The organism is Bacillus salacetis (genome assembly GCF_003581585.1).
Classification (GTDB): domain Bacteria; phylum Bacillota; class Bacilli; order Bacillales; family Bacillaceae_B; genus Rossellomorea; species Rossellomorea salacetis.
On the sequence record NZ_QXIR01000002.1, the window covers coordinates 1 to 56,883 of the forward strand.

General features: G+C 43.4%; 60 protein-coding genes, 3 riboswitches and 1 other annotated feature (1 of these 64 only partly in view). Of the genes, 41 read left to right on the forward strand and 19 right to left on the reverse strand.

The features are described 5' to 3' along the window. Window positions 1-261 precede the first annotated feature (261 nt). From D3H55_RS01710 to D3H55_RS01730, 5 genes are all read right to left on the reverse strand, one after another. Complete coding sequence (locus tag D3H55_RS01710) at window positions 262-804, reverse strand: cupin domain-containing protein (protein ID WP_119545182.1); 543 nt, start codon at window positions 802-804, stop codon at window positions 262-264. Window positions 805-815: 11 nt separating this feature from the next. Next, entirely contained in the window at window positions 816-1,445 is a 630-nt protein-coding gene (locus tag D3H55_RS01715) for a methylthioribulose 1-phosphate dehydratase (protein ID WP_119545183.1), read from the reverse strand. After that, window positions 1,429-2,112 (reverse strand): 2-hydroxy-3-keto-5-methylthiopentenyl-1-phosphate phosphatase, encoded by a 684-nt coding sequence (locus D3H55_RS01720; protein ID WP_119545184.1) that lies wholly within the window; start codon window positions 2,110-2,112, stop codon window positions 1,429-1,431. Before D3H55_RS01720 ends, D3H55_RS01715 begins: the two co-directional genes overlap by 17 nt. Beyond that, the gene (locus tag D3H55_RS01725; RefSeq protein ID WP_119545185.1) at window positions 2,109-3,317 is read right to left on the reverse strand and encodes a 2,3-diketo-5-methylthiopentyl-1-phosphate enolase; all 1,209 of its coding nucleotides are present in this window, start codon (window positions 3,315-3,317) and stop codon (window positions 2,109-2,111) included. The genes D3H55_RS01720 and D3H55_RS01725 overlap by 4 nt, the downstream gene beginning before the upstream one ends. A gap of 296 nt (window positions 3,318-3,613) precedes the next feature. Further along, window positions 3,614-3,715, reverse strand: a riboswitch (SAM riboswitch). Window positions 3,716-3,930: 215 nt separating this feature from the next. Beyond that, window positions 3,931-5,106 carry a pyridoxal phosphate-dependent aminotransferase gene (locus D3H55_RS01730; RefSeq protein WP_119545186.1) on the reverse strand — a complete coding sequence of 392 codons (1,176 nt, stop codon included), beginning with the start codon at window positions 5,104-5,106 and terminating at the stop codon, window positions 3,931-3,933. 102 nt (window positions 5,107-5,208) lie between these two features. On the opposite strand from D3H55_RS01730, the gene D3H55_RS01735 reads away from it, so the two are divergent. From D3H55_RS01735 to D3H55_RS01760, 6 genes are all read left to right on the forward strand, one after another. After that, window positions 5,209-5,997 carry a carbon-nitrogen family hydrolase gene (locus tag D3H55_RS01735; RefSeq protein WP_119545187.1) on the forward strand — a complete coding sequence of 263 codons (789 nt, stop codon included), beginning with the start codon at window positions 5,209-5,211 and terminating at the stop codon, window positions 5,995-5,997. Window positions 5,998-6,317: 320 nt separating this feature from the next. Further along, a riboswitch (SAM riboswitch) is annotated at window positions 6,318-6,473 on the forward strand. A 94-nt stretch (window positions 6,474-6,567) separates the two neighbouring features. Then, on the forward strand, window positions 6,568-7,740 hold the full coding sequence (gene mtnK, locus D3H55_RS01740; protein ID WP_119545188.1) for an S-methyl-5-thioribose kinase: 1,173 nt from the start codon (window positions 6,568-6,570) through the stop codon (window positions 7,738-7,740). Between the two features lie 11 nt (window positions 7,741-7,751). Continuing rightward, on the forward strand, window positions 7,752-8,798 hold the full coding sequence (mtnA, locus tag D3H55_RS01745) for an S-methyl-5-thioribose-1-phosphate isomerase (RefSeq protein WP_119545189.1): 1,047 nt from the start codon (window positions 7,752-7,754) through the stop codon (window positions 8,796-8,798). Window positions 8,799-8,900: 102 nt separating this feature from the next. Then, entirely contained in the window at window positions 8,901-9,824 is a 924-nt protein-coding gene (locus D3H55_RS01750; RefSeq protein ID WP_119545429.1) for an MBL fold metallo-hydrolase, read from the forward strand. 76 nt (window positions 9,825-9,900) lie between these two features. Further along, entirely contained in the window at window positions 9,901-10,326 is a 426-nt protein-coding gene (locus D3H55_RS01755; protein ID WP_119545190.1) for a cell wall hydrolase, read from the forward strand. A 140-nt stretch (window positions 10,327-10,466) separates the two neighbouring features. After that, on the forward strand, window positions 10,467-11,060 hold the full coding sequence (locus D3H55_RS01760; protein WP_119545191.1) for a hypothetical protein: 594 nt from the start codon (window positions 10,467-10,469) through the stop codon (window positions 11,058-11,060). A gap of 238 nt (window positions 11,061-11,298) precedes the next feature. On the opposite strand, the gene D3H55_RS01765 is transcribed toward D3H55_RS01760, so the two are convergent. After that, window positions 11,299-11,976: an RIO1 family regulatory kinase/ATPase domain-containing protein gene (locus D3H55_RS01765; protein WP_119545192.1), complete on the reverse strand. Its 678-nt coding sequence runs from the start codon at window positions 11,974-11,976 to the stop codon at window positions 11,299-11,301. A gap of 68 nt (window positions 11,977-12,044) precedes the next feature. Between D3H55_RS01765 and D3H55_RS01770 the strand changes: the two genes are divergently transcribed. From D3H55_RS01770 to D3H55_RS01790, 5 genes are all read left to right on the forward strand, one after another. Next, entirely contained in the window at window positions 12,045-12,656 is a 612-nt protein-coding gene (locus tag D3H55_RS01770; RefSeq protein ID WP_119545193.1) for an FMN-binding negative transcriptional regulator, read from the forward strand. A gap of 471 nt (window positions 12,657-13,127) precedes the next feature. After that, window positions 13,128-13,559, forward strand: coding sequence for a GNAT family N-acetyltransferase (locus tag D3H55_RS01775; RefSeq protein WP_119545194.1), 432 nt, complete (start codon window positions 13,128-13,130; stop codon window positions 13,557-13,559). Between the two features lie 268 nt (window positions 13,560-13,827). Further along, window positions 13,828-14,577, forward strand: a complete 750-nt coding sequence (locus D3H55_RS01780; protein WP_119545195.1) for a DeoR/GlpR family DNA-binding transcription regulator — start codon at window positions 13,828-13,830, stop codon at window positions 14,575-14,577. After that, on the forward strand, window positions 14,574-15,497 hold the full coding sequence (gene pfkB / locus D3H55_RS01785) for a 1-phosphofructokinase (protein WP_119545196.1): 924 nt from the start codon (window positions 14,574-14,576) through the stop codon (window positions 15,495-15,497). Before D3H55_RS01780 ends, pfkB begins: the two co-directional genes overlap by 4 nt. A gap of 3 nt (window positions 15,498-15,500) precedes the next feature. Then, the gene (locus D3H55_RS01790; protein WP_119545197.1) at window positions 15,501-17,405 is read left to right on the forward strand and encodes a PTS fructose transporter subunit IIABC; all 1,905 of its coding nucleotides are present in this window, start codon (window positions 15,501-15,503) and stop codon (window positions 17,403-17,405) included. A gap of 42 nt (window positions 17,406-17,447) precedes the next feature. Here the strand turns inward: D3H55_RS01790 and D3H55_RS01795 are convergent, their stop codons facing one another. Continuing rightward, on the reverse strand, window positions 17,448-17,693 hold the full coding sequence (locus D3H55_RS01795; RefSeq protein WP_205685314.1) for a hypothetical protein: 246 nt from the start codon (window positions 17,691-17,693) through the stop codon (window positions 17,448-17,450). 513 nt (window positions 17,694-18,206) lie between these two features. Between D3H55_RS01795 and D3H55_RS01800 the strand changes: the two genes are divergently transcribed. Then, window positions 18,207-19,019: an Fpg/Nei family DNA glycosylase gene (locus tag D3H55_RS01800; RefSeq protein WP_119545198.1), complete on the forward strand. Its 813-nt coding sequence runs from the start codon at window positions 18,207-18,209 to the stop codon at window positions 19,017-19,019. Window positions 19,020-19,050: 31 nt separating this feature from the next. Then, window positions 19,051-21,636 carry a DEAD/DEAH box helicase gene (locus D3H55_RS01805; protein ID WP_119545199.1) on the forward strand — a complete coding sequence of 862 codons (2,586 nt, stop codon included), beginning with the start codon at window positions 19,051-19,053 and terminating at the stop codon, window positions 21,634-21,636. 266 nt (window positions 21,637-21,902) lie between these two features. Here D3H55_RS01805 and D3H55_RS01810 read toward each other — a convergent pair whose 3' ends face one another. Then, on the reverse strand, window positions 21,903-23,045 hold the full coding sequence (locus tag D3H55_RS01810; RefSeq protein ID WP_168412928.1) for a CAP-associated domain-containing protein: 1,143 nt from the start codon (window positions 23,043-23,045) through the stop codon (window positions 21,903-21,905). Window positions 23,046-23,266: 221 nt separating this feature from the next. Here D3H55_RS01810 and speD point away from each other — a divergent pair, with 221 nt between their 5' ends. After that, on the forward strand, window positions 23,267-24,088 hold the full coding sequence (speD, locus tag D3H55_RS01815) for an adenosylmethionine decarboxylase (RefSeq protein WP_119545200.1): 822 nt from the start codon (window positions 23,267-23,269) through the stop codon (window positions 24,086-24,088). 276 nt (window positions 24,089-24,364) lie between these two features. Here the strand turns inward: speD and D3H55_RS01825 are convergent, their stop codons facing one another. Continuing rightward, entirely contained in the window at window positions 24,365-24,559 is a 195-nt protein-coding gene (locus D3H55_RS01825; protein ID WP_119545432.1) for an alpha/beta-type small acid-soluble spore protein, read from the reverse strand. Between the two features lie 196 nt (window positions 24,560-24,755). On the opposite strand from D3H55_RS01825, the gene D3H55_RS01830 reads away from it, so the two are divergent. From D3H55_RS01830 to D3H55_RS01850, 5 genes are all read left to right on the forward strand, one after another. Continuing rightward, window positions 24,756-25,553 carry a TIGR00266 family protein gene (locus D3H55_RS01830; protein WP_119545202.1) on the forward strand — a complete coding sequence of 266 codons (798 nt, stop codon included), beginning with the start codon at window positions 24,756-24,758 and terminating at the stop codon, window positions 25,551-25,553. Between the two features lie 337 nt (window positions 25,554-25,890). Then, complete coding sequence (locus D3H55_RS01835; RefSeq protein WP_240628455.1) at window positions 25,891-26,568, forward strand: GNAT family N-acetyltransferase; 678 nt, start codon at window positions 25,891-25,893, stop codon at window positions 26,566-26,568. A gap of 208 nt (window positions 26,569-26,776) precedes the next feature. Next, window positions 26,777-26,974: a hypothetical protein gene (locus D3H55_RS01840; RefSeq protein WP_119545204.1), complete on the forward strand. Its 198-nt coding sequence runs from the start codon at window positions 26,777-26,779 to the stop codon at window positions 26,972-26,974. Window positions 26,975-27,025: 51 nt separating this feature from the next. Then, window positions 27,026-28,510 (forward strand): DEAD/DEAH box helicase, encoded by a 1,485-nt coding sequence (locus tag D3H55_RS01845; RefSeq protein ID WP_119545205.1) that lies wholly within the window; start codon window positions 27,026-27,028, stop codon window positions 28,508-28,510. Between the two features lie 130 nt (window positions 28,511-28,640). Further along, the gene (locus D3H55_RS01850; protein ID WP_119545206.1) at window positions 28,641-29,402 is read left to right on the forward strand and encodes an exodeoxyribonuclease III; all 762 of its coding nucleotides are present in this window, start codon (window positions 28,641-28,643) and stop codon (window positions 29,400-29,402) included. 18 nt (window positions 29,403-29,420) lie between these two features. Here D3H55_RS01850 and D3H55_RS01855 read toward each other — a convergent pair whose 3' ends face one another. Together D3H55_RS01855 and D3H55_RS01860 are read right to left on the reverse strand one after the other, a co-directional pair. Then, entirely contained in the window at window positions 29,421-29,840 is a 420-nt protein-coding gene (locus D3H55_RS01855; RefSeq protein ID WP_119545207.1) for a VOC family protein, read from the reverse strand. A gap of 86 nt (window positions 29,841-29,926) precedes the next feature. Then, window positions 29,927-30,130 (reverse strand): hypothetical protein, encoded by a 204-nt coding sequence (locus D3H55_RS01860; protein WP_119545208.1) that lies wholly within the window; start codon window positions 30,128-30,130, stop codon window positions 29,927-29,929. 185 nt (window positions 30,131-30,315) lie between these two features. Between D3H55_RS01860 and D3H55_RS01865 the strand changes: the two genes are divergently transcribed. Beyond that, complete coding sequence (locus tag D3H55_RS01865) at window positions 30,316-31,242, forward strand: DMT family transporter (protein WP_119545209.1); 927 nt, start codon at window positions 30,316-30,318, stop codon at window positions 31,240-31,242. Window positions 31,243-31,638: 396 nt separating this feature from the next. Here D3H55_RS01865 and D3H55_RS01870 read toward each other — a convergent pair whose 3' ends face one another. Beyond that, the gene (locus D3H55_RS01870) at window positions 31,639-32,955 is read right to left on the reverse strand and encodes a short-chain fatty acid transporter (RefSeq protein WP_119545210.1); all 1,317 of its coding nucleotides are present in this window, start codon (window positions 32,953-32,955) and stop codon (window positions 31,639-31,641) included. 86 nt (window positions 32,956-33,041) lie between these two features. Here D3H55_RS01870 and D3H55_RS01875 point away from each other — a divergent pair, with 86 nt between their 5' ends. Then, entirely contained in the window at window positions 33,042-33,887 is an 846-nt protein-coding gene (locus D3H55_RS01875; protein WP_119545211.1) for a S1C family serine protease, read from the forward strand. Here D3H55_RS01875 and yxiS read toward each other — a convergent pair whose 3' ends face one another. Then, window positions 33,888-34,184, reverse strand: coding sequence for a protein YxiS (gene yxiS, locus D3H55_RS01880; protein ID WP_119545212.1), 297 nt, complete (start codon window positions 34,182-34,184; stop codon window positions 33,888-33,890). Between the two features lie 227 nt (window positions 34,185-34,411). Here yxiS and D3H55_RS01885 point away from each other — a divergent pair, with 227 nt between their 5' ends. The 3 genes from D3H55_RS01885 (at window position 34,412) to D3H55_RS01895 (ending at window position 35,675) form a co-directional block, all read left to right on the forward strand. Next, window positions 34,412-34,714 (forward strand): DUF6509 family protein, encoded by a 303-nt coding sequence (locus D3H55_RS01885; protein WP_119545213.1) that lies wholly within the window; start codon window positions 34,412-34,414, stop codon window positions 34,712-34,714. A 21-nt stretch (window positions 34,715-34,735) separates the two neighbouring features. Next, on the forward strand, window positions 34,736-35,002 hold the full coding sequence (locus tag D3H55_RS01890) for a DUF1292 domain-containing protein (protein ID WP_119545214.1): 267 nt from the start codon (window positions 34,736-34,738) through the stop codon (window positions 35,000-35,002). Window positions 35,003-35,390: 388 nt separating this feature from the next. Further along, window positions 35,391-35,675 (forward strand): hypothetical protein, encoded by a 285-nt coding sequence (locus D3H55_RS01895; protein ID WP_119545215.1) that lies wholly within the window; start codon window positions 35,391-35,393, stop codon window positions 35,673-35,675. An 18-nt stretch (window positions 35,676-35,693) separates the two neighbouring features. Here the strand turns inward: D3H55_RS01895 and D3H55_RS01900 are convergent, their stop codons facing one another. Then, window positions 35,694-36,860 carry a glycoside hydrolase family 18 protein gene (locus D3H55_RS01900; protein WP_119545216.1) on the reverse strand — a complete coding sequence of 389 codons (1,167 nt, stop codon included), beginning with the start codon at window positions 36,858-36,860 and terminating at the stop codon, window positions 35,694-35,696. 200 nt (window positions 36,861-37,060) lie between these two features. Here D3H55_RS01900 and D3H55_RS01905 point away from each other — a divergent pair, with 200 nt between their 5' ends. Then, window positions 37,061-37,981, forward strand: a complete 921-nt coding sequence (locus D3H55_RS01905; RefSeq protein WP_119545217.1) for a hypothetical protein — start codon at window positions 37,061-37,063, stop codon at window positions 37,979-37,981. 38 nt (window positions 37,982-38,019) lie between these two features. On the opposite strand, the gene D3H55_RS01910 is transcribed toward D3H55_RS01905, so the two are convergent. Beyond that, window positions 38,020-38,583, reverse strand: coding sequence for a glutathione peroxidase (locus D3H55_RS01910; protein WP_119545218.1), 564 nt, complete (start codon window positions 38,581-38,583; stop codon window positions 38,020-38,022). Window positions 38,584-38,771: 188 nt separating this feature from the next. Next, window positions 38,772-38,877: riboswitch (TPP riboswitch) on the forward strand. A gap of 92 nt (window positions 38,878-38,969) precedes the next feature. Between D3H55_RS01910 and D3H55_RS01915 the strand changes: the two genes are divergently transcribed. From D3H55_RS01915 to D3H55_RS01965, 11 genes are all read left to right on the forward strand, one after another. After that, entirely contained in the window at window positions 38,970-39,596 is a 627-nt protein-coding gene (locus D3H55_RS01915; protein WP_119545219.1) for a thiamine phosphate synthase, read from the forward strand. After that, entirely contained in the window at window positions 39,580-40,716 is a 1,137-nt protein-coding gene (gene thiO / locus D3H55_RS01920) for a glycine oxidase ThiO (protein ID WP_119545220.1), read from the forward strand. Before D3H55_RS01915 ends, thiO begins: the two co-directional genes overlap by 17 nt. A gap of 11 nt (window positions 40,717-40,727) precedes the next feature. Continuing rightward, a complete protein-coding gene (gene thiS / locus D3H55_RS01925) occupies window positions 40,728-40,931 on the forward strand; it encodes a sulfur carrier protein ThiS (RefSeq protein ID WP_119545221.1) in 204 nt (67 codons plus the stop codon). A 1-nt stretch (window position 40,932) separates the two neighbouring features. Further along, a complete protein-coding gene (locus tag D3H55_RS01930) occupies window positions 40,933-41,700 on the forward strand; it encodes a thiazole synthase (protein ID WP_119545222.1) in 768 nt (255 codons plus the stop codon). Next, window positions 41,697-42,716, forward strand: a complete 1,020-nt coding sequence (locus tag D3H55_RS01935) for a thiazole biosynthesis adenylyltransferase ThiF (protein WP_119545223.1) — start codon at window positions 41,697-41,699, stop codon at window positions 42,714-42,716. Before D3H55_RS01930 ends, D3H55_RS01935 begins: the two co-directional genes overlap by 4 nt. A gap of 9 nt (window positions 42,717-42,725) precedes the next feature. Further along, window positions 42,726-43,541, forward strand: a complete 816-nt coding sequence (gene thiD, locus D3H55_RS01940; protein ID WP_119545224.1) for a bifunctional hydroxymethylpyrimidine kinase/phosphomethylpyrimidine kinase — start codon at window positions 42,726-42,728, stop codon at window positions 43,539-43,541. 25 nt (window positions 43,542-43,566) lie between these two features. Next, the gene (gene thiE / locus D3H55_RS01945; protein ID WP_119545433.1) at window positions 43,567-44,190 is read left to right on the forward strand and encodes a thiamine phosphate synthase; all 624 of its coding nucleotides are present in this window, start codon (window positions 43,567-43,569) and stop codon (window positions 44,188-44,190) included. Between the two features lie 164 nt (window positions 44,191-44,354). Further along, window positions 44,355-44,576, forward strand: a complete 222-nt coding sequence (locus D3H55_RS01950) for a hypothetical protein (protein WP_119545225.1) — start codon at window positions 44,355-44,357, stop codon at window positions 44,574-44,576. Next, on the forward strand, window positions 44,577-44,912 hold the full coding sequence (locus D3H55_RS01955; protein ID WP_119545226.1) for an HIT domain-containing protein: 336 nt from the start codon (window positions 44,577-44,579) through the stop codon (window positions 44,910-44,912). A 390-nt stretch (window positions 44,913-45,302) separates the two neighbouring features. Continuing rightward, window positions 45,303-45,526 (forward strand) — a binding site (T-box leader). A gap of 54 nt (window positions 45,527-45,580) precedes the next feature. Continuing rightward, window positions 45,581-47,497 carry a threonine--tRNA ligase gene (gene thrS / locus D3H55_RS01960; RefSeq protein ID WP_119545434.1) on the forward strand — a complete coding sequence of 639 codons (1,917 nt, stop codon included), beginning with the start codon at window positions 45,581-45,583 and terminating at the stop codon, window positions 47,495-47,497. Window positions 47,498-47,614: 117 nt separating this feature from the next. Beyond that, window positions 47,615-48,073 carry a GNAT family N-acetyltransferase gene (locus tag D3H55_RS01965; RefSeq protein WP_119545227.1) on the forward strand — a complete coding sequence of 153 codons (459 nt, stop codon included), beginning with the start codon at window positions 47,615-47,617 and terminating at the stop codon, window positions 48,071-48,073. A gap of 72 nt (window positions 48,074-48,145) precedes the next feature. Here D3H55_RS01965 and D3H55_RS01970 read toward each other — a convergent pair whose 3' ends face one another. Continuing rightward, on the reverse strand, window positions 48,146-48,601 hold the full coding sequence (locus D3H55_RS01970) for a GNAT family N-acetyltransferase (RefSeq protein WP_119545228.1): 456 nt from the start codon (window positions 48,599-48,601) through the stop codon (window positions 48,146-48,148). Window positions 48,602-49,245: 644 nt separating this feature from the next. Between D3H55_RS01970 and D3H55_RS01975 the strand changes: the two genes are divergently transcribed. Beyond that, entirely contained in the window at window positions 49,246-50,583 is a 1,338-nt protein-coding gene (locus tag D3H55_RS01975) for an APC family permease (protein ID WP_119545229.1), read from the forward strand. Between the two features lie 118 nt (window positions 50,584-50,701). Here D3H55_RS01975 and D3H55_RS01980 read toward each other — a convergent pair whose 3' ends face one another. Next, the gene (locus D3H55_RS01980) at window positions 50,702-50,992 is read right to left on the reverse strand and encodes a phospholipase (protein ID WP_119545230.1); all 291 of its coding nucleotides are present in this window, start codon (window positions 50,990-50,992) and stop codon (window positions 50,702-50,704) included. Window positions 50,993-51,163: 171 nt separating this feature from the next. On the opposite strand from D3H55_RS01980, the gene D3H55_RS01985 reads away from it, so the two are divergent. From D3H55_RS01985 to D3H55_RS02000, 4 genes are all read left to right on the forward strand, one after another. Next, window positions 51,164-51,409 (forward strand): stage VI sporulation protein F, encoded by a 246-nt coding sequence (locus D3H55_RS01985; RefSeq protein WP_119545231.1) that lies wholly within the window; start codon window positions 51,164-51,166, stop codon window positions 51,407-51,409. Window positions 51,410-51,508: 99 nt separating this feature from the next. After that, window positions 51,509-52,588 carry an NAD(P)/FAD-dependent oxidoreductase gene (locus tag D3H55_RS01990; RefSeq protein ID WP_136035619.1) on the forward strand — a complete coding sequence of 360 codons (1,080 nt, stop codon included), beginning with the start codon at window positions 51,509-51,511 and terminating at the stop codon, window positions 52,586-52,588. 56 nt (window positions 52,589-52,644) lie between these two features. Beyond that, a complete protein-coding gene (locus D3H55_RS01995; RefSeq protein WP_119545233.1) occupies window positions 52,645-53,154 on the forward strand; it encodes a hypothetical protein in 510 nt (169 codons plus the stop codon). An 87-nt stretch (window positions 53,155-53,241) separates the two neighbouring features. Further along, window positions 53,242-54,321: a hypothetical protein gene (locus D3H55_RS02000; protein WP_119545234.1), complete on the forward strand. Its 1,080-nt coding sequence runs from the start codon at window positions 53,242-53,244 to the stop codon at window positions 54,319-54,321. Window positions 54,322-54,956: 635 nt separating this feature from the next. Here the strand turns inward: D3H55_RS02000 and D3H55_RS02005 are convergent. Together D3H55_RS02005 and D3H55_RS02010 are read right to left on the reverse strand one after the other, a co-directional pair. After that, a complete protein-coding gene (locus D3H55_RS02005) occupies window positions 54,957-56,258 on the reverse strand; it encodes an APC family permease (protein WP_119545235.1) in 1,302 nt (433 codons plus the stop codon). Between the two features lie 540 nt (window positions 56,259-56,798). Beyond that, window positions 56,799-56,883 carry the 3' portion of a hypothetical protein gene (locus tag D3H55_RS02010; protein WP_119545236.1) on the reverse strand. It continues 260 nt past the right edge of the window, so 85 of the gene's 345 nt are visible here — the last part of the coding sequence; its start codon lies off the right edge, out of view; the stop codon is at window positions 56,799-56,801.

The window sequence follows — 56,883 nt, forward strand, 5'->3', positions numbered from 1 at the left end:
GCTTTTTGCCTGATTTCTGTCCGAATTCGCCCGGGATTCGGACTCTTTTTTGCTTTTTGCCTGGTTTCTGTCCGAATTCGGCCACGATTCGGACTCTTAAAAAGTTCTTTTCAATTTATGTCTGAATTCCGTCAGGATGCAGACTCTTTTTCCGCTCCAATCATTATCCTACGATATCCTGCCAGTGCAAGAACCGAGATAGAACAGTCACTTAAACCAATTAAAAACCAGCGGGCACTAAGCCCGCTGGCGTCACTCACATTATGATTGCTGAAATTCCGGATCTTTAAATGGATGTGCAACCCAGCCTGTGGAATCTATGAACAGGCGGACAGCTACCACTTGTTTGTCTTCCATCAGGGTGAAGAAGTGAGGGTTTCCTTCTGGGACGGAGATGACATCGCCAGGTTCAAGTTCAACATCGAAGTAACCTGTGTCATCGCTGCCTTTAATGATGAAGATGCCATGTCCTGCTGTGATGGCACGGACTTCATCCTCGGTATGGGTATGGACCTGCTCGAACTTTTTCAAAAGCTCTTCAATATTCGGTGTGGCTTCTGAAAGGGCAACGACATCCCAGCTGCCGTATCCCCGGCGTTCCGCCAAGGATTTTATTTCACTTTCAAATGTGTCGATGACCGTTTGTTTTTCTTCATCATTTATCTGGCAGCGACCGTGTAATTCCGCAGGAAGCTTTGTAATATCCCAGTGTTCATAAAGCACTTTCTGATTCAGCAGGAATTCCTTAACATTTTCTTCACCGGAAATGATTTCATCAGTGTTTCTCACTTTTATAACAGCCATCTTGATTCCTCCTATTGGTTAAGCGCAGCTTGGCGCAATGTCATAAGTTTGACATGATAATTGAATAAGAATTCGTATGCTTCTAAATGCTTCTTCGCTTCAAAGGCATCCTTTCCCCAAACTGTAATGCCATGATTGCGGATCAGGACCGCCCCGGCATCACCCTGGATGCAGGGGATAAGCTCGCTCGCTAAAAGGGGGATATCCGCATGATTCGGAATGATTGGGAGTTTCAGTTCTGCATCTTCTTCCCAGAGACCAAACGCCTTGATGATTTCAATACCTTTGAATACTACTTCGCCTCTATTTCCATAGAGCTCAGAAATAACATTATTATCTACGGTATGGACATGGAGGGAGCAGCCGGCATTTGTTCGGCGGTAAATCTCCAAATGAAGCAGCGTTTCAGCCGACGGCTTGAGATTCGTGTCTTCAGCAGGCTTTCCCTCGTCGTTGACCAAAAGGAAGTCCTCACAAGTGGTCCTTCTTTTGTCTTTTCCGCTTGCCGTAACCAGGAAGGATAGGGGAGATCTTCCGACCCGGATGGAAAGGTTGCCGCTCGTACCGTAGAACCAATCACGCTCTGCCAGCTCCTCTTTAATCCTGCTAAGTTCATCCCACTGTTCAAGATAATTGCCCATATGTCCCAGCCTTTCTATTAATCTCTTGCAAGCCCTCAATCACCTCATGAAACGTGTCAAAATAACGATAATTCAAGCCAAGCTCCCTGCATTTATCTGCAAGGTACTCATCACACGCAAAGACAAGGTCTGCCAGTTTTGCGCCTTCAAGGTCAGTGATCGAATCTCCAATCATTACAATGAAATCTTCAGGTTGTGCCTCTTGCCGGATGATGCTGGTTTTACAGCAGCCGCATTCATTATCGCAAAATTCATCACAAGGGTGCGGCCAGGTAATCTTGATCGTATCCCCGGTGAAATCAGCACTGTTGCAGTACACCTGGTTACGCGGCAAAAGACCTTCAAGAATTGGTTCCACAAAGAAATCAATACCGCCGCTGACAATCTTTAAATCTATATTTTGCTGCCGGGTCCACTCAATGAAATCGTTGAAGCCGGGACGGAGCTGATGGGTGTCCAGTAAATACTGAACTAATTCATCCCGCAGCGAAGCGGGGAGAAGGAGGAACATCTCGCTGACACCCTTCTTGATCGATACTCTCTGGTTTAGAATCGAGTCTTTAATTGCATTCCATTCAGGAGGAGCGAATTTTTTCATAAGTGAAATGATGTTATCTGTTGTTGTGATCGTACCGTCGAAATCACAAAATATTTTCATTCTCGTCATACCGATACCTCGCTTGATCCCCAGAGTTTTATTGCCTCTTGAAGTTCTTGATGCTCCAAGGCTGCTGTTTCCAGTGGAATTCCCTCGACAGCAGCTTTAATCGCTTGATTGAAGGCTATCCCGCCTCCAACAGCACCAAGTGTATGTCCATGGACACCACCGCCTGCATTAATCACGGAATCTGTCCCGAAATCACGGTAAAGCAAAGGTGTCAATCCCGGATGGATGCCGGCAGAAGGGACAGGGAAGGATGTCTTGAACTGAGAATCTGCTGTAGTCAATTCATTCGCAATTCCAACAGCCGTTTCCCTTTCTAAAGCCACACTTCCATATGGCGAAGGGAAAAGCGAGAGGTCTGCTCCGGCATAACGCAGCAATTTCCCTAAAAGAAGCTGATGAGAAAATCCGTAATGCGGCGATGAAGTCAATGCACCGCTCACCGCAGGGTGGGCCATAATTGGAAGGCCAATTTCCTGATCTTCTCTCAGGGATTGCTGAACATCGAGACCATATGCAAACACGTTGAATAGAAGAAGGTCAGCTCCCAATTCCCTGGCTCGTTTGGCTTTATCTTTCAAATCATACGTCCTGCCTGATAAATTGACCGCATATAACGTCCGATGACCGGTTTCATTATAAACTGCATCTAATACCTCTTTAGCCTTTACGATCCTTTTAGCGAATGGAGTAAGGGGGTTGTCAAATAAGATTTCGTCATCCTTTACGATATCAATGCCGCCAAGCGCCTGATCCCTTAGCTGGCCTGAAAAGTAATTAAGATCTTTCCCGATGACACTTTTAAAGATGCTCATCAACAGGGGACGATCATATTTGTTCAGTCTCTGCCTGATTCCCTCGATACCAAACCCGGGACCTGGAAAGACCGACTTTAATTCTTCTGAAAAGTGAAGATCTGTTAGTTTTATCTTTCCATCGAGTGACAGTTTTCCAAATACAGTAGTCAAGATAGCAGGAAGGTCACTGCTGAAATTTGCTGCGGGGTAATTAATTTTGATGAGCCCCTTATTTTCCTCCAGGGCTTCAACAGAAACGACGCGCCCTTTATGGCGTTTAAGCTGCTTTTGTTCCAGCAGGGGAAGATCTGTCCAGGATCCGATCGTCAGGCCGAGGGCGATTCCTTCCGCTTTCTTTTCCAGTTTGTCGGTCGATCCATGTACTGTATAGACCGCTGTAACGTATGACATTGATGCTGCTCCTTTCTGCAAATAAGCTCTGTTTATAAAAGGCTCTGTTCGTAAACTTTGTTGCTATTCACTATAAATTTCAACTAATATCCTGGTAAATCGTCGTAAATACCCCTGTGAGCAGGAAAGAAAAGAGCTGCTCGTTCTTTTTCGAGAGTAAAAACTCTTAAAACAGGGGAAAAATCCGGCACCTGGGATTTTTCGGAAAGCAACAATATATTCGAAAAAACAGCCTTATAAAATAAAAAACCTCTTCCAGCTGAGGAAGAGGTTTTATTTTACAAACAAAATAAGCTCTCTTATCTCTCAGCATACTGCTGCAAGAATTAGCACCGTGCTTTAAAAAGTCGGTTGCCGGGCATCATCGGGCCAGTCCCTCCGCCTGCTCTTGATAAGAATGGGAATAGTATTTATTTTTAGTTAATTTCATCATGGATTATGACACTTATTGAAAATGTTGTCAATCATTTTTTAAACACTATCCGTATTAGTTGCTCCATCCGCAATTACCCCAAAGCCTTTTTCCCCCTGGGCAACGATGGGGTTGTCTTACACAGGGGAAAAATCCGGCACCTGGGATTTTTCCAAAGCAACAATAATAAACGAAAACAGCCTATTTAAAAAGACCGAGTTTTCCGATTCTCCTCACGGCTTCTGCAAGTACTTCTTCCTCCTGCAGCAAGCCTACCCTTACATAGCCTTCGCCGTAATCGCCGAAGCCGATTCCTGGGGCAACCGCTACATGGGCTTCTTCGAGCAGTTTTTTGAAGAGGGACTCAGAGGTATAGCCGTCAGGCACAGGCAGCCAGGCAAAGAAGGAGCCTTTCGGCGGTTCAACATCCCAGCCGATTTCTTTCAGGCGTTCAATGAGGAAGTTCCGCCTGGATTCATACAGAGAAACCAATTCATCCACACATTCCTGAGATGAGGCCAAAGCAGTGGCGGCCGCTTCCTGGACACCTCCGAATAAACTGACATGCAAATGATCCTGCAGAAGGTTCAGAGCTTCGATCACACTCGGGTTCCCAACCGCGAATCCGACTCTCCATCCTGCCATGTTATAGGTTTTGGAGAGCGTATAAATCTCAATTCCCACATCTTTTGCCCTTGGAGTCTGCAAATAACTAACCGGCTTTTCACCATCGAAGCCGATTGCACCGTAGGCTAAATCATGGACCACGCAAAACCCATGAGCTTCAGCAAGCTCTACCGTTTCTGAAAAAAAATCTGTAGTGGCAATCGCGCCGGTCGGGTTGTTTGGATAATTCAAGAACATCAGTTTTGCTTGATCCAGTGTACCCTTGTCAATATTGTTGTAATCCGGGAGATATCGATTCTTTGCAAGGAGGGGCATCGGTTCCATCCTGGCATTTGCCAGCGCGATTCCCGACCAATAATCCGGATATCCCGGATCAGGGACCAGGGCTGTATCCCCTTCGTCGAGCAGGCACTGGCTCACTTCGATCAAGCCCGCTTTTCCACCGAACAATACAGCAACCTCAGTTTCCGGATCGATGTCAACATTGTACTCACGTTTGTAGAATTCAGCTGCCGCCTCTTTTAAGAAAGAGTAACCGCGAAAAGGGGGATATTTATGAAACAGGGGATTAGAGACTGCTTCCTGAGCAGAAAGGACGATATGTTCCGGCGTCGGCTTATCGGGATTGCCCTGAGCTAAATTGATCACATCATGCCCTTCAGAAGTAACTCTGCTTACATCTTTGACCAGCCTGGCAAAAAACTGCTGGGGGAGATTTTCCAATATTTTTGAATGATTGAAGATTTTCATAAGACGCTCCTTTTGAAAGATTCTTGAAATTCTAGTAGCTTATGTTATATGGTTAATGAAAAAAAGTCTAGCTGAATTACTGAATTTTTGAGGAGGGACACTATGGCTTTAAGGATAGCATGCCTGCAGATCGATATACAATTTGGAAAGCCGGAAGAAAACCGGCGGACTGTCGCGGAAGAGTTTCGGCTTTTATTTGAAAAAGAAACCGGTGTTGACGTAGTGGTGTTGCCGGAATTATGGACCACTGGATATGACCTGGCGCGGCTGGATGAAATTGCAGATGATGAAGGCGTGAAATCACAGGAATTTCTTTCAGAACTTGCGCAAAAGTATAAGACCAATATCGTCGGTGGTTCAATTGCCAAAAAAAGCGGAGGGCATGTCACCAATACCTTATACTCTTTTGACCGAAACGGCAGCCTCCTCGGAGAATACAGCAAAGTCCATTTATTCAAGCTGATGGATGAGCATCACTTTCTTTCAGCAGGCAATGCCAGCGGGGCAGTCACGATAGAAGGTGTTCCTTCAGCAGCTTTTATCTGCTATGACATCCGGTTCCCTGAATGGATGAGAACTCACACAGCCGGCGGTGCCGAAGTCCTCTACGTTGTAGCTGAATGGCCACTTGCACGTGCAGGTCACTGGCGGACGCTGCTGCAAGCAAGAGCGATTGAGAATCAATGCTATATAGTAGCATGTAACCGCAGCGGCAGTGACCCGAACAATGAATTTGCGGGCCATTCCATGATCATTGATCCTTGGGGAGATATAGTTGCTGAAGCAGGCGAGGGAACTGACGTCATTACAGCTGAGCTTGATCTGGAAAAAGTGAAACAGGTCAGAAAGCAAATTCCTATCTTTCAGGACCGGAGGCCGGAGCTTTATTGATCATTGCCGGTCATCCGGAGCGTTTTGCTGCTTTCTGCAAACCCGCGGGAATCGGTGTGAGGTTTATTCTTCAAGGATGATTTCATATATATTGTTGCTTTCGGAAAAACTTACTCTCGAACAAGAACGAGCAGCTTTTTCCTTTCCTGTTCATCGGGGCTTTTATGGCGATTTACCAGGATATTAGTTGAAATTTTATGTTGAAAAGCAACAAAGTTTGCGAAAAGAGCCTTCAAAAAAAAGGTTGACAAATTCCTTCAAACTTAGTTTAATGTTCATCAGGAATAATAAAAATGTTTAGAAAAATCAAATACCACATTCTCTTATCAAGAGTAGGCGGAGGGATTTGGCCCGATGAAGCCCAGCAACCGACTGTCACCAGCGAGACTGGAGCGTTTTTTTGAAAACGCTTGGTTAACACCTGGCAGCACGGTGCTACTTCCAACAGAAAGAAACATCTTTCTGGCAGATAAGAGGTGCGAAGCTGAACTCATGCCTTCAAGCCTCTTTCTGAATGAAAGGGGCTTTTTACTTTGCTGAAAAGCCTTGTAAAACAAGGAGGAAATTAAATTGGCACTGGTAAAACCTGACGGATATTATCCTTTAACTGAAAGCAGCGCTCTGGAGCTGGCTAAGACTTTGGGTTTTTTTGATGAATATGAAGAATTATTCTGCAGCGAAATCGGTGATGGCAACCTGAATTATGTTTTTCGAATCGGCACTAAGCTATATGAGAAATCGATCATTATCAAACAGGCATTGCCTTACGCAAAAGTTGTTGGCGAAAGTATGCCGCTCACTCTGAAACGCGCAGAAATAGAAAGCAGTGCCCTAACGAAGTTCCGTGAATTCACACCGGATTCCGTTCCAAAAATATTTTATACAGATACAGAGCTGGCCGTGACTGTAATGGAAGATCTGTCTGATTACAAAATCCTGCGGAAAGCTTTGATTGATGGCCAGGAATTCCCGCTTTTACCAGTTCACATTGGGACTTATCTTGCAAGGACACTCTTTTTCACATCGGATTTTGGCTTGAATGGCAGGGACAAGAAGGAACTGGTCGGCCGTTTCATTAACCCTGAATTATGCAAGATCACTGAGGATCTTGTTTTCACCGATCCTTTCTATGACCATGACAGCAATGATTTCGAGGAAGAATTGCGAGAAAAGGTGGAAGCTCTTTGGGATGACAACATCGTAAGACTCGAAGCCGGGAAATTGAAAAGAAAATTTTTAACACAGGCTGACTCCCTCCTGCATGGAGATCTTCACACGGGCAGCATATTTGTAAAACAAGACGATACGAAAATCATCGATCCTGAATTTGCGTTTTATGGACCCATCGGTTTTGATGTCGGTCAATTTATTGCCAATATCCTGCTGAATTCTTTATCACGTCCAAAAGAAGACCACCCCGGCAGGTTAAAGATCATTTCTGATACATGGAACGTTTTCTCCTCTGAGTTTACGAATCTTTGGCTCGAACATAATCAAGAAACCTATTCAACAACCGCCGGATACCTCGATCACATCCTGGGGGAAATCTTTGAAGATACTATCGGGTTTGCCGGCTGTGAAATCATCCGGCGTACAATCGGGCTCTCCCATGTGGCTGACCTTGACGGCATAAGTGACAAAAACAGAAGAGTAAAAGCGAAAACAGATGCAATCGATCTGGGAAGAAGATTGATTCTTCAGCGGAAAATCATAAAAAATCCTGGGCAGCTGGCATTATATTAAGGAGGAACTTCATGACAACCGAAACGACAACCATTCGTTCTGTCCAGTGGCAGGGAGATCATATCCTGCTGCTTGATCAGCAGAAACTGCCGCATATCACTGAATATATCAAATTAACTTCAATAGAAGATGTCTGGGACTGCATTCATACCCTGAAGGTAAGAGGGGCCCCTGCAATCGGCATTACAGCAGCATTCGGCCTTGCCCTTTGGGCGCAGTCCTTTCAACAGAAAGACAATTTCCTTGGCTTTTTTTATGAGCTGGAAAACAAGCGAAGTTATTTGGAAAGTTCCCGCCCGACTGCAGTGAATCTGTCATGGGCACTCGGAAGGCTCGTCAGCGGATTCTCCAAGGCAGCTACCGTTGAGCAAGGGCAGTCACTTCTCCTGGATGAAGCACTGGCAATTGCCAAAGAGGATGAGGATGTTTGCCGGTCTATCGGGGAACATGCGGCAGGACTATTTCAGGAAGGAGATTCCGTCCTGACACACTGCAATGCAGGGGGCATCGCCACTTCCAGATACGGCACAGCACTGGCTCCCTTTTATATCTTAAAGGAAAAGGGAATTGACCTGAAAGTCTTTGCAACTGAAACCCGGCCAGTCCTCCAGGGTGCGAGATTAACGGCTTGGGAATTGATGCAGGCTGGAATCGATGTCACGCTCATCACCGACAATATGGCAGCGCATACCATTGCTGAAAAGAGTATCTCTGCCATCATCGTCGGCGCCGACAGAATAGCAGCAAACGGAGATACTGCCAATAAAATCGGAACACGCGGACTTGCCATTTTAGCAAAAGCATTCAATATCCCATTCTATGTGGCGTCCCCGAGGTCAACCATCGATCTTGCAATAGAAACCGGCGGGGACATCCCGATTGAGGAACGCAGCCCGAAAGAGGTATCTCACTTAAACGGGGTAGAAGTCGCTGCAAAAGGCGTGAAAATTTACAATCCCGCATTCGATGTGACACCGAATGAATACATTACCGCCATCATTACTGAGAAGGGTATCCTCAAGGGAAATTATAGAGAGCAATTGATTTCGATTAAATAAATTGGTGCCAGGTACAAATCGCCCGCTTTGTACCTGGCACCTTCTATTGTATGGAGCCGTATGCATTCATGTATAATGAAAAGAAAAAACCGAGGGAAAAAGATGCCAAAAAAGAAGCGGTACAAAAATTTAGATGACGTCAGCAATCAAAAATCTTTCAAAGATATGATGAAATGGATGAAAGAAAGGCGCGCAAAGGCGAAAGACCTTAAGACACAGATTCCTCAGTCAGAACATAAACAAGCTGACCAGCTGCGGCATAACAAAAATAAACCATCGATTACCTGGATTGGACACTCTACATTCCTGATACAGCTGGGCGGAGTCAATATTTTAACCGATCCGGTTTGGGCCAGAAGAATGGGAGCGGGCAGAAGACTAACAGAGCCAGGACTATCATTGAATGAAATTCCCGATATAGATGTTGTCCTTATATCACATGGCCATTATGACCATCTGGATTTTGCAACGATTAAAAAGCTTCCAGGCGACCCTGTATTCTATATTCCTTCTGGTCTGAAATCTGCTTTTTCAAGAAGAGGATACAAAGAAATCATAGAAGCTGATTGGTGGGATTCTTTTGAACATGAAGGGATAAGCTTCGACTTCGTCCCTGCACAGCATTGGACCAAACGGACGCTGACGGATACCAATACCTCTCATTGGGGAGGATGGGTCATGAAATCTGGAGGTGAAATTTCCATATACTTTGCAGGGGATACAGGAAAATTCAGGGGGTTTAAAGAAATTGCCGCAAAACTTTCACCGGAAATCATCCTTATGCCGATCGGTGCATATGAACCGGAATGGTTTATGAGTGACAGCCATATCAACCCAGAGGATGCGGTATCAGCATTCCTTGAAATGGATGGCGGTCTGTTCATACCCATGCATTATGGAGCCTACCGCCTGGCAGATGACACAGGTCCTGAAGCACTCGGCCGCCTGACAGCAGAGTGGCAGAGGCTGAAGGTGGATGAACAAAAACTGAAAGTGCAGGACATCGGGGCAACATTATGGCTTTGATGAGAGAGTTGATTTTTTTTCGCCACTAATTTACACCCTCCTGAATAAGATGTTGTAAAAGGAGGTATGATTCAACATGGCGGTCATTAAAGCACCAGAAAAGCATGTAAAGCTTTTGGCAAGATTGATGAGGGCCGAAGCAGAAGGGGACGGCCGTCTAGGAATGCTCACAGTTGGCAATACCGGAGTGAACAGGGTCATCTCAAACTGTCTTGATTTCAAGGATTTAAGGACAATCAGCGATATGGTATACCAAAAGCCGGGCGGTTTTGAAGCTACGGTGAAAGGTTATTTTTATCAGAGAGCCAGGGAAAAGGATATTGGTTTGGCAAGGCAGGTCATAAAGGGCTGGAAGTATCATCCGGCATCTTATGCACTCTGGTTCTTCCGGCCGCAGGGCGACTGCCCCGCAACATGGTATGACCAAAGAAATGTCGGGAGATTCAAATCACATTGCTTCTTTGCCCCTACACGGGAAGACTGTCCCCAGATATATTATTAAGCTTGCATTTTCATGCAAGCTTTTTTAGTGACAGTCACTCCCCGGGTTATGTCGAAAAGACATTATTCACTGGAAAGTTTACGAAAAACCCCTTGGGATATGATATAACTATTAATGAAACGATTAGAGGAGGATAATTTATGCTTACCAAAACGATCCAATCATACATAGAAGATGAAGTGAAAGATGGAGAGGTTGCCCTGTTTTCAGATGAAAGGACTTATGCACATGAACAGGGACTCCTGGGGGAGGGGGTTGAGGTCGAACCTTTGGATGACGCTGTACGATTCCATGATGCCCTTATCGAAAGAGTGGACAAGGAAACCGAAGAATTAATCCAGACGGAAGAAGCACCTGCCTTTCTTGATACACCCATGAATTTTGTCAAACAGCATCTCAGCGAATTTCTTTACATTGACAGCAAATGGTTCGACATCATCCGGATTGACGGGATGACATTGGAAGTTGACGATGTGTTTGGCCACTATAGTTTATTGACCGGATTGAAGCAGCAAAAAAAGACAGCTGCTGAGTTAAAAGCCATTTTAGCTGAGAAACTGAATGGCGAAGAAAAAGTCCAAATGATTTGGAATGACAAAGACGGCATGTTTGATGTGAACCTTTCAATCGACAAACTTGAAGGCTTTAATGAAAATGAATCATTGGGCAAAAATCTGCAGCTGATCTATCATTTTCTGTTCTCCTCACTGAAAGAGCTGGAAACCAGGAAATAACAAAAACAACGATCCCCTTGAGTAAAGGAGGATCGTTTTTTTATTTGGCTCTTTTTGTTAACTTTATTGCTATTCAATATAAAATTTGAATTAATATCCTGGTATATCGTCGTAAAAACCCCGGTGAGAAGGAAAGAAAAGAGCTGCTCTTTTTTTTGAGAGTAAAACCTTTGTATACAGGGGAAAAATCCGGCACCTGGGATTTTCCGAAAGCAACAATATATGCGAAAACAGCCTTTTATTTCCATTTGAATGTCAGCGACATCACTTTCTTCATGAAATCTTCAAATGTGAATTGAGGGCCATTTGTATGGTTGAACCAGGTGCGGACAGTTTCCACCATCCATGAGGGTATCGGTTTTCCCGCGATGAAACGGTAATACTGCTCGTATCCTTTCTTTAAGTACTCCCAGCGCAAGTCATTACCCGGCTGCACATATTCAGATACATCGATGATCTTTACCTCTCCACTATGATAAAGAATGTTTTTCAGATGCATATCCCTGGGATTCAATCCACAGCTGCGTATATGATCCCTTGCTTTTTCTACCTCTTGAATCACTTCAGGAGGAATGGTGATGCCTTGAAGGAGGCAGTCATAAAGCGTCGTTCCTTCTATGAAACTCATGACCAGGAAGTTTTCGCCGCTCCCCATTTTTTTAGAGAAATAAGGCGAATCTCCAAGGCGGTCATACACTTCTTCTTCAACTGCCTTTTTTTCCTGTTTCTCCTCAGCATACAATTTGAATGCCAAATGGGGGTGGTGCATAGATCGGAAAACAGCCGCATCTGTACCGGTCCCAATCAATAGAAGGTTTTCTGCATTACCGTCTATAGAGACGGGTTCATTATCAGTATTGGATGTTACTGCAAGTTTATTTAGATCTGGAACGACAGAGTGCCATTCAGCCGGCATACTTTTCACCCCTCAATTCTTCTTTTTTTATAGTATAGTTAAAATAAACAAATGAAATGAGGAAAATTATGTTTATACCAAAAGATTTTAAAGTTGAAGATCAGCAAAGGCTTCTGCAATTCATTGAAAACAATAGCTTTGGCATCCTTTTCTCCCATGATGAAGATGGCCCTCATGCGACCCATTTGCCATTTATCCTTAAAAACGCCGATACACCGGAACTCATCGGACATATGGCCAAAGCAAATCCGCAATGGAATAACATTGATGGCAAAAAGGTATTGGCCGTCTTTTCCGGACCGCATTCCTATATTTCCGCATCCTGGTATAAAGAAAAGAAAAATGTACCCACTTGGAACTACATTGCTGTCCACGTAAAGGGTACCATTGAAATATTTACAGAAGAAGAAGAATTAATGTCGATTCTCCAACAATCTGTTGATTTCTATGAAAAGGGGTTTGAAACTCCGTGGGAAATGGAAAATGAACCCGAAACTGTAAGCCGGCTGCTAAATGGGATCGTCGGTTTTCGCATCAAAATTGACTCCATTGAGGGAAAATGGAAGCTGAATCAAAATAAAAGCACGGAAAACAAAGAAGAGGTCATCAAGAACCTGCGCAAGCAGGATATCTACGACTCTCATCAAATAGCGAGCCTGATGGAGGAAGAAATCAAATAGTATCCATTAGACGGCTGTAAAGAACAGGTATGGATAGGGAAGCATCAGTATGAGATTTCTAACAATGACCTGCTTTTGCCCCTCGGTAGTAGTACTGCAGTATCGGATTTCAACCTTTGCCACATTCAACAGGTGCATAATAAATGGACGATTTAGCAAACAGCTGACCGAGTCTGCAGTAGTTTAAAAGAAAGTCAATCCGAAAAAAGTTCTGCAGTATGGTTTTTTCATAGCAATCTGACAATTTATTCAATTTCCTGGATTATAGAAGAAGGCTGTTTTCGCATATATTGTTGCTTTCGAAAAAGAATGAGCAGCTCTTTTCTTTCCTGCTCACCGGGGTTTTTACTGTGATTTACCAGGGCTCTATTTGAAATTCATAGTGAATAGCAACAAAGTTTACGAAAAGAGCTTAGAAGAAATACTCGCAGTACAAGTACTAGGAGAACAGACATTTCAGGGGTGATCGGAATGATAGAGGTTTCATCAGCAAAAATGACAGATTTGAAAGAAATCGTTCAAGTTGACAGCGAAATTGTAGGAAGTACCAAGAGATATTCCTATATTAAAGGGGCTATTGAATCGGGCTGCTGTCTTATTGTAAAAGAAAATGGCCGTATCGGCGGATTTTTGATTTACCATACTAACTTTTTTGATCATTCTTTCATCTCCTTGATCATTGTATCGCCTTCCAAAAGAAGGAGAGGATACGCAAGCAGGCTTTTGATGTATTTGGAAATGCTTTCACCAACAGATAAAGTATTTTCTTCCACAAACCGCTCCAACCATGATATGCAGTTCGTGTTCAAGTACAATGGATATAAACCGAGCGGAATCATCGAAAATCTGGATGAGGAAGACCCTGAATTGGTCTATTATAAAGCAGTGAAGTTGCCTTACTAATGGTTAATCTGTGAAAATGAAGAAAAACTTAATTTGCCACATTCAACGAAGCAGATATCTATTTGCTTCTTTTTTGTGGCCTTATAGGAAAGCGTGCCAGAGCCAATTTTCTCTGACTATTCTCCTAAAGGTGCAGGAGGGGACTCTAATCAAAAATCTGAATAATCACTACATTGAACGTTTCTGAAAGAAAATGAATTTTTATGATTGAAATATGTAAAGGCTTACTTTATAATGAAAATACTTCAGATTGAATTGGAGGGTCAACATGCTTACTCCTGAACGACAGCAGATCATTCTCTCTCTTTTAAAAGAGAAAGGAGTCGTTAAGCTGCAGGAATTAATTGAAAAAACGGCTGCATCTGAATCCACGATACGTCGTGATCTTATTCAATTAGAAGAAGATAAAAAGCTGAAGAGAGTTCATGGCGGGGCATCACTGCTTCAAGGAAAACGAACTGAACCCACCATGTCTGAAAAAACATTCAAAAACCTTCAAGATAAAATAGATATCGCGAAGACAGCTGCCGCTTTTGTACGTGATGGTGATTCCATCTATTTGGATGCCGGTACAACGACGCAGCAAATAATTTCCTTTTTGAATCAAAAGAACCTGACCGTGGTCACAAATGGAATCACACTAATTGAACCATTGCTTGAAAAAGGAATTACCACCTACTTGCTAGGAGGAATGGTTAAAGGTCCTACCCGGGCGATCATCGGACGATCTGCACTTGAAAATTTAACAACATACCGATTTGACAAATGCTTTGTTGGAACCAATGGCGTTGACCTGGATTTTGGTTTTACAACGCCGGACCCGGAAGAAGCATTAATCAAGCAGACGGCCATTCAACTATCCCAGGAATCTTACATTCTTGCAGACCAATCCAAGATTGGTGAGGTGTCATTCAGCAAGATAGCAGATATGGAAGAAGCTGTTTTGATTACCAATAGAGATACTGAAAACATCCTGCATTTACAGCAGCAAACTTCAATAAAGGTTGTGACAGCATGATTTACACACTTACCTTGAATCCCTCTATCGATTACTTTGTCTCCCTGAATGAATTGAATCTGGGGGAAACCAACCGCATGGAACATGATTCAAAAGTTCCAGGAGGGAAGGGCATCAATGTTTCCCGTGTGTTGACTTCTTTAGGACACCCGAACAAGGGAATGGGTTTTCTAGGCGGATTCACCGGCCAATTCATACTTGATGAATTAAAGAAAGAAAGAGTTGATACTGCATTTGTCAAGGTCAGCGGTGACACACGCATCAATATTAAACTTCGAGGCAAAGAAGAAACCGAGATCAACGGAAATGGCCCAGAGATTTCAAGTGAAGCAAAGAACGCGTTGATCCGGCAGCTCGATGTCCTTGAAGAAGGGGATTTTCTAGTGCTTGCCGGAAGCATTCCTCCTTCTTTGCCAGATGATTTCTATGAAGTGATCATCAGAGAAACAGAAGGGAATGGCGTTAATATCGTTGTCGATACAACGAAGGAAAAGCTTTTGAACATTTTGAAATACAAACCATTCCTTATCAAGCCTAACCATCACGAACTAGGCGAATTATTCAATGTCTCCATAGAGAACAAAGAAGATGCCATTCCTTATGGAAAGAAGCTGGTGGAAATGGGTGCACAGAATGTCATCGTCTCGATGGGAGGAAAAGGAACTCTTTACTTTACCGGTGAAGAAGCATATTTTGCTTCAGTACCTCCAGGCAGTCTGGTGAACTCAGTTGGTGCCGGAGATTCCGTGGTTGCAGGGTTCATCGCAGCCTGCCGCACAACAGGCGATGTTCTAAAGAGTTTCAAATATGGCGCTGCAGCAGGGAGTGCCACAGCGTATTCTACAGGTTTCTGCACTAGAGAAACGATTGATAAATTGTTGGATGAAATAGAAATCATACCTATTTCAGGGAGGGAATAATCAATGAGGATAACAGAACTTCTACAGAGAAACACGATGATTCTTAATCTGAAATCAAGCTCCAAAGCTGATGTCATCGATGAGCTTGTCGGAAAGCTTGATGAAGCAGGAAAGTTGAATGATCGAGAAGGATATAAGAAAGCCATCCTGGCGAGAGAAGAACAAAGCACTACAGGGATCGGTGAAGGCATAGCCATTCCGCATGCGAAAACAGCATCTGTTAAGACACCGGCAATCGCTTTCGGACGGTCGGAAGATGGAATTGATTATGAAGCTCTTGACGCCCAGAATAGTCATTTGTTTTTCATGATTGCCGCATCTGAAGGAGCAAATAACGCCCACTTAGAAACACTTTCACGCCTCTCTTCTTTATTGATGGATGATGGATTCAGAAAGAAATTGATGAATGCAGCCGGTGAGGAAGAGGTACTGAATCTGATTGATGAAAAAGAAAAAGAAGTCTTAGCTGAAGAAGAGCCTGAAGAACAGCCTCAGGTAGAAGAATCACCAAGTACAGAAGTCGGAACCGGAAAAGTTCTTGCCGTTACAGCTTGTCCAACAGGAATTGCCCATACTTATATGGCTGCAGATTCCCTTAAGGCCAAAGCGAAAGAAAAAAATATTGAGATCAAGGTTGAAACGAACGGTTCAAGCGGCGCAAAGAATCAACTGACAAAAGCTGAAATCGAAAATGCAGTCGCTATCATTGTTGCAGCTGATACAAAAGTTGAAATGGAGCGCTTCAAAGGCAAGAAAGTCATCCAGGTTCCTGTAGCAGAAGGAATCCGGAATCCGGATATGCTTCTTGACCGGGCAGTGAATGGAGATGCCCCCGTTTACGAAGGCAGCGGCAAAGCTGCAGAAGATGAAGGGGAGTCCAAAGAAAAACGAAGCGGCTTCTATAAACATTTGATGAATGGTGTTTCCAACATGCTCCCATTCGTTGTCGGTGGAGGTATCTTAATTGCGATTTCCTTCATGTTCGGTATTCAGGCAGCTGACCCCAACCATGAAACCTATAACCCAATTGCTGAGGCACTAAGTACAATTGGCGGCGGAACAGGTGCCTTTGGCTTAATGATTCCTGTGCTGGCTGCATTCATCGCTATGAGCATTGCGGACAGACCTGGTTTTGCTGCCGGTATGGTCGGCGGTTTCCTTGCAGCTACCGGCGGAGGCGGTTTTCTTGGCGGATTGATCGCCGGTTTCCTTGGCGGTTATATTGTTCTACTGCTTAAGAAGTTGTTTGCGAATCTTCCAAACTGGCTTGAAGGGTTAAAGCCGGTATTGCTTTACCCTGTATTTGGGATATTACTCACAGGGCTGATAATGCTGTTTGTTGTCAATGAACCTGTTTCTTTCATTAATGAGCAATTACAGGAATGGCTTGGAGGCATGGGGACTACAAACCTTGTTCTTCTAGGGATCCTTCTTGGCGGCATGATGGCTGTCGATCTTGGCGGTCCAATCAACAAGGCGGCATTCACATTCGGCATTGCCATGATTGATGCCGGAAACTTCGGTCCGCATGCGGCAATCATGGCCGGAGGTATGGCTCCTCCGCTTGAGTTGGCATTAGCCACTACATTCTTTAAAAATAAATTCACTGCACAAGAAAGAAAAGCTGGTTTCACATGTTACTTCATGGGTGCATCATTCATCACAGAAGGTGCGATTCCATTCGCAGCGGCAGATCCGGGACGCGTCATCCCATCTGCGATCGTCGGTTCGGCAGTAGCCGGAGGGCTTGCAATGGCATTCGGCATCGGACTTCCTGCACCTCACGGAGGAATCTTTGTTTTCCCGGTAGTACAGGGTAATCCTTTGTTATACATCCTTGCCGTACTGATCGGTTCAGCAGTTACTGCTGTAATGGTCGGCCTGCTTAAAAAGCCGGCTCAACAATAACAGAAAGAAGGCCGGAGCCCCGGCCTTCTTTTTGTTTGTGTATTACCGCCAATATCCTGGACGGCCGTATCCCCAGCCCGGGCGGCCCCAGCCTGGTCTTCCATAACCCCATCCCGGACGGCCGAAACCATATCCCCAGCCTGGTCTTCCATAACCCCAGCCTGGTCCATAACCCCAACCAGGGCGGCCATAACCCCAGCCGCCAAAACCGCCAGTAGCCGCTCCTACAGCGAGCAAAGGAATTATTCTCTCGTCATGGTCATACATTGGATATTCATCTCTATACATTAAGCACCCTCCTAAAATAACATTCACTTCATACTATGGAAGAAATTAGTTTAAGGTTTGTAATTAGGCAAAAAAAAGGCTTGATCAGTTTTTAACGCATTAACGCACCAGGGGACTGTCCCCCGGTGCGTTAATGCGTTATATATTAAATTAAATTAGATTTACTGCAGGGGATCCATTTTCCCCAGGCCCTGAATTTTCCGTAGAGCTTCTGGAGGGGTGCCGAGAATGGAAGGAGGTGCCGGCTGCAGTTCCGGTTTCTGTCCCATCGCTTACGGCTGCTGGATGTATTTGAAATTCCCCTGTCCATCATATGTTGACCATTGGCCCAGCGTCCGGTACTGCTTTCCCCGCCTTACAAAAAGTTCTTGAAGGAGTAGTTCCTTGTTAATATGCACTTCAGCAACCTGAGTATTAAGCAAAATAATTCCCAAGCTTGGTTTCCCATTTATGGGACTTGTTTTTTGAATGATGATGGAAAAGATAATGGAAAAGGACAGGAGCGTGAATCTTATGCCTGAATTGCCCGAAATGGAGAATTACAAGATTTTGCTGATGCAGCGAATCTCAGGACAACAAATTACACATGTTGAGATCGGCAGGGAAAAGTCAATAAATGTACCAACAACTGATTTCATCCGCCTTGTTCAAAACCATTCCGTAAAAAAGGTGACAAGAAGAGCAAAGCACTTGCTGTTTCACCTTGATAATGATGTAGTATTACTATTGCACTTAATGCTCGGAGGCTGGATGTTTTTCGGACAGGAACAAGACAAACCCGATAGAACCGTCCAGATCAGGTTGTCTTTCAGAAATGAGAATTTATATTTTATCGGCCTCCGTCTTGGGTATTTACATTTATATGAAGGACTTGAATACACAAACAAAGAGCTTGATGATTTGGGGCCTGAACCATTGAGTCCTGAGTTCACAGCTGAACAATTCATCGGACTGGCCGGCAGCAGGAGGGGAAGCTTGAAGGCAACACTGGTCAATCAAGGCTTCCTATCTGGCATAGGAAATTGTTACTCAGATGAAATGTGCTTTTATGCAGGTCTTCACCCAGCCAGGAAATTAAATCAACTTTCAAAGCCCGAAGCAGGGCGGCTCTATCATTCAATGCAGTTCATTCTAAAAGATGCTATCGGCAGCGGCGGATATATGAGTGAACCTTTTCATTCAGAAGATAAACTTACTGGAGGCTACAACCGAAAATGCCTGGTATATGACCGGGAAGGAGAACCCTGCCCCAGATGCGGAAATGAAATATGCAAAACGGAAATCTCTTCAAAAAAAACATTCTACTGCAGCAACTGCCAGAAATAGTTTTACAGCAGTACAGAAAAGGTGATAAGAAATGGGAAAATTGACGGAACTCCACGAAGAAGCATTACAAGACACGAAACGGAAAATAAAAGAAGATATCTTTCGGTTCATGGAAACAAAGGAAGAGGCACCTTCCTTTGACGATTACCTAAATGAGAGGATCCATTATATAGAACAATTATGGGTTAACGTTTGGCTGAATAAAGTTACAAATTTCGTGAGCAGAAGTGAAAAGAAAGCCTTCCTCCGTGAAAAGGATTATGAAGTGGAAGGGATCGACAAAAAGGTTATCAATCAGGTTTTCCGGAACGAGATGAGGGATTTTCAGCCATTTGAAGTCATTCCCTGGCTTCAGGGGCTGGCTGATTCCCAGGCTGATCAATGGAAGGAACGGTATGAGACAGCAAGGGAAGGATATCTTCTCCGCTTGGAACAGGATAAGATTGAGGACGAGCAGAAGAGAGTCACTCAGGAGATCATGAAAAGCCTGATAAACACCTTTCAAGAACGAAAGCAAAGCTGGTACCTGCCAGTAAGATTCGCCGTTGCCCGTAAGCTTGTAAGTGATTTAAAGGAAAAAGTCAGGTATGAACAGGTAGATACTTTCATGCTGGAAGAACAACTGAAAGAAATTGGGCCATTCAACCCCGAAGATTATCGAACACTTTCTGATTTCTTCCAGGAACTGAACGGGCTCATTCATCGTACTCTTCACCGCGGCAGAAGTTATTGGGAATATGAAACTTACTACTTTGTCTATGAAGAGTACGTTTCCCAATTTGTGATGAAGACATTCCCTAAATCGTTGCTTTCCCTGGTTTCTGAAGAGCACTTGAATATGCATCAAAGCGCTTTTGATGTCGCACTGTCATCATCTGAAATCCGGAAATGGATGCAGCATGATTTTTTTGATCAGTCAGCCATTTATATGGATCACCTCCAGGAAGAGTATGTGGAAGACCTCTTAGATCTGGCAGACTCCCAGAACGAGGAAGACCATGCAGCTATTTATGAAAAAGACGTTGCAAGAAGGGCAGAAAGAAGGGCAGCGGAACTAGCGGAACTTCATCGTAAAAAACAAGAAGAAGACAGAATGATGGATGATATATTTGGACGGGAATACAGTGTCTCACTGGGCGGAAACACAAAATATATTCTTCATATAGGCGAAACAAACACCGGAAAGACACATCATGCATTGGAAAGCATGAAGCAAGCGGAAAGCGGATTGTATCTTGCGCCTTTGCGCCTGCTTGCCCTGGAAGTATATGACCGCCTTAATAACGAAGGGGTGCCATGTAATTTGAAAACCGGGGAAGAAGAGAAGTCCGTCCCGGGGTCAAGGCATGTGTCCTGTACTGTAGAAATGTTTTATGAGAAAGAAAGTTATGATGTAGTAGTAATTGATGAAGCTCAGATGATGGCGGATAAAGACCGGGGATTTTCCTGGTTTAAAGCTATAACCAAAGCGAGGGCAAGGGAAGTCCATATTATCGGCAGCCGCAATGTAAAGCCAATGCTGCTCGGACTGCTGGAGAATTGCGAGGTTGAAATCAATGAATACAGCCGGGACATCCCCCTTGAAGTGGAACAGCGTGAATTTTCATTGAAGCACGCTAAAAGAGGGGACGCACTTGTTTGCTTTTCCAGAAGGCGGGTGCTTGAAACAGCTTCGAAGCTGCAAAACAGCGGACATTCAGTCAGCATGATATATGGAAGCATGCCTCCCGAAACCAGGAAGAAGCAAATGCAAAGGTTTATCAAAGGCGAAACGAAAGTCATCGTGGCAACCGATGCAATCGGAATGGGACTGAACCTGCCGATCAGAAGGATTGTGTTCCTGGAAAATGATAAGTTCGACGGGACCAGACGAAGAACACTTGCTTCCCAGGAAGTAAAGCAAATAGCCGGACGCGCGGGCAGAAAGGGAATCTATGATGTAGGGAAAGTTGCTTTTACCAAAGATATAAAAAGGATGGCAAAGCTTCTTGAACAGGAAGACGAACCTGTGCAGTCCTTCGCCATCGCCCCGACAACATCCGTATTTGAAAGGTTCCAGAAATACCACCATGACCTGGGGCGATTCTTCGAACTTTGGGAAAAATTCGAAAGCCCATTCGGCACGCAAAAAGCTTCCCTTTACGAAGAAAGAGAACTTTATGAATTAGTGAGAGGAACAGAAATAGAGGGCAGGCTGTCGATGATGGATCTATACGGGTTCCTGCATCTGCCGTTTTCAAAGAAGGAACCTGAGTTAACCTCACAATGGCTTGAAACGATGGATGCAATTATTAGTGGAACTGACCTGCCTGAACCAAAACTTAAGCGCAAGAACCTGGAACAGCAGGAGGTAGCCTATAAAGCAGTCGGCCTGCATCTTTTATTCCTATACCGCTTGGGGCATCGAACCGAAGCAATTTACTGGGAACGCCTTCGGGATGATATCGCCGATGGTGTACATGAAAGCCTCGATACCGAGGTGTCAACGATGACTATGAAATGCAAAAGATGCGGAAAAAGGCTTCCTTCCGGATTTAAGTTTCCAATCTGTGACAGCTGCCACTACTCCCGGGTACGGAAACGGGGCGGCAGAAGGGAGCGAAAGGACAGCAGGTAAGAGGCAAAAGGACATAGGATCCGCTTCCGAGGGTGGAAGCGGTTTTTTTCTTTTGGCTTTCAAATGGCGGGCAGGACTTCAGCCCTCGTCTATTTCAGGGCGTATGGCCTCGTGCCGGCACTTGGCGGCAATTACTATTGAAAACTAAAGTTCAAGCCTCTAATCCATCACTGTGAGTTCAAATTCCACTTTTCACTAAAGATGCCTTTATGCCTGCAGTTCCATCCCCTATACACAAAAACCGCACCATAGCAGGCGCGGTTTCTTTAGTCTCTATAAAAATTCTCCGTATAGTAAGGCTGTGATTCCTGGTTAAAGGCTACACCTACACCCAGGAACTCATACTCTTCCTTCAAAATATTCTTGCGGTGGCCCTCGGAATTCATCAAACCTTCGTGAGCGAAAATTGAACTGAACTGGCCATATGCCAAGTTTTCACCGGCCACCGTAAAGGTGATGTCATCTTCCTGCATCCTGTCGAAGGGAGATTGTCCGGCAAGATTTGTATGATTAAAATAGTTATTCTCAGCCATATCGAGACTGTGCTCACGAGCTGTGCTGCGAACATGATCATCCCATGTCAATACCGGGAGCCCATGGTTGACCCTCGTGGCATTGGTAAGGTCAAACAGCTGGTACTCAAAACCTTCTTTAAGTTCCCCGGTTTCAGAAGCATAGATTTCTTTCTTATCCTGTTCGAGGTCTTCGTCGATGATCTGCAGCGCGGTGACGGTATCATTTTCATGTTTGTCATAGAATACGGTGATATAGCTGTCATCCCGCTGGTAGATTTCATATTCACCGTTATTCTGTAACTGATAATAGACTAATCCTTTTCTGATTTTCGATATGGGTTCACCGAGAACTTGGTGAATCTCATCCTTCGAACTGTTCAACCCCGCACCGGAGTCGGAGGCAATAAGGTCCTGATTGGTATAAAGGGCGCTGACCTGATTGGTTTCATCAAATGAGACCATCATGAAATTATGATAATCCTCATGATATGTATACCACTCAACACCGTACTCATTTACCGAGGACCTTACAGGATCGCCGAGAATTTGTTCAGCTTGTTCCCTGGTATCACCGATTTCAAGATTATGGACTGAGAACACTTGGTTATCCGGTTTGGAAAGCTGAGGCTTGCTGACCTCGACAGCATCAGCAGCCTCCTGAGTTTCTTTTCCGTCCTGCTTTGCCTCTTTCAGTGAGTCTTCAAGACCAAAGATGAGAGCACTGAACCGTTCATTCAGGTCATTAAGGGTGTTCTTCACCTCAGGCTTTTCCTTAAAGGAATCAAGCTGGGCAGCAGCATCATTCCATAGAGATGTGTCAATGTAATCTTCCCAATAGGGTTTTGTATTATAGGCAACCACTATAATCAATACCAGTAATAGTAAACGTCTCATAATTCACGCTCCATCCTTACTTTCCATTCTACCCGATTTCTATGCTTTCAAAAACTTTGCAGTGTACTGATTGCAGGTTATCCATCTGGAATCTTCTTCCACCATTCCTCCCTTTGTAGAAGAATACCGTTTTATTATCCGATTGACAGGGTATCATAGACAATATCAACGAGTTAAAAACGAAGAGTTTTTACATAATTTTTACCTGGGGGGAAAGTATCATGAAAATGTCTCATGAAGAAAGAATACAGCTGCACGAATTCAATAACCTGACGAAGTCTTTGAGCTTTAACATGTATGATATCTGTTACACGAAAACACGTGAAGAACGCGAAGCATACATTGAATATATAGATGAGCAATATAATGCGGACAGGCTGACCAAGATCCTTTCCAATGTGTCGGATATCATCGGTGCCCATGTTCTCAATATAGCAAAGCAGGACTATGTCCCGCAAGGAGCTTCAGTCACGATCCTCGTATCTGAAGGTCCCATTGTCGAAGTGCCGAATGAACATTTTGATGAATCTCCCGGCCCGCTTCCTTCTGCGGTTACCATGCAGCTGGATAAGAGCCATATCACAGTTCATACCTACCCGGAATACCATCCTCATGAAGGAATAAGCACCTTCAGGGCGGACATAGATGTATCGACATGCGGTGAAATCTCGCCGCTGAAGGCCCTGAACTACCTCATTCACTCATTCGAGACGGATGTAATGACTATGGATTACAGGGTCAGGGGCTTCACCAGGGATATCAACGGCCGCAAGCTTTTTATCGATCATGATATCAATTCCATCCAGAACTATATCCCTGAAGAGATTAAAGACGAATATGACATGATCGATGTCAATGTCTATCCGCAGAATGTATTTCATACTAAGTGCAAGCTGAAAGACTTTGATTTGAACCATTATTTGTTTGGCTATTCCAAAGATAAGCTAAACCAGGAAGAGGCAGAGGAAATAACAAATAAGCTGCAGCTGGAGATGGATGAGATCTTTTATGGAAAAAACATGCCGGGAAGTCCAAATGAATGATTTTTTTCGCCCCTGGAAGACAGGGGCGTTTATTTTTGCCTAATGCTGTTTTCACATATATTGTTGATTTCGGAAAAATCCCAGGCCGGATTTTTCCCCTGTATACAAAGGGTTTTAATCTCGAAAAATTACAAGCAGCTCTTTTCTTTCCTTCTCACCGGGGGTTTTTACGATGAAATATCAGGATATAAGTTGAAATTTATATTGAATAGCAACAAAGTTTACGAACAGAGCCTTGCCAGAACAAAACCCCCTTCATTAGAAGAGGGCTCATCATTATTGTTTCTGTCCTTCAGCCAGCGTCTGTTCAGCCAGGGCGACAAGACGTTTGGTCATCTCCCCGCCGACAGAGCCATTGGCACGTGCGGTTGTATCTGCCCCAAGTGTTACTCCAAACTCATTGGCGATTTCTTCTTTCATCTGGTTCAATACACTTTCTGATCCAGGGACAATAAGTTTGTTTCTTGCCATGGTGGAATCACTCCCGATGAAGGATTGAGCATTATGCTCTTCTTTAATTTCCGCTATCCTACATAACTTCATACCTCCAATAATTACCGCGTGCCTGCGGAAAGATTCCCAACCCAAATCTTTAGGAATAAGAGAAGGAATTATCAGCTATTCAGCAGAATATATAGGAAGAATTCACTATATAGGAGGATACATAATGAACTCTCATGAAATTGAATACCAGCTTCACGGGGATGATATGCAGTTTGTCGAAATCGAACTTGATCCAAGTGAAAGCGTGATTGCAGAAGCAGGGGCAATGATGATGATGGAGGACGGAATTGGAATGGAAACCATATTTGGCGATGGCTCTTCCAATGGAAAGTCAGGTTTCTTCGGCAAATTGGTTGGTGCGGGTAAACGCGTTTTGACTGGAGAAAGTTTATTCATGACCGTATTCACTAACGAAGGCAGAGGAAAGAAACATGTTTCCTTTGCTGCACCTTATCCTGGAAAGATCATATCAGTCGATTTAAGTGAAATGGGTGGTAAAGTCATTTGTCAAAAGGATTCATTCCTTTGTGCAGCTAAAGGTGTTTCAGTAGGGATTGACTTTCAAAAGAAACTGGGTACTGGTTTTTTTGGTGGTGAAGGGTTCATTATGCAGAAATTGGAAGGAGATGGGCTGGCTTTCCTCCATGCCGGCGGAACCATCCACAAGAAAGATCTCCAGGCTGGAGAAAAGCTGAGGGTGGATACCGGCTGTCTCGTAGCCATGACAAAAAATGTTGACTACAACATTGAATATGTTGGAAAAGTTAAGTCTGCATTCTTTGGAGGGGAAGGCCTCTTTTTTGCGACAGTTCAAGGTCCGGGAACGGTCTGGATCCAATCACTCCCGTTCAGCCGCCTTGCTGACAGGGTGTTTGCCAGTGCTCCACAAGGTGGAGGGCAGTCAAGGGGTGAGGGCAGTTTATTAGGCGGTCTTGGCGATTTCCTGAATGGTGATGGTTGATCAACAAGCGGCGAACGCCGCTTGTATTGTTTTCCCTGAACTTTTTGGTTAACGACTGCTGCGGTTTTTGATAAACTATTAGAAAAGTCAGAATTTAAGGGGTAGATTATTTTAATACATAATGATAACAAAAGGATTAAGAAATCGGGATTATGAAGATCTTTTTCTACTCCATTGCATTGATTACAGGCATCATAGGCATATTTCTTCTTCTTACTTTGATGACACTTGTTCTGTTGGAAAAATTTGATGGCCCATACAAGGAAAATGATAGTGGGAAAATTGGTCAATCCATGCAATGCCACCCCTTTACTACAGATGGACAGGAGGCACTCTATTGTACCGAAAAAAATTATATGTGTTTAAGGGGGACAAACCGATTGAAGCGGTCATCAGGACCTATACACCTTCTGATTTTCAAGACCTGATCAAAGTACAGCAGGAGAGCTTTCCCCCGCCATTTCCTCCTGAATTATGGTGGAACGATGAACAATTGGCCAACCATGTAAAGCTCTTCCCTGAAGGTGCGCTTTGCATAGAAGTACAAGGGAAAATCGCCGGATCAATAACAGGGATGCAGACAACTTTCGATCCTCAAAACATCAGGCATTCGTGGTCCGAGGTGACAGACAACGGATATATCGGAACACACGATCCAGATGGGGACTCTCTGTACATTGTCGATATCGGGATATCACCGCAATATAGAAGCTTGGGACTGGGAAAATCCCTCATGCATGCAATGTACGAAGTAGTCGTTCATCTTAATAAAGAAAGGCTTTTAGGAGGAGGGCGAATGCCGGGTTACGGTAAAGTCGCAGATAAAATGAAGGCAAGCGACTACTTGGACAAGGTAGTCAATGGAGAGCTACAGGATCAAGTCATATCATTCCTGCTTCGCTGCGGCCGCTTACCTGTCGGAGTCCTCCCCGGCTACTTGGAGGATGAGGAGTCAGCGAATCATGCTGCTCTGATGGAATGGCGAAATCCATTCTTCATTAGTGAATCACCTTAACCTCAATACTGAGGTTTTTTTTTATAAAATGTATGCAGCAAATACCCGTCATTATTCTCTTATGAAAACCCACCCTCCGCATATTGCGACAAATTTCATTTGTAAACAACAAATTATCATGATATCATTCACTAGTCGGATGTTATCAGGATGCTAGCAGACTGATAACCAGTGCTAGAACGCTGTCAGGAAAGGAAGTTTACTTACTGTGAGTGATCAAAACAGAATTCAGTTGAATGTCCGTATCGCGAAAGAAACGGCTGATATGCTTGAAGAAATTGTGGAATATTATCAAGAAAACACAAAGCTTGGAAGAATTTATAAAGGCGATGTGCTTACAGATATTATTGAAAAATCTCACGGCTTGATGGAAAAGCAGAAAGCCATCCAAAAAAGAAAATATTAGAGAACCGATTCTATAATTGGATTCTTTTCAATTTGAAAGCAGGGATTAAATTTGAAAAACTTCAGTACATTAGGGATTTCTGAATCCATTGTTGAAAGACTGCAGAAAAACAATGTCACAACTCCAACGCCCATACAGGAAAAGGCAATACCTGCAGTAATGGAACACCATGATGTTATCGCACAAGCACAGACAGGGACCGGAAAAACTCTTGCGTTCATCCTCCCGATCATCGAGAAGTTCAACTTTGAAAAGAGTAATATTCAGGCATTAATTATCACGCCTACAAGGGAACTTGCTCTTCAAATTACAGAAGAAGTACGTAAGATCATCCGGCATATTGAAGGACTTACTGTGTTACCGGTGTACGGAGGACAGGATGTAGAAAAGCAGCTCAGCAAGCTCAGAAAGAATGTGGGCATCGTGGTTGGAACACCGGGAAGAATCCTGGACCATATTGGGAGAGGGACGATTGATCTGTCAGAGCTCGATACTCTGGTCTTGGATGAAGCCGATCAAATGCTGCATATCGGCTTTTTGAAAGAAGTGGAAATGATCATAAGGGAAACACCACGCTCAAGGCAGACGCTTCTATTTTCTGCAACAATACCTGACGAAATAAAGGCACTTGCAAAGAAACATATGAAAAGCCCCCAATATATCAGCGTTGAACGTAAGCAGGGACCAGCCAAAACCGTTGACCAGCTAGCTGTTTTTGTAAGTGACCGGGGCAAGCAAGCTGCACTCGTGGAAATGATTAAAGAAGGCAACCCTTATCTTGCAGTGATCTTCTGCCGTACAAAACGAAGAGTGACAAAGCTCTATGAAGATCTGGTCTCTTATGGATTTACTTGTGATGAGCTGCATGGTGACCTCTCACAGGCAAAACGGGAAAAAGTGATGAAACGCTTCAGGGATTCTGAATTCCAGCTCCTTATCGCTACCGACGTTGCTGCAAGGGGCCTTGATGTGGAGGGAGTCACTCATGTATTCAATTATGATATCCCGGAAGATGCGGATAGTTATGTACACCGGATCGGCAGGACAGGCAGAGCTGGTGAAAAAGGCCTGGCTGTCACATTTTATTCTCCTGCTCAAAAGGATCTTATGTCACAAATTGAGAAAGAACTCAATATTAAGCTGCCGAAGAAGACTATCGGAAAAGTAACTGACCAGAAGCCCAAATCAAGATCTAAACAAGTACCTGATAAACAGACACCTGCTGGGAAAAATGCCGGTGAAAGCAGAAACGGCAGCAAGCCTAAATCAGAAGGCCGCTCCAGAAGGGCAACAGGGAAGAGGGGCCATGACTCGGAGTCCCCGCGAGGCAAAGGGAAGGCAAAAACAGGTTCAGCAAAGAAAAAGCCGCGTTCAAATATGCTTGAAGCCAAAGAAGTCAAAAGAGGATCACTTCACAAACTGGGTGACAAAAGTGCGGCCGGCCGAAATAAAGGCAAAAGCGGAAATTCTTCATCGGGCAACCCAGCCGGCAGAAGAGGAAGAAGTTCTTCCGGAACCAAAGGAAAAAGAAAATAAGCTGCCAAAAACATAGCCTGTTCTAAGGTTATGTTTTTGTTGATTTCCGGGATGGATCAGGAAAAATGAATTGGTCCTCCTTTTCTGGTAAACTAGCACTCTAGAAACTCAACAGGAGCGATCATGAATCATGAAATTAGTGTCTTGGAATGTGAATGGAATAAGGGCATGCGTGAAGAAAGGCTTTTTGGAATTCTTTAACGAAACCGATGCCGATATTTTTTGTATACAGGAATCAAAACTGCAAGAGGGACAGATTTCCCTTGAACTGGAAAACCACCATCAATACTGGAATTATGCCGAAAGAAAAGGATATTCAGGGACAGCTGTATTTACTAAACAGAAACCAATTTCAGTTTCCTATGGAATAGGCGGGGACGAAAGTGAACCGGAAGGCCGTTCAATCACTTTGGAATTCGATGATTTTTTCCTGCTTAATGTTTATACTCCCAATTCCAAGAGAGATCTTTCAAGACTTGAGGACAGGCTTGATTGGGAAGAACGGGTAAGAACTTACTTAATGGAACTGGATGAAGTCAAACCTGTCATCTATTGCGGTGACCTGAATGTTGCACATAATGAAATTGATCTTCGCAACCCTAAGTCTAACCATGGAAATTCGGGTTTCACCACTGAAGAAAGAGAGAAGATGGACCTTCTTTTGGAAAATGGTTTCCTGGACAGCTTCAGACATCTTTATCCTGATAAGGAGCACTCTTACACATGGTGGTCCTACATGAGCAAGGTCAGGGAACGAAACATCGGATGGAGAATCGATTATTTCATCGTCTCTGAAAGATTAAAGGGCTCACTGAAGGATGCAGGAATGCATTCAGAAATTTTGGGAAGCGATCATTGCCCGGTATATTTGGAATTAGAAATGGAAAAATGATCTGTGCATGAGCACAGATCATTTTTGTTTGGGATAATCACAGTATTCAATGATGGTTCCTTCGGTATCTGCAGGGTTAAGATAAATCAAGCGCCGCCCGTGCTTATTAGTCCGCAGTGTATCCTTTAAAGTCCGGATTCCCCGTTTTTCAAGCTCAATCAACTCTTTATCCAAATCATCTACCTCATAAGCCAGATGATGAACTCCCTTTCCTTTCTGCCTGATGAAACGGGCAATAGGGGATGTGGTATTGTTTGTAGGGGATAGCAGTTCAAATCGGCTGCCATTAAGATCTATCACTGCAATCTCACTTTCTACCCCTGCCGCTTCACTTCGGTAGCGATCATACAACGTACCTCCGAGTACATTCGTGTACATATGTATGCTATTGTCTAAATCCCTTACAGCTATACCAATATGGTCAAGCTTCTTTTCCATATTAACTCTCCTTTCTGTCCATTCCACTATACAATCAAAATGGGGCAAAATGAAGGGGACCGCCTCGAAGGCAGTCCCCAGAGAGTTTACCAGTGATTTTTGTGGAATAAAGCTTTGACCGCCAGATACACGATCAACAATGAGAAAACGATTACAACAATGACTGCTAATCCGTTTAACAGCCCAATCAAGCCTGCTCCCAGGAAAGCTGCAGCAGTTGAACCCAGAACAAACAGCAGAGCCAATCCAGCAGCAACTGCTGCCAAATAAACCACCACCAAATAATACATATGGAATCCCCTCCTTTTACTATAGGAATATGAAAAGAAAAGGGAATTGCTTGGTCAAACGTCCAGGACCCGTAATTTTGATACTTTATGCCTGTTTGGGAGAAAAGAATTCCTCTCATTAAGACATGCTCAGGTAAGACAAGCATATACTGTTTTAAAGCTTGTTATTGGAAGGATAGAGACTTATGAGCCTGTTTAGTGCGAAGGCAGCAGCTGCTTTATATGCGTCAATGGCTGTCTTTTTCTGGGGAGTATCTTTCGTATCTGCGAAAGTGGTCCTGGTTAAGTTGGACCCTCTCACTTTAATTGTTTTCAGATTTGGCATCGGGGCGGCTTTTTTGCTGCTGATTGTTCTTCTCACAGGTGAGAGGTTACGTTTTTCAATCAAGTATTTTCCCCACTTATTCATCCTGGCAATCCTGGGGACATTCTGCCACCAGCTTCTTCAAACAACTTCGCTTATATTCATAGATGCTTCATCGGCGGGATGGCTGATATCCATTACACCCGTTTTTACAGTCATCCTTTCCATGCTGTTCCTGCATGAAAAAATAAACTTCCGGAAGGCTGTCGGAATCATCATAGCCATCGCAGGCGTATTTATGGTCACCTCTGCCGGAACTGAAAACCGGCTTGAGTTAGGGATGAATTTCGGGTTCTTCCTTATGCTGATGAGCACCTTGAACTGGGCTGTCTATACAGTTCTGTTAAAAAGCCTGAGGATTCCTCTTCCACCAACTGTTCTCACCTTTTATATCACCTTGATCGGCTTCATTGTGAGCACCCCCTTCCTTATAAGGAACAATGGCCTGGGAGGAATACCGGCCCTGTCAGCGAATGAGTGGGGGCATCTAATTTTCCTCGGTGTATTTGTATCTGGTACAGGCTATTGGTTCTGGGCTAAGTCTTTGGAAGTATTGCAGGCTTCCCAAGCGGGTGTCCTGATTTATCTGGAACCGATTGTCACATTTGCTGCAGCCATCGTCATCCTCCATGAAAAAGCAATGCTGATGAGTGTCGCGGGCGGACTGATCATTATTGCAGGGGTGGCTGCGGTAAACAAGAATTTTATTAATCCATTCACTTTTCCACTATTTCGAAGCAGAAAATAAAACCACAAGCAGCCAGCTTGTGGTTTTTGGACTTGGACAAGAATTGTAGAAAAGCAGGAAGATAGTCTCAATCAGTCGGTGATCCGGACAAATATGCCTGAAAAAATCCGAATCCGGTGGTTCCGATAGTGTCCATCTCTAAAACTTGGTACTGCCAGGATTTATCTGAATTTATTCGATTCTCTTAAAAGCAGCCTTTTGATAAAGAGAGTGCTTTCACATATATTATTGCTTTGGGAAAAATCCCAAGTGCCGGATTCTTCACCGGTATTCCAAAGTTTTACTCTCGAAAAAGAAGTACTTCTTTTGTTTCCTGCATAACGGGCTTTTTTCAGCTATTGCCTGGATATTATTGGAGTTCAATATTGAATAGCAATAAATTTTACAAATAGAGCCTTATAAGAAGAGCAGGCCTAAAGAAATGACTATACCACTGACAATCAGCACAATGGTACAGAAGCCCATGATATCCTTGGCTTTCAGTCCGGCAATCGCAAGGGCCGGCAATGCCCAGAATGGCTGTATCAAATTTGTCCAGGCATCCCCCCAGGCAACCGCCATTGCCGTTTTAGCCGTGGACACACCGAGTGTCTCAGCAGCTTCCAGCATGACCGGGGCCTGGACTGACCACTGGCCGCCGCCGGAAGGGACGAAAAAGTTGACGATGCCGGCACTGATGAAAGCAAAGAATGGGAAAGTGAAATCATTCGAAATGTTTACAAATCCTTCCGACATGACAGCCGCAAGGCCTGATGCTGTCATCATCCCCATGATCCCGGCATAAAAAGGGAATTGGATGATGATGCCGCTTGCGCCTTTTACCGCGTTCAGGACTGCATCAAGGAATCGTCTGGGTGTTCCATGGAACAGGATGCCCAGGAACAGGAACAAGAAGTTGACGATGTTCAAATTCAGTGCAAACCCATTATTTACGAAATAATAGATTAAGAAAGCAATACCCAAAATCCCTGTCACCAGGGAGACGATCAGGCTGTTTTCCAACCTTTCCGCTGGAGTTTCCAATACAGCTTCCTTGCTGACGGCGGCTTCTTCTTCAAATAGTGCCGGGTCGACGGTAACCGTTTCATGTTTAGAAGGCATCATGAAACGATTTAATATAGGAAGAATGATAAATAGCGCTATTACTATTGTCACATTGAACATTGCAAAGATCGTTTCACTAGTAGGGATAATACCGATTAAGTCCTGTGAAAAGTGACCATCTGTGGCGATGGTCAGCGGAATGGATCCTGAAAAACCGCCATGCCAGACAATAAAGCCGCTGTAAGCGCTTGCAATTAATAGCCGGTAATCCACATTAGCGACCTTTTTGGCCAGTTCTTTGGCAAACAGGGCCCCGATGACTAGTCCGAATCCCCAATTTATCCAGCTAGCTATTATGGAGATGACTGTCACAATCACTACTGCCTGAGCAGGGGATTTGGCAGTTGATGCCAATGCAGACAATCCTTTTCTAAAGACAGGGCTTGATGCCAGTACATAGCCAGTTACAAGGACCAGCACCATCTGCATGGAAAACTCTAGTAAGCTCCAGAAACCACCGCCCCAATACTCGACCATATTGATTACCGAGCTGTCGGTGAAGACGAGACCTAGGATCAGCACAACGAAAGTCAAAATGACCACGAACAAAAATGGGTCAGGGAGATATCGCTGCATGATCCTGTTGAAGAATGATATTAATCTTTTCAACGGAATTCCTCCTTCTTTTAGCAGTACATTCTAGTACCTGATACTATTATTAAAACATTTTGAATATTCCTTGAACAGGGGAAATAGTGACATTTTATTCGTATTACCCATTTGTTTGCGATACACTTGAAGTAGAAAATGAAGTGGAGGAAAGCATGGAGAACCATAATGATTCCCATTCCAGAGAAGAGAAAGAAGAAACGGAACATTTGAACGAACCTGAACTGGAAGATTTTTTATTCGACGACGAGGAAAAACCACCTAAAAGCAGAGCCGGTATTCTGCTGACGAGGTCAATTGCTGTTTTAATCGCCTTGAGCCTTATTATCAGTATTTTGGCTGTCTGGGTAAATGTCTTTAATTTGCCGTCTTTTTCATTTCTGCCAAAGTCAAACGAGCTTTCCAAAATTGAAAATATTAAAGACTACAAAAAAGCAGTGGTGACCATAGAAGGAAACGGAACAAAAGGAACAGGATTCAATATTTCGAAAGAAGGAAGCATTATTACAAATCATCACGTCATTGAGAGCATGTCACCGATCACTGTGATATTTCCAAATGGGGAAATAATGAGAGCAGAGATTGAGGAAGACTATCCTGACTTGGATATCGCGCTGCTTGAGGTGGAGGGTAAGGGTCTGCCTTACCTTGAAATACAGAACGGCGGGAAGTGGAAGAAAGGGGATTCCATTTATGTTATCGGAAACCCGCTCGCATACAACCAGATTGTAATGGAAGGGGATATTACCAAGAGCGGGGAAAGACTTTTTCTTTCGGCTCCCATAGAAAAAGGAAACAGCGGGAGCCCGGTCATTGATTCAGAAGGAAAAGTAATCGGTGTGGTTTATGCAATCACAATTCCCTCCATTGGAAGCGCAGATGACCAGGCAGGACTGGCTGTTCCTGTCGACAGGATACCAGTCCTGCCTTGATCATTTTAAGCTTTTCACCTTTTCGGAAAGAGCAAATGCAAGTTCTTCATTCCCGTAAATCTCAAATACAGCAAACAAGGAAGAAAGGGGGATCTCTTCTGATTCTTCTTTCGACACTGTTGATGCAACCGCTTCTTTTAGAAGAGTATTCTCTTCCTGCTGCGGATAGGCGATCGAATAAACCTCCACTGGGTCAATGTCATGATTGATGCACCACTGTGCAAAGGCCAGTATCATCATCTTTTCATCCTGCTGGTATTTTTCAATGATCTCTTTTTCTTTTGATCGGTGGTCCATATGGTGTCTCCTCCTTGAGTATTAGCTCAGTTCATTGTTGTCACCCTAATAATAATAATAAATTTCACATGTTTCCCGGGAAAGCGCAGAAAGCGACAAATTATCAGAAGTTTATACAACCTTCTTATACATCATAAATTTATAGGCATTGTTTGTCGAATAAGTGTATAATTGCGGAGGATTTACCAAAATTAATTTAAAGAGAGAGCGAAAGGAATGCAGTGACTATGAATATTACCGGATATACGGTGGAAAAACTGGAGGATCCTACCGGCATCCTTACAGGCGAACGTTATGAATATCTCCTCGAAGTCGAGGTTCCTGAAGATGATGAACTTTATACGGAAGGCGGACTTTTGGTCAAAGCGATTTATGCTGTAGACGAGAATGGATCACGCATCGTTCAATATTACCTCATGGACCGGTCTGCTGAAAACTATCTGGACTTTGAGCTGGAAGAAGACGAAGAAGAGTTGATCCGCACGTATATTGCTGACCGACATGGAGAAAACCAACCAAAAGAAGATTGAAGAATGAAAGGAGAATGCTTAATGGAAAGCGTAAAAGTTGGAGAAGTGTTTACTTTGATAGGGGAAAATGATGAGGAACAGGATATCGAGGTTCTAGCTACCCTGACACTGGAAGGTACGGATTATGCAGCAGTGGCATTTGCAGATGATGTCAGTACCGAGTCACAGGAAGACATGGACATTTTCTTTTTGAAGGTTGATTCTGAAGGAGATTTGACCGGAATTGAAAACGACGACGAGTTTGCAAAGGTGTCAACAGAGTTTGCCAAGAATATGGATGAGCTATAAAGGCATTAAGTGCTTTAGCGCTTTTTGTTCTGCTTGAGGTTGAGAGGCATTGAATGCCCGGATTATTAAGGAAAATGAATTGAAACCCGGGTTAAAAGATCATTAAACCTCTTAACCTTTCTTAATGCGGGTCTCATTCATATTATGCAGGCAACCAAGGAATAATTAACTAGGTACAATACTGGAAACTGTCTTCCGAAGGTGTGTCCAGGATAACCTATTCCTTAACTATCACCTGAAAATAAATACCAAGAACATCAACCTGCCAAACCCAGTAGAAATGCAGTGAAATACACTTTGCATCATGAAAATCTTTTTGACGCCTTTGCTGAAACAAGGTAATTGCAGAACGTCCTTAAGCGGCCACCATCGTCAAAGGAGTCTAAATATGATCTTTATCTTTCTTTTTCTGTTAACTGGAGCACTCTTTATAAATTTTGTTCAAAAGTATATTCTTCGCATAAAGGACCCTGACATTAAGGAACTATGGTTGGAACTTGATGAGCAGGGATGGTACAGAGAATTAAAAGCTGATCCTGAAGTTGAAGATTTCCTGGAAGTGTCCAAATTTGACGGCCTTTTGAAAGACCCCTACTATGTTCGGAAAATCATAGACAACGAAGGCCACAGAACGGGATTCATCAATTATGTCAAACAAAAGACAGCGGAGTAAGTTTCCGCTGTCTGTGTTTTAATTCTTTTCCCAGAAGAGGTCTCCCTCTTTGTCCTCTTCCTGTTTAAGAACATCCCTGATGATCCTTGTTAAACTGTTTTCACCTTGAGCATCATGGCCTGCTTCCCAGATCATCATACCTCCGTAGTCATTAGCAAGCGCCAGATCGGTTTTCTTACGGATGGTATCTCTGCCATTATAATAATAATTCACTCCGTTCACCGCCACAGAGTCTTTCAAGGCATTTTCATTCCCTTTTTTGACGATAGCAGAGTAGGGTAACACAGGCTTGGAGGGGTCGTCAGGCTGGGCATAGAATGGGACACCAAGCACAAGCTTATCTTTTGGTATGCCATGTAATTCGAATAACTGACTCCAATACTGGACAATATTTTCAGTGAAGGGGTAAGGAGAAAGGTTGGCGGCATCATAGCCTCCATCCCATTGTCCGTCATAAGCCATGATATTTACATAATCTACAGCCTCAAACATTGAAGGAAGGAAGATGACAGACTTATTTTCCTGTCCTGTGACGCTGTCCACTTTTGAATATACCGCTGTTGACAGCTCCTTCTCCATCATTTCCAGCTTAGCCTTCAGTTCTTTTATAAAAGATGCCAGAAATTGCGCATCCTCTTGAGAACGGGGATGCTCAAAATCAATGTCGACCCCATCAAGGTCCTCCTGTTTTACCAATTTTACCAATTCATTGACAAGCTTCGTCCTGGATGTCTCATTTGAAATCGCCTTCCTGAAGTAAGGATATGATTTCCCGCCATTCATATGAAACCACCCGCCGACGGCAAGCAGGACTTCTGCATTTTGTTCATGGGCAAGTTTGACCGTTTGGCGCAGGTTATCCCATGCATGGTCCCCGCTCAAAAGGATTCCTCCCGATTCAGTGGGATGGGCAAAAGAGAATAGCACATGAGACAGCTGGGAATAATCGGTTTTCCCCGGCATTTGATAATCCTGTACATATCCCATCAATACTTTAGGTGAGTCAGGTACGATTTCAGGTATTTCCTTCGCAGATAAATTTAATTGAGGTGACCTTTTGAAGTGATGGCCAAACTCAGATGAAGATTGAACTGATTCGGTTTCTTTATATACAACTCCTGAATAAAAGCCCCCTGCAAATGTAAATAGAATCACAAGGGACAGCATCGGCAGCAATTTCCTCATAGATGATCAGCCTCCTGCAGACTTTTCCTTTTAGAAGTTTACCAGAATTCCTTCTAATGCAGCATTGGTAATATCCGCCTGCAGGGTCAGATGAAACCTGTTAAAGGAATCGGATCTGTTAATGTAGAAACAGTACTTAATACCCCTTAAAACGTTGCTTCATTTTTTAATCAAAAAGTTTTAAAAATTGAGGAGATACTATGCAGAAAATCAAGGATTACATAGTAACCGACGAAGTTTTACAAAAATGGAAGGAAAAGTTTGTACCGTCTTATGACCTGCTGTTTTTCGAAAGCTGCCCGGATTTTTTGGACTGCCGGGTGCTCTCTTCTGATACGTTTCCTTTTTTCTCTCTTGACGAAAAAACATCTTTTACAACCTGGGGTGTCAGGAAAGAGGCTGGGTATTATTCACGTTTTTCCAATGATGCATATGAGACTCTGACGGACGAACAGAAGAAAGAAATCATTAAAGAACAATGGCGGCTGGAGAGGGGACTGTTATTTTCAGAGGAAGAATTGCTTTCGCTGGTTGGAAATGAAGGGGAGATTCAGGTCCTGAAGCCATCCTCTTATTATGATGAAGCAAAAAAGACAACCGTCTATATGCTACAGCGATTTCTTTGGGATTCACTATCCAATGAATCCCAAACAACCTTGTTACTTAACTATGCTTCATTGTGGACAGGTGAGCAGGCGGTACTTGCCTGTATGGAAGAGGGTCTTCGGAGGGAACTCTTAAGAGAGTATTCTTTCTTGGCAAGGTATTTTGACACCTATTCCCATTCAAACGGGCCAAATTGCCTTGCCGCTGCAGCTGCAGGGTTCACAAGGGACTGTACTCTACTAGATGAATGGATGCACCCTGACCGATTTTTTGTTCTTCTTGAACAGAATGGCTACCATCAGATTGAATCGGGGAGTCAGGGAGGACGGGACGTGCTTGTATGGAAAGACAGCAAAGGGCAGGCATCACATGCGGCATTCCTTTTGAATGACCAATACTGTTTTAACAAACATGGGCAGACTATGTTCAATCCTTGGCAGGTCTTACCGGTCCAGGATGTAATTGAGTCCTGGAGCCAAGATATGTTTGAACTGCATCTTTTCAGAAAATTTTAAGGAAAAAGGACAAGGTCGGTGACTTGTCCTTTTTGCATTTATACTGCTGCAGAGGCTAGCAGATTCTCAATATCCAATTCCATGTCGATTGGGTCTGTCGTACACTCGAATCTTTTTACGACTTCTCCTCTGCTGTCAATAAGGAATTTAGTGAAGTTCCATTTGATGGAATAATCATCTGCGAGGTATTCAGGGTGCTTGGCATTCAGCAGCGGAATCAGTATTTTGGCTACTGGATGGAATTTTTTGAATCCTTCGAAAGCTTTTTCATGAGTCAAATAGTTGAAAAGCGGGTGCATATTTTCATCCCGTACATTGATTTTTTGAAATAAAGGGAAGTTTACCCCGTAGTTCAAAAGACAGCTATTCTGAATAAGTTCGTTAGAATCAGGTTCCTGATTGTCAAACTGATTGCAAGGAAATCCTAAAATGACAAATCCTTTATCCTTGTAGCGGTCATAGAGCTTTTGCAGATCTTCATATTGATAGGTGAATCCGCATCTTCCAGCTGTATTAACAATCAGGACCACTTTCCCTTTGTAGTCCGCAAGTGTTTTTTCTTGTCCATTCATGGCAATTGCCGAATAGTCGTATATACTCATTTTAACTCCTCCTGATTAGTTCAATATAACTATAAAATAACCGTTACATATATTATACATTTTTTATACAGGGGGACAACCATAATGCTTCGAATTCGAAATATTTTTATAGAGTGCTTAATTTACTGGAAAAATAGTTTGATATTTCATTTTCATATGATAGAATGCATATAAATAAATAGCCGAACCATTATCACTGGGGGAGCCTTTAAAAGGCTGAGATTAAAGTGTACTTTAAGACCCTTAGAACCTGATCTAGTTCATACTAGCGGAGGGAAGTGTGTGGAGATTGACTTGCATTTTCTAATTTGCCAGCCAAGCCGCCTTCCCCTGTATTCAGGAAGGCGGCTTTTTTATTGTCTCATCAACTAATTAAGGAGTTGTTTATGAAGAAACCTGTACTTCATGCAATTACGTCTGGAAGAAAATCAATTGAGGAAACCACGGCCGTTAGTTTGGGCATCAGCCCCTATGTTGATGCCATCCAAATTAGGGAGCCCGGCAAAACAGCCAGGGAAATTTATGAATTGGCAGAAAGAATGATTGAGAGCGGCATCCCGGCAGAAAAGCTTATTTTAAATAACCGTTTGGATGCTGCTGTTGCTTTAGGGATTGAAAGAGTCCATCTCGGATTTCACAGCCTCTCATTAACCGCAGTAAAGCGCTCCTTTCCTCATTTGTCAGCAGGAATGTCAGTACATTCCCTTTCCGAAGCCATTGGCGCAGTGAAAGGGGGGAGCGAGTACATTGTATTCGGACACATATTTCAAACCGAGTCTAAGCGAGGGAAGCCATCGAGAGGATTAGCGGAATTGGCCAAGATAGCAGAGAGTGTTTCACTGCCCGTGATGGCTGTCGGGGGCATCCAGCCACACCACGTTCGGGAAGTCCTTCAAACCGGTGCAAGCGGCATAGCGGTAATGACAGGAATCTTTAATGCAAAAGATCCAATCAAAGCAGCGATTGAATATCAAACTCAAATGGAGATGAAGTCAGATGAGGAACACCTATGATGTCATTGTGGTCGGCGGCGGAATCATCGGAAGCTCTGTTGCCTTTCAGCAGGCAAAAATCGGCAAGAGTGTTTTGATCATTGAAAAAAACGAATTCGGCATGGAAGCTTCACAGGCTGCTGCCGGAATGTTAGGTGCGCAGGCTGAGATCGATAAAAACGATGCGCTGCTGAAGCTTGCCTTGAAAAGCAGGGCACTCTTTCCACGATTAGTCATGGAACTGGAAGAACTAACAGGCATCCAAGCAGGATTAGTCAATAAGGGAATGCTTAAGATTGCCCAATGCCCCGATGAGGTTCATGAATTGAAAAAGCAGGTTCAGTATCACGCTGAATGGGATCCTGAAGTAAGGTGGCTGGACATGAATGAACTGCTGCAGCAGGAACCGGCTCTTTCCAGTCATCTAGCGGGTGCAATGTTCATACCCAATGACGGACAGGTAATGGCACCACAGCTGTCACAAGCTTTTTACCAAGGAGCTTTAACACAAGGCGCAGACTCGATTGCAAATTGTGAGGTTGAAGAGATCCTTTCCACCGGAACACATATCAGAGGAGTCCAAACATCTCAAAATAACTATTTCGCAGATACAGTCGTCATCGCTTCGGGGGCATGGGCTGGAAAGCTGTTGTATAGGAGCGGTATCTGCATGGATATCATCCCGGTTAAAGGTGAATGCTTCTCTGTCATCCCTGATGAACCGATTATTAAATCCACTATCTTTTCACCAAGAGGCTGCTATGCAGTACCCAAAAAAGACGGGAGGATAATCGTGGGTGCAACCACGTATCCCGGCCGTGTGGACAAATCCGTTTCGTTAAACGGCATTTCCCATTTGTCAGAAAAGGTCCTGGCATTTCTTCCTGAATTGAAAGAAGCAACATGGGAAAAAGCCTGGGCAGGGATCAGGCCCCAGACACGTGATGGATTGCCATACATCGGAGCACACCCTGAGTATCAGGGACTTTTCATTGCAGCCGGCCATTACCGTAATGGCATCTTACTCAGCCCGATAACAGGGCAAATTGTATCAGATATGATCGAAAACAAATTAACAGAAGAAGAGCGCATACTCTATGAAACTTTTAAAATCGAGCGGCAGACAATGACTGCTGATTAGGAGGCATACCGATGAAATTGATCATCAACAGCGAAGATATCCTTGTGGATGATTCGGTGAAAACAGTCAAAGAGCTTCTTGTCCATTTCCAAATAGAACAGAAAGCGGCGATTGTAGAAGTGAATCGAGTGATCCTTGAAAAAAGCAAACATGCCGAAGTGCAGCTCGCCAATGGCGATGTAGTGGAAATCGTACATTTTGTAGGAGGCGGATGATATGTTAAAAATTGGCTCATATGAATTTAACTCAAGACTGCTGCTGGGTACTGGGAAGTATCCGGACTTTGACATCCAGAAGAAAGCAGTTGATATTTCTGAGACTGAGGTACTTACATTTTCAGTCCGGCGGATGAATATCTTTGAACCTGAACAGCCGAACTTTCTTGAGAAGCTTGATGTGGAAAAGTACACACTGCTTCCCAATACTGCTGGAGCCAAAACGGCAGAGGAAGCTGTCAGAACGGCAAAGCTGGCAAGGGCTTCAGGGCTGTGTGACATGATCAAGGTGGAAGTGATCGGGGATTTTAAGACGCTGCTCCCGGATCCCGTTGAAACATTGAAAGCTGCGGAAGAACTTCTAAAGGAAGGGTTCATTGTGCTTCCGTACACTTCCGATGATGTCCTTCTTGCCAAAAGGCTTGAGGAGCTTGGTGTACATGCCATCATGCCGGGAGCTTCCCCAATTGGATCAGGACAGGGAATCATCAATCCCTTGAACCTCGGATTCATCATTGAACAAGCAACAGTACCAGTCATTGTGGATGCAGGAATAGGATCACCTGCGGATGCTGCCTATGCCATGGAATTGGGTGCGGATGGCGTTTTATTGAACACGGCTGTATCTGCTGCTAAGGATCCCGTGAAGATGGCAGAAGCAATGAAACTTGCCATCAAGGCAGGCAGGCTTGGGTTTGAGGCTGGGAGAATCCCGAAGAAACGCTATGCTGCGGCGAGCAGTCCATTGGAAGGAATGAGTACCATTTGAATGACCGTTATTCGAGACAGGAGCTATTCAGCGGGATTGGCAAGAAAGGGCAGCAGGCTATTTCGCAAAAACATGTTCTGATAGTTGGTGCCGGTGCACTGGGAAGCGGGAATGCAGAAGCTCTCGTCAGGGCAGGAGTCGGCAAAGTGACGATCATCGACAGAGACTATGTGGAATGGAGCAATTTACAACGTCAGCAGTTATTTACCGAACAAGATGCCGCTGAAAAAATCCCAAAGGCTGTGGCCGCTAAGGAAAGGCTAACCAAAATCAATTCTTCGGTATTGGTTGAAGCCATCACAGGTGATGCGGGCGTGCAGGAATTGGAAGGACTTCACAAAGATGTTGATGTCATCATCGACGCAACAGACAACTTTGACACCAGGATGATCATCAATGACATTTCCCAGAAATATCGGATTCCGTGGGTTTATGGAGCCTGTGTCGGCAGTTACGGCATCAGTTACACCATCATCCCTGGAGTTACACCATGCCTCCACTGCCTGCTTGAAACTGTCCCGCTCGGGGGAGCAACCTGTGATACAGCAGGGATCATCAGTCCTGCAGCAGGGATGGTGGTCAGTTTTCAAACTGCTGAAGTGATGAAGCTGCTTGTCGGAGATTTGGAACATATAAGGAAAAAGCTTGTTTCCTTTGATCTTTGGGAAAACCAGCACACCTCCATTTCACCCGGGACTTTGAAGAAGGAAGACTGCCCTTCCTGCGGAAGCCGCCCATCCTACCCATTCCTAAGATATGAAAACCAAACCAAAGCAGCAGTATTGTGCGGCCGGGATTCTGTTCAGATACGGCCCGCCATGAAAGGGGATAGGGATTTGGAGCGGACAGCACAAATTCTTTCCAAAACCGGCGGAAGGATAGAACGAAATCCTTTTCTATTATCCTATGAGAATTCCGGGAAGCGCCTTGTCTTGTTTAAAGATGGACGGGTCCTTATCCATGGCATAAAAGATATTGCAGAAGCGAAAACGATTTATCACCGTTATTTAGGATAGGAGGATTTTATGGAAACTGTAAAATCATTGACTATAGCAGGTTCCGATAGCGGAGGCGGAGCAGGGATCCAAGCTGATCTGAAAACCTTCCAGGAACTCGATGTATACGGAATGTCCGTTTTGACAGCGGTTACGGCACAAAATACACTGGGAGTACAGGGTGTTTACCCTGTTCTGCTGGAAGCGGTAGAAAGACAGCTGAAATCGATTGCTGATGACCTTGCCCCCCAGGCAGTAAAGACAGGCATGCTATTCGACAGTGAGGTGATCAGGATGGTTGCCGGGGCTATAAAAGAATTTGATTGGCTCAACATCGTTGTCGATCCTGTCATGATTGCCAAAGGAGGTTCCCCTCTCTTGCAAAAGGATGCTGTGGAAGCTTTAAAGACCGAATTGATCCCACTCGCCAGGGTCATCACTCCCAACATTCCTGAAGCAGAAGTCATAACGGGAATGAAAATTGATACAATGGACAGACGAAAAGAAGCAGCTAAGACCATCATAGACCTTGGAGCTCAGTCTGTTGTCATTAAGGGTGGCCACGAAAATACAGAAATTGCAAGGGATCTCTTTTTTGACGGAGAGCAATTTGAGACGATTTCTGCTCCACGGATCAATACAAAAAACACGCACGGTACAGGGTGTACATTTTCTGCAGCCATTGCCGCCGAACTTGCAAAAGGCCATTCGCTTTGTGAATCTGTGCATACTGCAAAAACATTTATTCAATCTGCCATCCAATACGAACTGGGAATCGGTTCCGGACATGGACCGACAAATCATTGGGCATACAACCGCAGGGAGATGATTTCTGTTGACGCTTAGAAAATCTCTATCTTTTTATTTCATTATGGGCAGCCGGAATTGTACTGCTTCCGGCAACCCGGTGAAGGTTCTGAAAGATGCACTCTCGCAAGGCGCCAGCATCTTTCAGTTCCGGGAAAAAGGACAAGGATGCCTTGAAGGCGAAGGTTCAGAACGAATGGCGATTAAACTGCAGGCTGTCTGCCGTGAATATAATGTGCCATTCATTATCAACGATGATGTTGAACTGGCTTTGAAGATCAATGCGGATGGCGTCCATATCGGTCAGGAGGACGGTGACCCTTCATTAGTGAGGAACAGAATAGGAGATAAAATCCTCGGGGTTTCAACTCATTCTGTTACGGAAGCAGCCGCAGCGATTGAGGCAGGTGCTGATTACCTGGGAGTCGGACCTATGTTTGCAACAACAACAAAGCCGGATACGAGGACAGTAAGCGGACCAGAGCTCATAAGTGAAATGAGAAGGCAGGGGATTCAACACCCCATAGTAGGAATCGGCGGAATTAATGAAGCTAATGCTCCAGATGTGATACAAGCAGGGGCAGATGGAGTCGCCGTCATCTCCTGTATAAGCAGCGTCCATGATCCCAGAACTGCCGCCTCAAGAATGAAAGCCGCACTCGATAAAGCAAGGACTTCAACACATTAAAGCAGCGGGGAACAGTCCCCCGCTGCCTTAATGTGTTGAAATAACTGAACTTTCGAAACCATCCCTGTCTCTCATTCGTCTAATTATAAAGATGTTTTTTAAAATCAGCTTTTTAGATGCACTGAATGGAGCGGATCATTAAAAGAATAGAAGGGGGAATGGGTATGACTACCGCCCAAAAGAGAACAGTTCTGCTGTTAATGCTGGTCTCCACCTTGATTGGTGTTGTAATCAGGCTTTTCGATGTAAGTCTTTCAACTCAAGAAATTGTATCTTTTCACAGTCTTGATATTCTGATCCTGCTGATCATCATGACACTAAGCGGAACAGGACTCCTTCTGGTGAATAAAAATCCTGGTCGCATTAAGAAAGCAAGGGTGAAGTAGATGACGAATGACTTTTACTGTGATGAGGTATTAAGCGGGAAGACTGCAGTTGAGAAAGTGAAGGAGACTGCGAATGTCCTTGCTTACCACCATACTAAACCATATTATCCAGTCCATATCGTGGTCATCCCCAAGAAGCATATCCCATCGCTTATCGCGATAGTTGAAAGTGAACATGATCTCTTGCTGGAATTGATGCTTGTCATCAAAGAAACAGCAGCAGAAGTAACCAAAGAATATGGATCCTGCAAAGTGATAACCAATTTGGGTGAGTACCAGGATTCAAAGCACCTTCACTGGCATATAGTTTCAGGTCAGCCCTTGAATCAAAGCTGAAGAGACAGATGGAAGAACACACAGAAGCATGAAGAATACAATGGATATACAATACTTAAACATTCCACATTTTTTTCCAGATTGAGTTGACATCTATACGTGAATGCTATATATTATTAAAAAATTATATGAAACGTTGATAAGGACACGGGTTTTTCTAAAACGGTTCACAGAGAGGGAAGCCGCAGCTGAAAGCTTCCCAACGCAGAAAGAAAAACTTACCGCCTTGGAGTTGTATTGAGGAAGTCACAGTATTCAATACCGCAGATGCTGCGTTAAAGCACCAAAGCCGCCTGGGATTTCAGGCGGGAAGCTGGGTGGAACCACGGGTCCAAAACACACACGTCCCTTTAGAGGGATGCGTGTGTTTTTTATTTTCTTAAAAAAATATATTTGGCTATGAAAAGGACATGAGATCTTCTTAACTGGTTCACAGAGAGGGAAGCCGCGGCTGAAAGCTTCCCAGCACAGAAGATGATGCTTACCGCCTTGGAGCCGTATTGGTGAATTCATCAGTAATCAATACCGCAGGAGCTGCGTTAAAGCAAATGAAGCCGTCATCTCTTGACGGGAAGCTGGGTGGAACCACGGGTCAACACACACTCGTCCCTTTTACAGGGATGGCTGTGTGTTTTTTTATTTCCAAAAATCAAAGGGAGTGGTTAATCATGAAACAACAGGAAATTCTCATCAAGTTTCCAGATGGGAAAGAAAAGAGGTACCCGGCAGGAATTACACTGGCTGAAATTGCCCAATCAATCAGCCTCGGCTTAAAGAAAAAATCTGCAGGCGGCAGAGTCAATGGTGTTTTAGTTGATCTTAACCGGTCGATAGGAGAAAATGCCTCCATCGAGCTGCTCGAAGTAAAATCAGCGAAAGGAATAGAAATGATGAGGCACAGCGCCGCTCATATTCTGGCACAGGCAGTCAAACGCCTTTATGGAAAGGTTCATTTAGGTGTCGGACCCGTCATCGAGAACGGATTTTATTATGATTTGGACCTTGAGAAGAACATTTCAGAATCCGAACTTCAGCAAATAGAGAAAGAAATGAAGAAAATCATAGCTGAAAACCTCCCGATACAAAGAGAAGAAATCTCACGAGATCAGGCTAAAGCCCTCTTTGCGGAAGATCCGCTGAAAATAGCGCTGATCGATGATATACCGGAAAATGAGAAACTCTCTATTTATCGCCAAGGTGAATTCTTCGACTTGTGCAGAGGGCCGCACCTCCCGTCAACAGGAATGGTGAAATGTTTCAAATTAACACATGTGTCTGGTGCCTACTGGCGAGGTGACAGCAATAATAAGATGCTTCAGCGTGTCTATGGTGTCGCTTTTCCTTCAAAAGAAGCGCTTGATGAGCATTTCGTTTTTATCGACGAAGCCCAAAAACGAAATCATCGCAAACTCGGCAATGAATTGGAATTGTTCATGTTCTCGGAAGAAGCACCAGGTATGCCATTTTATTTAAACAACGGGCAAAAAATCCGCAATGAACTAGAATTTTTCCTGCGGCAGCTGCAGAATTCCTATGATTATGAGGAAGTCAGGACACCGATTATGATGAACCGCAAACTTTGGGAGCAATCCGGCCATTGGGATCACTATAAAGATAATATGTACTTTTCGGAGGTCGATGATCAAAGCTTTGCCCTGAAGCCCATGAACTGCCCGGGTCATATGCTGATATTTAAAAACAAGCTTCATTCCTATAGGGACCTGCCCATCAGGATGGCAGAATTTGGGCAGGTTCACCGCCACGAATTCAGCGGTGCATTGAACGGTATGCTGCGGGTGAGGACTTTCTGCCAGGATGATGCCCATATCTTTGTTACACCCGCACAGATCGAAGAGGAAATAAAATCCGCTTTAAAACTGATTGATCGTGTATACAGCACATTTGGGTTTCAATACGAGATTGAGCTCTCCACTCGACCTGATGATTATATGGGGGAAGAAGCGCTATGGGATAAAGCAGAGGAATCCCTTAAAAACGTCCTGGACCAGCTTGGGTACCATTTTACAATCAATGAAGGAGACGGGGCATTTTATGGACCGAAGATCGATATACACATCAAAGATGCCCTGAAGAGGAGCCACCAATGTGCGACTGTTCAACTGGATTTTCAAATGCCAGAGAAATTCGACCTGCATTATATTGATGAAAACAACGCAAAGGTTCGCCCGGTCGTGATCCATCGAGCTGTCTTCGGATCGATAGACCGCTTCCTGGGAATCCTGATCGAGCACTTTGCCGGTGCCTTCCCAGCCTGGCTCGCACCACTGCAAGTAAGTGTGATCCCGGTTTCGATTCAGCATCACCGAGAATACAGCCAAAAAGTTGTTGATTATTTAAAACAAGAAGGAATCCGGGTCGAGTTCGATTCAAGGGAAGAGAAAATGGGCTATAAAATGAGGGAAGCACAACTGAAGAAAACACCGTATATCCTGGTGATCGGCGACAATGAAATGAAGAATGGCTCTGTGAATGTACGTCGATATAGTGATAAGGATTCCATTGAGCAGAACCTCGAGGAATTCATTACAGAGCTTAAACTAGCCGTCAGCAATAAGAAACTTTAACTCGTTCCCGCCTTTCCAGAAAGGGAGGCGGGTTTCTATGTTCCTAAAAAAGGAATAGAGATAGTTATAGAGAACACTTACTAGGAGGGGTTTTTATAAACAAAGGGGGAAATCTTTATGGTAAGACTAAAAAGAATGACTGCAAAAGAATTTGATGCCTTCCTTGATCATTCGATTGAAAATTATGCTAAGGAAAAAACAGAAGCAGGAAACTGGGCACCTGAAGAAGCGTTGGAAAACTCAAAGAATGACTTCAAACGCCTGCTTCCAAACCGGGAGAACTCGGAAGATAACTATTTGTATACCATTTGGGATAATGATTTAGCTGCCGGTTCCATCTGGCTGGCCAAAATCGGAGAGGATACCGGTTATATCTACAACATATTCATAGAACCCGAGCATCAGGGAAAAGGATACGGTAAACAGGCAATGCTCGAAATTGAAAAAGCTGCCAAAGCGTTGGGGTTCTCCAAGATTGAACTCCACGTCTTCGGACACAACCAGACGGCCAGGAACCTGTATGAAAAACTTGAGTATGAAGTGACCAACGTCATCATGGCAAAGAAGTTATCGTAAGCATTTGGGTCCATGATTCCTTCCCATTCAAAAAGGCTTAGAGAGAGGTTCCTCTAAGCCTTTTTTGTTGAATCATTGATTTATATACTTAATGACTGCCATTTCTTTGCCGAATCTATTTCCATTGTCTATAAAACCTAAGCTTTTGTATAGATGATGTGCCCCTGAATTCTCTGGATGATAGCCCACAATGATTTTTTTGGCATTCGGTAACTTTTCCATTTCTAAAATCATTAATTGTACTGCGGCTTTTCCTATTCCTTGACCTTGAAATTTTTCATCCACCATAATTCTATACACCCAATACCCGTCAAGTTCCTCTGGAACAGAATTGAACATTAAAAAGCCGGCTGCTTTCTCACCCAAATATATTGCATATGGTTTTAATGAAGGTTCAAACTTTGATTGCGCAATTGAAATTGCATTTGTTTCAATGAAATCTGTTTGATTTGCGGCAACTTTTAATACACAGCATTCATACCAGTTTTCTGAATTCAATTCAATTATGTTAACGTCTTTTCTAATCACTAGTGTTTCCCCTTTCAGAATGAGGGAAAACGCAAAAACAACTTAGTTAATTCGGCGTGATCCCCATAGTGTTTTTAAAAATCAATGCTTTGTTTATCATCATACTGAACGCCTCCTATAACCTATATTGCCTGAAAGAATATGAAGAATTTTCCGGCTTTTTATAGTATAGCATAATGAATGGATGGATCGTCACGCTTTAAAAATATTTCTGAGCTGTCCTATTCATAAATTTCTTGCCAAAAACAAATACTGAAGAAAGTGGAAATCGATTCAGCTGGGCTTGAATTATAAAAAAGTAAAATTTATCTCTTGACGAATGAATGACAACCCTTGTATAGTCTTAATATACTTTATTGCATAAAAGCATAAAAGCGTTAAAGCGAAAAAGTCATCTTCACAAATAAATATAGACAGTGTACGAAAGCAGTAGCGGGTAAGCGGGCAGTTACAGAGACTGAATGGGTGGTGTGAATTCAGGCAGCTTATTAGTGAATTACATCGTGCATTAAAGCTGTCTGACAATGAAGCGGGTGGAAAGAATTCAATTTCCATCAACAAGGGTGGTAACGCGGAGCTCCTTCGTCCCTTTTGGGTGAAGGGCTTTTTTGTATTCATTTACAAGAAGGAGAAGGTGAGTCATCATGAAAAACGGATTGAAACGTGAACTGGGAAAATGGCATGGATATGCCTTGATGATAGGAGGCATGATCGGGTCCGGCATTTTTGTTGTCACAGGAGAAGCTGGGGCCCAGGCAGGACCGTCGGTGCCATTTGGCTATGTAGTTCTTTTGCCGGTTTTGCTTTGTTCCGCTCTTGCTTACTTGATCTTCATGAGTACACCGCTTGGTAACAGCCCAGGTGGAGCGTATGTGCATATCAGCAGGACTTTCAAAAACTTTTTTGCCGGCTTCCTGTTCATGTGGTTCCAATACATTGCATTGCTTGGTGTCATGGCGATCATGGCGATATCATTCGGTGATTATATTTCTGGTGTCATCGGGACCGGCAACACGGCGACTCTAGCAACTGTATTGTTATTGATTTTTTACTTATTGAATATCATTGGGGTGAAATGGTTCGGTGTCGTCCAGCTCGTCATGTCAGCCATTTTGTTTGTTGCCATTTTGGTACTGGTTGTGCCTGGAGTATTCTTTATCGAAACAGAGAATTTTTCTCCTATGCTTCCAAACGGCTGGAGCGGCTTCGTCGCGATTCTGCCATCGCTGTTCTTTGCATACTTCGGGTTTGAACAATTGGCACAGGCAGGTGGGGAGATGAAGGACCCGCAAAAGGCGATGCCGAGGACGATGCTGATCGGTTCCTTTGCTACAGTCATTATCTACTTCCTGATTTCGATCGTCGCATTCGGGGTTGTTCCATACGACCAACTCGCATCCTCACAAAGCGCCATGTTTGATGTAGCTTCAGTATATCTGCCGGCCGGAGGGAAATGGATTGTCATGACGGGAATCATCATGGCATTTGCTACAACGCTGAATTCACTCGTAATGGTCGTTTCAAGAATGCTCTTTGCGTTTGCGGAAGACCGTGTCATCCCGGTAGGTATCGCCAAAGTCAATAAGCGCTTTAATACGCCGCATATTGCGATTACCATCAATACAATCATTGTGCTGGTGCTGATCTGGACAAGGACGCTGGATTACTTGTTGAATGTGTCGCTTCAGGGGATGTTCCTGATGTACATCGGCCATGCAATCGCAATGATTGCTCTGCCGTTTGTCAGACCGGCTCTTTTCGAAACAGCATTGATTAAACCGAAGCTCCCGCTGATCATTTTCTGCGGAATCTTCTCCTTAAGTGTACTGCTGTTCTTCAGCTACACATTGATCCTGTCCGTTATCAAACTCCTTCTCTTATGGACGGCAGTAGGGATAGTCATCTTCCTGCTCGGAAGAAGACAGGGACAGAATAACCAATTTGATTATGATGCTCAGCTAGAAAGCGCCTGGAAGGAATAGCGCTTCACCGCTTTAAAGCATGTGGGGACAGTCCCTCACCACTTTAAATCACTAAAGCGAATTTTCTAATCCAGAATAAAAGCCGGCTTCCCATGAGGGGGGAGCCGGCTTTTTGATATCAGCAGGAAAACATTGTCTTCAGTTTCATGAACCGGAACATGATGCGTGCATTTCTTCCTTCAGAAGTATTCTGGTGCATTCGTCTTCTCAACCGATCCATAAAGAGGCGGTCGCATTCACATGAAGGGCCATAACGGCTGTAGCACTCGTCGTGAAACTTGCAGGCAGCATCCACAGCATTGACTGGAGCGCCAGGACCGCTGCATCCCGGGCCGCAATACCTATAGCCGGGAAAGATACAAATCCCTTTGGACCTTCTGAAATTTCGGTTCCTTTCTGGCGGTTGCATGTAATTCCTCCTTATAAAAACTCCTTATTGCAATATATGCTCGGGAAGCATAATGGCTTGTATGACCGCCTAATAAAGCAATAAATATTCCTGATGCCGGGACGTCCGTTGATACAAGACGCTACCGACTTACATAGAATGTGGAGAAACGTTTTGAGAGGAGGTCCATAAATGTTTGGTAACTTCGAAAAAAAGACCGGTGTAAAAATGGATGATATCATGAAACTGGCTCAGTCATTCCAAAACACGAATTTCAAAGACGAAAAACAGGTGAGAACCCTTATAAAGAAGGTAGGGCAAATGGCTAACAAGCCTGTTTCCAAAGAAAAAGAAGAAATGCTTGTCAAAGCTATCACAACGGGGAATGTACCTAAAGATATGAACGAGATCCAGAAGATGATGAATAAGAAGAAGTAAGAGGCAGCAGCAGCTCTTGGAGGGCTGCTGCTTGTTTTTATTCCATGCAAACCGTTAGACTGTAAATTACATATAAACAAGAAGAAAGGTCGTTAACGAGTGAAAAAATTACTTTTGGCCGGAGGCGGCCACTCACATATACAAGTAATGAAAAGATTAGAAAGGGAGCCAATGGACGATGTGGAAATCACCTTGGTTTCCCCATCAAAATATCAATATTATCCTGAGTTGTTTTCAGGCTACATAGAAGATAGGTACACCAAGGAAGAAATCAGGGTAGATTTAGAGAGAGCAGCAAAGGAGGCGGGAGTGATCTGGAAAAAAGGAGCCATCCTTTCAATAGATCCAGTACAGAAGCTCGCTTTGACAGCAGGTGGAGAAATCCTGGATTTCGACCTCCTATCGATTGATATTGGCTCCATGACAAGCGGTACAGATAAAACCCCATTAACAGAAGACATCTATACCATCAAACCTAACTATCAGTTTACTGCTTCCATTGATGCAATCCGACTTGCTGATAACCTCGTCATTACAGGAGCTAATCGCGCAGCAGTCGAAATTGGCTCATCGCTACAATCATGGAGGATGCAAAATGGACTACATAACTCCCTAACTTTGATATCTCCTAATAAACTGCTATCTGATAAGATGACGCCCAACGCAAGTGCTAAAATTGTCCAACTATTAACTGAAAAAGGGATTGAGCTGCATCTTGGAAGTGAAATACAGGCGATTCGGGAAAACAAAATCCTCTTGCCCCAGCAGGAAATACATTTTGATAAAATGCTCTGGGCACAGGATCCCAAAGCACCTGATTTGTTTAAGCTTTCAAAATTGCCGGTTGATCACAATGGCTTCTTACTAATAGAGAATACTCTACAGGTGAAAAAATATCCATTTATCTTCGGTACCGGTGAATGCGCAGTAATGGAAGGGATGCGGCCATATTCTCATTCCTTTTATACCTCAATTAAGCAAGGTAACGTCTTGTATACAAACATTAAAGGATTCCTAGGGACAGGTGAAGGTGAATTATATACCGGGCATATCCCAAAGCTTTCTCCATTGGAGTTAGGAAGATACCATGGGCTCGCGGTATTTAACAATAGAACGTTTCACGGAAAAATACCTTGGCTTTTGAGACAATTAGAAAATAAAAGGCTGTTAAAAAACTGAAAGAAAAGCTCGTTATTTTCATTTCTGCATATCCTGGAATCGAGGAGGGTGAAAGAATGAGATTGCCTGCGATCGATCTAGGATTGATGTCTGAACACCTGGCTGCCCATGAAGGAGTCATTTATAAACTGGAAATCTATCTTAATAATGTCCAAAACAAAACGTTTAGGAAGATATTAAAAGCCCATATAGATACTTTGCGTAATCATGTGCTCGTGATGCTGATGCTTATAAATCCTAACCGTGTTGAAAAAGTATCTCTGCCGGACATCGAAAAAATGAATATGGATGTGCCTTTGGGAAAATTGACTCCCTGGGAAAAAAATATGGTACTCGAAAGCCGGTTCACAGCAAACGCAATGGGAAGCAACAATTTCAATTCAGCTTCTATGATGAAAAACGATAACGTCAAGAACATCCATTTGCAAATGTCCTACCAGGATATTCATTTTCAAAAGATGTATAATAAACTAATTACTGCTGCTGATGTAGAATTTGTTCCGATGGCTTCTTTAGAAGAACAATGGAAGGCACTTCGGAAATATCAGCATGTCATGTCTCAATAACTAATGAGCTGCTATAAATGCAGCTTATTTTATTTGTGAATTACGCCTATAATACTTGTAGTCCCATAAGTGAAGGAGTGGTTAATAATGAACCACCAATTAGTAAAAACAGTGAAACTCTTTGATCAAACAGAAAAGTATGGAGAGATACGCAATATATTCGGGGTTGGAGATCCTCATGTCGCCAAAATAAATGATCAATGGGTTATGTTTATGGGAGGGTTTCAAAGGAACTTCAAAAACAATATTTTTACAGCAACACTGCCAGCTGGTGAAACATTAGACAGCAATAATTGGACCATTGAAACATATGATGATAATCCAAAAAAAGCGAAACCGATAGCACCTAACTCAGAAAAGGGCAGTTGGGATTACTACGGTTATCATACTCCTTGTTATGTCTCTGGAGAAGACAAGAATGGGGAGAAAGCTGAGAGAATCTATTACACTGGGCACGGGTCCAAAAATGTCTTGGATAATCATGCTCCATATTCAATTGGGGTATTCAACAAAACACCAAAAGGGTGGGAACGATTTCCCGCCCCCATATTGACAGGAACTCCCGAAAGTCCTAACGTGCTTGAACCCAAAGTAAGATTCTTCAAAGGGAAATGGCGGATCTGGTATGTGACGACTAAACAAGAAACCGGGAAAAAAGGGTACCCACAGTATCGTATTCAATACGTAGAAAGCTTAGATGGTTTAACTGATTGGTCAGAACCGGAAAATTTATTCTTCGAAAAGGAAAATTACTATGACGCCTCTGTACATGCTGCTGCAGTTGGTTATGAAATGGTTGTCTGCAGAAGTACGAACCTATACGGAAGAAACCCTTTTCCGAAGCAAGGTCTATGGCTGCTGAAAGGCTTGGAACCTAACGGAAAACGAAACAACTGGTCCAGTGAGCCAAAACTGATCCTGGACGCAGAAAACGGTGAAAATTGGTACCAAAATGGAACCGCCAATCCAAGCTGTCAATATGGCGATACCAAAGCTGATATAAATACCTTATATGTATTCTTTACAGGACTCAACAAACAACGCAACTGGTTGCAAATAGCACTGAGAAGACTAACAAAAGGTAAAAAGCCGCCGTTTCCTTCACCATTTTATTTTTCAATAGGAAGAATTGAGCTGAAAAGAATAGAAGAGGATGAATTAACTTAGTGATTTACACCTCTTCTTTAATAAATTATTTAGTTTACATAACATATATTATAGGAAGTGAATCGAAAACAGTTCATTTCATCTCACAGCCAAAGAATACTACTAATATTGAGACGAAACAAAAATCCACTTAGATGATTTGGTGAATTACTAAATCGTATAGCATTTCTCGATTTTATTATTTTCATTCAAAATACCTTTATTATGTTTGAGTTCATTATTTCTCCAGACTTTTTTCTTTAAAGAAACTTTTAGTGTACTATTAATTAATTCTACAATTAGTTTATAACAGTTAAAGCTATACTACTGCCTCTCTTTTATGTATTAAACAAGTTTACATAATATAATTATTGAGTTACAATCCTTTTTGTTTTATTATCACTCAAAGTATTTCATCTTCCTTTCCAACTGAATCAATAATTATATTATGGAGGAAAGTAACAACCTTTCACCCTACCATTTTGGTACTCGTCATTGCTCACTAAGCCAAGCCCCCCCTGTCTAATCTTATATTTTGAAATAACGCTCGCAGCTCTTTATAAACCTCAATATGCACCTCCTTCTTCCATGGAAAAAAGCGAGAGTAAAAACTCCCGCTCCTTTCATATAATGTTCACTTTGCAATAAGTTCACTTTTAAGAGTTCTCCGAAGTCCGTTTCAAAAATAATTTTTCTCCTATAAACGTAACTATGATCAGCAGGATGGCTACCGTTACGACTAAAAGATCCGACTTGATTTTTACCCAGAGAAATGCACTAAGAACAATTCCATCAAGAATGAAAGCCCCCATTACAATGAAGGGGTTGGCGTTGACCTTTTTCCTCAAATGTTTGAATACTCCCCAATGAATGGTCATGTCCATTACCAAATATAGAATGGCTCCCATGGAAGCTATTCTTGATAAGTCAAAAGAAATTGTCAGCACCAGAGCAAAAACCACAGTGTAAACAAGCGTATGTTTCTGGACGGAACCTGGCATACCGAAGTGCTTATGTGGAATTAGCTTCATTTCCGTTAACATTGCCAGCATTCTTGAAACAGCAAACACAGAAGCAATGATGCCCGTAATGGTTGCAATGATCGCAATGATTACAGTAATCCAAAGACCAGTATCCCCGAAGGCAGGCTTGGCAGCTTCAGCTAAGGCATAATCTTTTGAACTGATTATTTCACTAACGGATAAGTTGGTAAAGACAGCCCAGGAAAGTAACATGTATACAACCAGACTGATTAATATGGATATGAGAATGGCTCTTCCTACATTCTTCCTGGGTTTCGTTATTTCTGACCCGCTGTTTGTAATGGTTGTAAACCCTTTAAATGCAAGGATTGTGAGCGCAGTAGCAGCTATATAGTTTTCCATCGAGACTGTTAGACTACCCTCATTAGATTCTGGAGGCGTGAATGTGAAGTCAGCCACCCAAATTCCTGCCGATGCTATGACTGTTAATCCTATTATCTTGATTAACGAGGCAATTGAAGTGAAACTTTGAATAAATGCATTTCCAGATATATTGACTAAAAAGGAAAATAAAAGCAATCCCACACCTAAAATGGGCACCAGCCAGTCTGCTTGGCTGCCGTTAAATAACTGCAAGGTGTATGTACCAAAAGTCCTTGCCACAAGACTTTGGTTAATGATCATTGAAAAGGCCATCAACAGTGCTGCAGATGCGGTTATGGTACTTTTTCCATAAGCCTTCATCAGGAACATACCTATCCCACCTGCTGAAGGATATTGCTGGCTCATCTTAACATAAGAATAAGCACTGAACGCCGTAACAATACTGCCTGCGATAAAAATTAAAGGAAACCCTGCCCCGGCTAATTCTGCCACTTGTCCAAGAAGGGCAAATATTCCCGCACTGATCATCACTCCTGTTCCCAATCCTACCGCTCCAGTGAGTGAAATACTTTGTTTTTTATAATCAGCCATGTGATCCTCCTCCTTCGCGAAAAAAAATTTCCACCAATGGCTTTACCCTTTAGAGAATTGATTATTCATATTTAGATAAAATTGAAAAAAAAGTAGTCTCTATTCTGCCGTTTAAGGGGTTCTTATTTCTCTTTAGCTTTTCAATACTCTTTTTGGTGCTTGAAAGAATATTGCCGCTTTGAAAAATGTGTAACGGGTGACCGCTGGTCGTTCACCAATCTACAGGGCAATTAATCGAATGCAGATTCCAGCACAGATATTAAGGTCTGCTGATTCAGCTACTTATGTTTAAGGGATACAATCCACAATCGGCAGTTATAATCCTTTAAATGCAGTTAAACTTAGTTGGGGATTCATCCAGGCTGGGACATCTAGGAGTTCTCTGCGCACATTAAACGGCTGCCATTCCTTATGCTAATAGTGATTTACTTACTGGCCTAAGCATTGGGAGTACTAAAAAAAACACTTTAGAGGAGAAAGGTGAATTTTTCTGAAATAATAAAACCGTCTACCCAAATAGACGGTTCCAGTCTTCCTATTCTATTTATAAGCAGAAGCAAGGTCTGTCTTGGTCCCTTCCTTCCGCTTCACTTCATCGATCTTATCCACGAACATTTGAAACACT

Coding starts and splice junctions, on each gene's coding strand:
- D3H55_RS01710 (WP_119545182.1), bottom strand. CDS start 804: ATGGCTGTTATAAAAGTGAGAAACACTGATGAAATCATTTCCGGTGAA.
- D3H55_RS01715 (WP_119545183.1), bottom strand. CDS start 1,445: ATGGGCAATTATCTTGAACAGTGGGATGAACTTAGCAGGATTAAAGAG.
- D3H55_RS01720 (WP_119545184.1), bottom strand. CDS start 2,112: ATGACGAGAATGAAAATATTTTGTGATTTCGACGGTACGATCACAACA.
- D3H55_RS01725 (WP_119545185.1), bottom strand. CDS start 3,317: ATGTCATACGTTACAGCGGTCTATACAGTACATGGATCGACCGACAAA.
- D3H55_RS01730 (WP_119545186.1), bottom strand. CDS start 5,106: ATGAAAATCTTCAATCATTCAAAAATATTGGAAAATCTCCCCCAGCAG.
- D3H55_RS01735 (WP_119545187.1), top strand. CDS start 5,209: ATGGCTTTAAGGATAGCATGCCTGCAGATCGATATACAATTTGGAAAG.
- mtnA (WP_119545189.1), top strand. CDS start 7,752: ATGACAACCGAAACGACAACCATTCGTTCTGTCCAGTGGCAGGGAGAT.
- D3H55_RS01750 (WP_119545429.1), top strand. CDS start 8,901: ATGCCAAAAAAGAAGCGGTACAAAAATTTAGATGACGTCAGCAATCAA.
- D3H55_RS01755 (WP_119545190.1), top strand. CDS start 9,901: ATGGCGGTCATTAAAGCACCAGAAAAGCATGTAAAGCTTTTGGCAAGA.
- D3H55_RS01760 (WP_119545191.1), top strand. CDS start 10,467: ATGCTTACCAAAACGATCCAATCATACATAGAAGATGAAGTGAAAGAT.
- D3H55_RS01765 (WP_119545192.1), bottom strand. CDS start 11,976: ATGCCGGCTGAATGGCACTCTGTCGTTCCAGATCTAAATAAACTTGCA.
- D3H55_RS01770 (WP_119545193.1), top strand. CDS start 12,045: ATGTTTATACCAAAAGATTTTAAAGTTGAAGATCAGCAAAGGCTTCTG.
- D3H55_RS01775 (WP_119545194.1), top strand. CDS start 13,128: ATGATAGAGGTTTCATCAGCAAAAATGACAGATTTGAAAGAAATCGTT.
- D3H55_RS01780 (WP_119545195.1), top strand. CDS start 13,828: ATGCTTACTCCTGAACGACAGCAGATCATTCTCTCTCTTTTAAAAGAG.
- pfkB (WP_119545196.1), top strand. CDS start 14,574: ATGATTTACACACTTACCTTGAATCCCTCTATCGATTACTTTGTCTCC.
- D3H55_RS01790 (WP_119545197.1), top strand. CDS start 15,501: ATGAGGATAACAGAACTTCTACAGAGAAACACGATGATTCTTAATCTG.
- D3H55_RS01795 (WP_205685314.1), bottom strand. CDS start 17,693: ATGTATAGAGATGAATATCCAATGTATGACCATGACGAGAGAATAATT.
- D3H55_RS01800 (WP_119545198.1), top strand. CDS start 18,207: ATGCCTGAATTGCCCGAAATGGAGAATTACAAGATTTTGCTGATGCAG.
- D3H55_RS01805 (WP_119545199.1), top strand. CDS start 19,051: ATGGGAAAATTGACGGAACTCCACGAAGAAGCATTACAAGACACGAAA.
- D3H55_RS01810 (WP_168412928.1), bottom strand. CDS start 23,045: ATGAGACGTTTACTATTACTGGTATTGATTATAGTGGTTGCCTATAAT.
- speD (WP_119545200.1), top strand. CDS start 23,267: ATGAAAATGTCTCATGAAGAAAGAATACAGCTGCACGAATTCAATAAC.
- D3H55_RS01825 (WP_119545432.1), bottom strand. CDS start 24,559: ATGGCAAGAAACAAACTTATTGTCCCTGGATCAGAAAGTGTATTGAAC.
- D3H55_RS01830 (WP_119545202.1), top strand. CDS start 24,756: ATGAACTCTCATGAAATTGAATACCAGCTTCACGGGGATGATATGCAG.
- D3H55_RS01850 (WP_119545206.1), top strand. CDS start 28,641: ATGAAATTAGTGTCTTGGAATGTGAATGGAATAAGGGCATGCGTGAAG.
- D3H55_RS01855 (WP_119545207.1), bottom strand. CDS start 29,840: ATGGAAAAGAAGCTTGACCATATTGGTATAGCTGTAAGGGATTTAGAC.
- D3H55_RS01860 (WP_119545208.1), bottom strand. CDS start 30,130: ATGTATTATTTGGTGGTGGTTTATTTGGCAGCAGTTGCTGCTGGATTG.
- D3H55_RS01865 (WP_119545209.1), top strand. CDS start 30,316: ATGAGCCTGTTTAGTGCGAAGGCAGCAGCTGCTTTATATGCGTCAATG.
- yxiS (WP_119545212.1), bottom strand. CDS start 34,184: ATGGACCACCGATCAAAAGAAAAAGAGATCATTGAAAAATACCAGCAG.
- D3H55_RS01885 (WP_119545213.1), top strand. CDS start 34,412: ATGAATATTACCGGATATACGGTGGAAAAACTGGAGGATCCTACCGGC.
- D3H55_RS01890 (WP_119545214.1), top strand. CDS start 34,736: ATGGAAAGCGTAAAAGTTGGAGAAGTGTTTACTTTGATAGGGGAAAAT.
- D3H55_RS01895 (WP_119545215.1), top strand. CDS start 35,391: ATGATCTTTATCTTTCTTTTTCTGTTAACTGGAGCACTCTTTATAAAT.
- D3H55_RS01900 (WP_119545216.1), bottom strand. CDS start 36,860: ATGAGGAAATTGCTGCCGATGCTGTCCCTTGTGATTCTATTTACATTT.
- D3H55_RS01905 (WP_119545217.1), top strand. CDS start 37,061: ATGCAGAAAATCAAGGATTACATAGTAACCGACGAAGTTTTACAAAAA.
- D3H55_RS01910 (WP_119545218.1), bottom strand. CDS start 38,583: ATGAGTATATACGACTATTCGGCAATTGCCATGAATGGACAAGAAAAA.
- D3H55_RS01915 (WP_119545219.1), top strand. CDS start 38,970: ATGAAGAAACCTGTACTTCATGCAATTACGTCTGGAAGAAAATCAATT.
- thiO (WP_119545220.1), top strand. CDS start 39,580: ATGAGGAACACCTATGATGTCATTGTGGTCGGCGGCGGAATCATCGGA.
- thiS (WP_119545221.1), top strand. CDS start 40,728: ATGAAATTGATCATCAACAGCGAAGATATCCTTGTGGATGATTCGGTG.
- D3H55_RS01930 (WP_119545222.1), top strand. CDS start 40,933: ATGTTAAAAATTGGCTCATATGAATTTAACTCAAGACTGCTGCTGGGT.
- thiD (WP_119545224.1), top strand. CDS start 42,726: ATGGAAACTGTAAAATCATTGACTATAGCAGGTTCCGATAGCGGAGGC.
- thiE (WP_119545433.1), top strand. CDS start 43,567: ATGGGCAGCCGGAATTGTACTGCTTCCGGCAACCCGGTGAAGGTTCTG.
- D3H55_RS01950 (WP_119545225.1), top strand. CDS start 44,355: ATGACTACCGCCCAAAAGAGAACAGTTCTGCTGTTAATGCTGGTCTCC.
- D3H55_RS01955 (WP_119545226.1), top strand. CDS start 44,577: ATGACGAATGACTTTTACTGTGATGAGGTATTAAGCGGGAAGACTGCA.
- thrS (WP_119545434.1), top strand. CDS start 45,581: ATGAAACAACAGGAAATTCTCATCAAGTTTCCAGATGGGAAAGAAAAG.
- D3H55_RS01965 (WP_119545227.1), top strand. CDS start 47,615: ATGGTAAGACTAAAAAGAATGACTGCAAAAGAATTTGATGCCTTCCTT.
- D3H55_RS01975 (WP_119545229.1), top strand. CDS start 49,246: ATGAAAAACGGATTGAAACGTGAACTGGGAAAATGGCATGGATATGCC.
- D3H55_RS01980 (WP_119545230.1), bottom strand. CDS start 50,992: ATGCAACCGCCAGAAAGGAACCGAAATTTCAGAAGGTCCAAAGGGATT.
- D3H55_RS01985 (WP_119545231.1), top strand. CDS start 51,164: ATGTTTGGTAACTTCGAAAAAAAGACCGGTGTAAAAATGGATGATATC.
- D3H55_RS01995 (WP_119545233.1), top strand. CDS start 52,645: ATGAGATTGCCTGCGATCGATCTAGGATTGATGTCTGAACACCTGGCT.
- D3H55_RS02000 (WP_119545234.1), top strand. CDS start 53,242: ATGAACCACCAATTAGTAAAAACAGTGAAACTCTTTGATCAAACAGAA.
- D3H55_RS02005 (WP_119545235.1), bottom strand. CDS start 56,258: ATGGCTGATTATAAAAAACAAAGTATTTCACTCACTGGAGCGGTAGGA.